This is a genomic window from Planotetraspora sp. A-T 1434 (assembly GCF_025420585.1).
Lineage (GTDB): Bacteria > Actinomycetota > Actinomycetes > Streptosporangiales > Streptosporangiaceae > JAOEGB01.
Window position 1 is genome coordinate 1 of sequence record NZ_JAOEGB010000009.1, and the last position, 56,541, is coordinate 56,541.

General features: G+C 68.5%; 52 protein-coding genes and 1 pseudogene. 26 read left to right on the forward strand and 27 right to left on the reverse strand.

The window, feature by feature from the left end:
- Positions 1-626 precede the first annotated feature (626 nt).
- On the reverse strand, positions 627-1,505 hold the full coding sequence (locus N5079_RS13425) for a fructosamine kinase family protein (RefSeq protein WP_261583992.1): 879 nt from the start codon (positions 1,503-1,505) through the stop codon (positions 627-629).
- Positions 1,492-1,950, reverse strand: a complete 459-nt coding sequence (locus N5079_RS13430) for a low molecular weight protein-tyrosine-phosphatase (RefSeq protein ID WP_261583993.1) — start codon at positions 1,948-1,950, stop codon at positions 1,492-1,494. The genes N5079_RS13425 and N5079_RS13430 overlap by 14 nt, the downstream gene beginning before the upstream one ends.
- Positions 1,951-2,112: 162 nt before the next feature.
- Here N5079_RS13430 and pstS point away from each other — a divergent pair, with 162 nt between their 5' ends.
- Genes pstS through N5079_RS13455 form a run of 5 tightly spaced genes read left to right on the forward strand, consistent with a single transcriptional unit; the run spans position 2,113 to position 6,578 of the window.
- Entirely contained in the window at positions 2,113-3,207 is a 1,095-nt protein-coding gene (pstS, locus tag N5079_RS13435; protein ID WP_261583994.1) for a phosphate ABC transporter substrate-binding protein PstS, read from the forward strand.
- A 5-nt stretch (positions 3,208-3,212) separates the two neighbouring features.
- Entirely contained in the window at positions 3,213-4,193 is a 981-nt protein-coding gene (gene pstC, locus N5079_RS13440; RefSeq protein WP_261583995.1) for a phosphate ABC transporter permease subunit PstC, read from the forward strand.
- 2 nt (positions 4,194-4,195) lie between these two features.
- Positions 4,196-5,077 carry a phosphate ABC transporter permease PstA gene (gene pstA, locus N5079_RS13445; RefSeq protein WP_410007786.1) on the forward strand — a complete coding sequence of 294 codons (882 nt, stop codon included), beginning with the start codon at positions 4,196-4,198 and terminating at the stop codon, positions 5,075-5,077.
- Between the two features lies 1 nt (position 5,078).
- Complete coding sequence (gene pstB, locus N5079_RS13450; protein WP_261583997.1) at positions 5,079-5,855, forward strand: phosphate ABC transporter ATP-binding protein PstB; 777 nt, start codon at positions 5,079-5,081, stop codon at positions 5,853-5,855.
- Between the two features lie 18 nt (positions 5,856-5,873).
- Positions 5,874-6,578: a response regulator transcription factor gene (locus tag N5079_RS13455; RefSeq protein ID WP_261583998.1), complete on the forward strand. Its 705-nt coding sequence runs from the start codon at positions 5,874-5,876 to the stop codon at positions 6,576-6,578.
- 74 nt (positions 6,579-6,652) lie between these two features.
- Here the strand turns inward: N5079_RS13455 and hisN are convergent, their stop codons facing one another.
- A complete protein-coding gene (hisN, locus tag N5079_RS13460; protein ID WP_261583999.1) occupies positions 6,653-7,438 on the reverse strand; it encodes a histidinol-phosphatase in 786 nt (261 codons plus the stop codon).
- Positions 7,439-7,519: 81 nt separating this feature from the next.
- Between hisN and N5079_RS13465 the strand changes: the two genes are divergently transcribed.
- Positions 7,520-7,957: a DUF4442 domain-containing protein gene (locus N5079_RS13465; RefSeq protein WP_261584000.1), complete on the forward strand. Its 438-nt coding sequence runs from the start codon at positions 7,520-7,522 to the stop codon at positions 7,955-7,957.
- A 21-nt stretch (positions 7,958-7,978) separates the two neighbouring features.
- Here N5079_RS13465 and rsgA read toward each other — a convergent pair whose 3' ends face one another.
- Entirely contained in the window at positions 7,979-9,145 is a 1,167-nt protein-coding gene (gene rsgA, locus N5079_RS13470) for a ribosome small subunit-dependent GTPase A (protein WP_261584261.1), read from the reverse strand.
- A gap of 91 nt (positions 9,146-9,236) precedes the next feature.
- Positions 9,237-10,535, reverse strand: coding sequence for a 3-phosphoshikimate 1-carboxyvinyltransferase (gene aroA / locus N5079_RS13475; protein WP_261584262.1), 1,299 nt, complete (start codon positions 10,533-10,535; stop codon positions 9,237-9,239).
- A 221-nt stretch (positions 10,536-10,756) separates the two neighbouring features.
- Between aroA and N5079_RS13480 the strand changes: the two genes are divergently transcribed.
- Positions 10,757-11,509: an SOS response-associated peptidase gene (locus N5079_RS13480; protein ID WP_261584001.1), complete on the forward strand. Its 753-nt coding sequence runs from the start codon at positions 10,757-10,759 to the stop codon at positions 11,507-11,509.
- A 134-nt stretch (positions 11,510-11,643) separates the two neighbouring features.
- The gene (locus N5079_RS13485; RefSeq protein ID WP_261584002.1) at positions 11,644-11,976 is read left to right on the forward strand and encodes a TraR/DksA family transcriptional regulator; all 333 of its coding nucleotides are present in this window, start codon (positions 11,644-11,646) and stop codon (positions 11,974-11,976) included.
- A 40-nt stretch (positions 11,977-12,016) separates the two neighbouring features.
- On the opposite strand, the gene N5079_RS13490 is transcribed toward N5079_RS13485, so the two are convergent.
- Positions 12,017-12,757, reverse strand: coding sequence for a class I SAM-dependent methyltransferase (locus N5079_RS13490; protein WP_261584003.1), 741 nt, complete (start codon positions 12,755-12,757; stop codon positions 12,017-12,019).
- 281 nt (positions 12,758-13,038) lie between these two features.
- Between N5079_RS13490 and N5079_RS13495 the strand changes: the two genes are divergently transcribed.
- The 10 genes from N5079_RS13495 (at position 13,039) to N5079_RS13540 (ending at position 22,555) form a co-directional block, all read left to right on the forward strand.
- Positions 13,039-13,611, forward strand: coding sequence for a sigma-70 family RNA polymerase sigma factor (locus tag N5079_RS13495; RefSeq protein WP_410007787.1), 573 nt, complete (start codon positions 13,039-13,041; stop codon positions 13,609-13,611).
- The gene (gene rsrA, locus N5079_RS13500) at positions 13,608-13,874 is read left to right on the forward strand and encodes a mycothiol system anti-sigma-R factor (protein ID WP_261584004.1); all 267 of its coding nucleotides are present in this window, start codon (positions 13,608-13,610) and stop codon (positions 13,872-13,874) included. Before N5079_RS13495 ends, rsrA begins: the two co-directional genes overlap by 4 nt.
- A gap of 33 nt (positions 13,875-13,907) precedes the next feature.
- The gene (locus N5079_RS13505) at positions 13,908-14,822 is read left to right on the forward strand and encodes an NAD-dependent epimerase/dehydratase family protein (protein WP_261584005.1); all 915 of its coding nucleotides are present in this window, start codon (positions 13,908-13,910) and stop codon (positions 14,820-14,822) included.
- Positions 14,823-15,338: 516 nt separating this feature from the next.
- On the forward strand, positions 15,339-16,691 hold the full coding sequence (locus N5079_RS13510) for an HD-GYP domain-containing protein (protein WP_261584006.1): 1,353 nt from the start codon (positions 15,339-15,341) through the stop codon (positions 16,689-16,691).
- Between the two features lie 11 nt (positions 16,692-16,702).
- Positions 16,703-17,968, forward strand: coding sequence for an HD-GYP domain-containing protein (locus tag N5079_RS13515; protein ID WP_261584264.1), 1,266 nt, complete (start codon positions 16,703-16,705; stop codon positions 17,966-17,968).
- A 134-nt stretch (positions 17,969-18,102) separates the two neighbouring features.
- On the forward strand, positions 18,103-19,452 hold the full coding sequence (locus N5079_RS13520; protein WP_261584007.1) for an acetyl/propionyl/methylcrotonyl-CoA carboxylase subunit alpha: 1,350 nt from the start codon (positions 18,103-18,105) through the stop codon (positions 19,450-19,452).
- Positions 19,453-19,482: 30 nt separating this feature from the next.
- Entirely contained in the window at positions 19,483-19,695 is a 213-nt protein-coding gene (locus N5079_RS13525) for a biotin/lipoyl-binding carrier protein (RefSeq protein WP_261584008.1), read from the forward strand.
- Between the two features lie 263 nt (positions 19,696-19,958).
- A complete protein-coding gene (locus tag N5079_RS13530) occupies positions 19,959-20,336 on the forward strand; it encodes a thioesterase family protein (RefSeq protein ID WP_261584009.1) in 378 nt (125 codons plus the stop codon).
- Positions 20,337-20,564: 228 nt separating this feature from the next.
- A complete protein-coding gene (locus tag N5079_RS13535; protein WP_261584010.1) occupies positions 20,565-20,747 on the forward strand; it encodes a hypothetical protein in 183 nt (60 codons plus the stop codon).
- 143 nt (positions 20,748-20,890) lie between these two features.
- Entirely contained in the window at positions 20,891-22,555 is a 1,665-nt protein-coding gene (locus tag N5079_RS13540) for a serine/threonine-protein kinase (protein ID WP_261584011.1), read from the forward strand.
- A 23-nt stretch (positions 22,556-22,578) separates the two neighbouring features.
- On the opposite strand, the gene N5079_RS13545 is transcribed toward N5079_RS13540, so the two are convergent.
- The 5 genes from N5079_RS13545 to N5079_RS13565 all read right to left on the reverse strand — a co-directional run bounded on the left by N5079_RS13545 (position 22,579) and on the right by N5079_RS13565 (position 28,100).
- A complete protein-coding gene (locus tag N5079_RS13545) occupies positions 22,579-24,225 on the reverse strand; it encodes an acetolactate synthase (RefSeq protein ID WP_261584012.1) in 1,647 nt (548 codons plus the stop codon).
- Between the two features lie 87 nt (positions 24,226-24,312).
- The gene (gene bioB, locus N5079_RS13550; RefSeq protein ID WP_261584013.1) at positions 24,313-25,401 is read right to left on the reverse strand and encodes a biotin synthase BioB; all 1,089 of its coding nucleotides are present in this window, start codon (positions 25,399-25,401) and stop codon (positions 24,313-24,315) included.
- Complete coding sequence (gene bioD, locus N5079_RS13555) at positions 25,398-26,120, reverse strand: dethiobiotin synthase (RefSeq protein ID WP_261584014.1); 723 nt, start codon at positions 26,118-26,120, stop codon at positions 25,398-25,400. The genes bioB and bioD overlap by 4 nt, the downstream gene beginning before the upstream one ends.
- 103 nt (positions 26,121-26,223) lie before the next feature.
- Positions 26,224-26,952 (reverse strand): GntR family transcriptional regulator, encoded by a 729-nt coding sequence (locus tag N5079_RS13560; protein ID WP_261584015.1) that lies wholly within the window; start codon positions 26,950-26,952, stop codon positions 26,224-26,226.
- Positions 26,949-28,100, reverse strand: a complete 1,152-nt coding sequence (locus tag N5079_RS13565; protein WP_261584016.1) for an 8-amino-7-oxononanoate synthase — start codon at positions 28,098-28,100, stop codon at positions 26,949-26,951. The genes N5079_RS13560 and N5079_RS13565 overlap by 4 nt, the downstream gene beginning before the upstream one ends.
- Before the next feature lie 68 nt (positions 28,101-28,168).
- On the opposite strand from N5079_RS13565, the gene N5079_RS13570 reads away from it, so the two are divergent.
- Positions 28,169-29,632, forward strand: coding sequence for a PAS domain-containing sensor histidine kinase (locus tag N5079_RS13570; RefSeq protein ID WP_261584017.1), 1,464 nt, complete (start codon positions 28,169-28,171; stop codon positions 29,630-29,632).
- Positions 29,633-29,885: 253 nt separating this feature from the next.
- Here N5079_RS13570 and N5079_RS13575 read toward each other — a convergent pair whose 3' ends face one another.
- A complete protein-coding gene (locus tag N5079_RS13575) occupies positions 29,886-30,140 on the reverse strand; it encodes a WhiB family transcriptional regulator (protein ID WP_203887961.1) in 255 nt (84 codons plus the stop codon).
- A 284-nt stretch (positions 30,141-30,424) separates the two neighbouring features.
- Entirely contained in the window at positions 30,425-31,417 is a 993-nt protein-coding gene (locus N5079_RS13580; RefSeq protein WP_261584018.1) for a diacylglycerol/lipid kinase family protein, read from the reverse strand.
- A gap of 87 nt (positions 31,418-31,504) precedes the next feature.
- Between N5079_RS13580 and N5079_RS13585 the strand changes: the two genes are divergently transcribed.
- The gene (locus tag N5079_RS13585; protein WP_261584019.1) at positions 31,505-31,930 is read left to right on the forward strand and encodes a hypothetical protein; all 426 of its coding nucleotides are present in this window, start codon (positions 31,505-31,507) and stop codon (positions 31,928-31,930) included.
- An 11-nt stretch (positions 31,931-31,941) separates the two neighbouring features.
- Here N5079_RS13585 and N5079_RS13590 read toward each other — a convergent pair whose 3' ends face one another.
- The 3 genes from N5079_RS13590 to sodN form a co-directional block, all read right to left on the reverse strand.
- A complete protein-coding gene (locus N5079_RS13590) occupies positions 31,942-32,721 on the reverse strand; it encodes an RNA polymerase sigma factor SigF (protein WP_203887992.1) in 780 nt (259 codons plus the stop codon).
- Between the two features lie 17 nt (positions 32,722-32,738).
- The gene (locus N5079_RS13595; RefSeq protein ID WP_261584020.1) at positions 32,739-33,164 is read right to left on the reverse strand and encodes an ATP-binding protein; all 426 of its coding nucleotides are present in this window, start codon (positions 33,162-33,164) and stop codon (positions 32,739-32,741) included.
- Between the two features lie 200 nt (positions 33,165-33,364).
- Positions 33,365-33,766, reverse strand: a complete 402-nt coding sequence (gene sodN / locus N5079_RS13600; protein ID WP_261584021.1) for a superoxide dismutase, Ni — start codon at positions 33,764-33,766, stop codon at positions 33,365-33,367.
- A gap of 84 nt (positions 33,767-33,850) precedes the next feature.
- On the opposite strand from sodN, the gene N5079_RS13605 reads away from it, so the two are divergent.
- Positions 33,851-34,165 carry a helix-turn-helix transcriptional regulator gene (locus N5079_RS13605; protein WP_261584022.1) on the forward strand — a complete coding sequence of 105 codons (315 nt, stop codon included), beginning with the start codon at positions 33,851-33,853 and terminating at the stop codon, positions 34,163-34,165.
- Positions 34,166-34,228: 63 nt separating this feature from the next.
- On the opposite strand, the gene N5079_RS13610 is transcribed toward N5079_RS13605, so the two are convergent.
- Positions 34,229-34,756 (reverse strand): CGNR zinc finger domain-containing protein, encoded by a 528-nt coding sequence (locus N5079_RS13610; protein WP_261584023.1) that lies wholly within the window; start codon positions 34,754-34,756, stop codon positions 34,229-34,231.
- A 311-nt stretch (positions 34,757-35,067) separates the two neighbouring features.
- On the opposite strand from N5079_RS13610, the gene N5079_RS13615 reads away from it, so the two are divergent.
- Together N5079_RS13615 and N5079_RS13620 are read left to right on the forward strand one after the other, a co-directional pair.
- Positions 35,068-36,234: an NADP-dependent malic enzyme gene (locus N5079_RS13615; protein ID WP_315967829.1), complete on the forward strand. Its 1,167-nt coding sequence runs from the start codon at positions 35,068-35,070 to the stop codon at positions 36,232-36,234.
- Positions 36,235-36,538: 304 nt separating this feature from the next.
- Entirely contained in the window at positions 36,539-37,879 is a 1,341-nt protein-coding gene (locus tag N5079_RS13620; protein ID WP_261584025.1) for a hypothetical protein, read from the forward strand.
- A gap of 110 nt (positions 37,880-37,989) precedes the next feature.
- Here the strand turns inward: N5079_RS13620 and N5079_RS13625 are convergent, their stop codons facing one another.
- The 8 genes from N5079_RS13625 to N5079_RS13660 form a co-directional block, all read right to left on the reverse strand.
- Positions 37,990-39,561 (reverse strand): trypsin-like serine peptidase, encoded by a 1,572-nt coding sequence (locus N5079_RS13625; RefSeq protein ID WP_261584026.1) that lies wholly within the window; start codon positions 39,559-39,561, stop codon positions 37,990-37,992.
- A 426-nt stretch (positions 39,562-39,987) separates the two neighbouring features.
- On the reverse strand, positions 39,988-41,097 hold the full coding sequence (locus tag N5079_RS13630; RefSeq protein ID WP_261584027.1) for a trypsin-like serine peptidase: 1,110 nt from the start codon (positions 41,095-41,097) through the stop codon (positions 39,988-39,990).
- 252 nt (positions 41,098-41,349) lie between these two features.
- Positions 41,350-42,543, reverse strand: coding sequence for a trypsin-like serine peptidase (locus N5079_RS13635; RefSeq protein WP_261584028.1), 1,194 nt, complete (start codon positions 42,541-42,543; stop codon positions 41,350-41,352).
- A gap of 224 nt (positions 42,544-42,767) precedes the next feature.
- Complete coding sequence (locus N5079_RS13640) at positions 42,768-44,012, reverse strand: trypsin-like serine peptidase (RefSeq protein ID WP_261584029.1); 1,245 nt, start codon at positions 44,010-44,012, stop codon at positions 42,768-42,770.
- Positions 44,013-44,532: 520 nt separating this feature from the next.
- The gene (locus N5079_RS13645) at positions 44,533-45,813 is read right to left on the reverse strand and encodes a trypsin-like serine peptidase (RefSeq protein ID WP_261584030.1); all 1,281 of its coding nucleotides are present in this window, start codon (positions 45,811-45,813) and stop codon (positions 44,533-44,535) included.
- 534 nt (positions 45,814-46,347) lie between these two features.
- Complete coding sequence (locus N5079_RS13650) at positions 46,348-47,607, reverse strand: trypsin-like serine peptidase (protein ID WP_261584031.1); 1,260 nt, start codon at positions 47,605-47,607, stop codon at positions 46,348-46,350.
- A gap of 653 nt (positions 47,608-48,260) precedes the next feature.
- Positions 48,261-49,496 carry a trypsin-like serine peptidase gene (locus N5079_RS13655; protein WP_261584032.1) on the reverse strand — a complete coding sequence of 412 codons (1,236 nt, stop codon included), beginning with the start codon at positions 49,494-49,496 and terminating at the stop codon, positions 48,261-48,263.
- A gap of 536 nt (positions 49,497-50,032) precedes the next feature.
- Positions 50,033-51,334, reverse strand: coding sequence for a trypsin-like serine peptidase (locus N5079_RS13660; RefSeq protein WP_261584033.1), 1,302 nt, complete (start codon positions 51,332-51,334; stop codon positions 50,033-50,035).
- Positions 51,335-51,975: 641 nt separating this feature from the next.
- Between N5079_RS13660 and N5079_RS35525 the strand changes: the two are divergent.
- Together N5079_RS35525 and N5079_RS13665 are read left to right on the forward strand one after the other, a co-directional pair.
- Positions 51,976-52,536 (forward strand): annotated as a pseudogene (locus N5079_RS35525) (ATP-binding protein); the annotation flags it as partial.
- A gap of 368 nt (positions 52,537-52,904) precedes the next feature.
- Positions 52,905-53,087, forward strand: coding sequence for a FaeA/PapI family transcriptional regulator (locus N5079_RS13665; RefSeq protein ID WP_261584034.1), 183 nt, complete (start codon positions 52,905-52,907; stop codon positions 53,085-53,087).
- Positions 53,088-53,152: 65 nt separating this feature from the next.
- Here N5079_RS13665 and N5079_RS13670 read toward each other — a convergent pair whose 3' ends face one another.
- Both N5079_RS13670 and N5079_RS13675 read right to left on the reverse strand, forming a co-directional pair.
- Entirely contained in the window at positions 53,153-54,367 is a 1,215-nt protein-coding gene (locus N5079_RS13670) for a trypsin-like serine peptidase (RefSeq protein ID WP_261584035.1), read from the reverse strand.
- A 298-nt stretch (positions 54,368-54,665) separates the two neighbouring features.
- Positions 54,666-54,959, reverse strand: a complete 294-nt coding sequence (locus N5079_RS13675; RefSeq protein ID WP_261584036.1) for a type II toxin-antitoxin system Phd/YefM family antitoxin — start codon at positions 54,957-54,959, stop codon at positions 54,666-54,668.
- Positions 54,960-55,030: 71 nt separating this feature from the next.
- On the opposite strand from N5079_RS13675, the gene N5079_RS13680 reads away from it, so the two are divergent.
- The gene (locus N5079_RS13680) at positions 55,031-56,260 is read left to right on the forward strand and encodes an MFS transporter (protein WP_261584037.1); all 1,230 of its coding nucleotides are present in this window, start codon (positions 55,031-55,033) and stop codon (positions 56,258-56,260) included.
- Positions 56,261-56,541: the final 281 nt, after the last annotated feature.

The window sequence follows — 56,541 nt, forward strand, 5'->3', positions numbered from 1 at the left end:
CTTTTGAGGAAGCCATCCCAGCCGGGGTGGCTTTCTCTATTTCCGGGGCCATTTCGGAGAAGCGGCGCGGGAGCGGCCACGGCGGAGAGCCGAGCGGGCCCGGCGGGAGATATTGGCCCGGGCCCGGCAGGATAGATCGGCGCGGGGCGGTGGGCGCGACAGAGCGGGCACGGCGCCGGGGCGCGCAGGAGCAGGTGCGGCGCGGCAGGTTGGCGCGGGGGCGGGTGGGTGTGGAGGCCGGCGTAAGACCGTGCCCGAGACCACCGCGCCCGCGAAGGGCCGCGGACGCGGCCTCACCAGACCGCGACTATCACGGCCGGCCGGAACACCCGCCCGACACCGTGCCTACGGACAGCACAGCACCCTGCCCGGCATCCCGCCCTCGCCCCATAGCCGCCGACAGCATCGCGCCCACCCCAGCACCACGCCCGCGCATACCCACCGACAGCACCGTGCCGAGCATCACGCCCGCGCATAGCCACCGACAGCACCACGCCGCGCATCACGCCCGTGTCCATGCCGTGTCCATGCCCGTACCGCACCATGCCGGCCATCGGGCCCGCCCCATAGCTACGGACGGCGCCACCCGGCATCGTGCCGGTCGCGTACCCACGCAAATAGCGGTTTCACAGGGCGAGGACCTCGGACGCTGCGGTGAGCAGGCTTCCCCGGTACGCCTCGCCGTACAAACAGACGTGCACGGCCAGCGGATGGAGCTGGTGCAGCGGGACGCGCTCGCGCCAGCCGTCGTTCAGCGGAGCGGCTTCCCGGTATGCACCGCGGATCGTCCCAAGGTGGGGCGCGCCGAAGAGAGCCAGCATCGCCAGGTCGGTCTCGCGATGGCCGCCGTGGGCGGCGGGGTCGATGAGCACGACGCGCGACACGCCCTGGGAAGGTGCGGCGCTCCAGAGGAGGTTGCCGTTCCAGAGGTCGCCGTGAATTCGGCTGGGCGGCTCGGCGGGACCGGATACCTCCGGAATGTAGGCACAGGCCTCCTCGATCAGCTCGACATCGGCCGGGGACAGTTGGCCACTGTCACGCGCGAGCCGTACGAACGGAAGGACCCGTCGGGAGACGTAGAACGACGGCCAGTCCGGAGCCGGCGCGTTGTCCATGGGTAGTTCGGCGATGAAGCCGGGCCACGGCGCTCCGAACTCGGGCGCGCCGGCCCCGTGGAGGGCGGCCAGTTCACGTCCGAACCGTTCCGCCGCCGCGGCGGTCGCCGGCCCAGTCTCGATCCACTCGAGCACGAGAAGGTCGCGGTCCGCGTCGATGACCTCGGGTACGGCCACGGCCTTCGGCTCGGCCAGCCAGCGAAGCCCCGCCGCTTCGGCGGTGAAGCCGGCACCCCCGGCACCGCTGCCGGCGGTGGAACTCGACGCGACAGTGGCCGGCGTCCTCAACCCAGGGGCGCCGGTTTTGACGAAGGCTCTCCGGCCGTCGCTCAGACGGGCTTCGTGGAGGGTCCACGCGTGGCTCGTGCCGAGATCTCTAATGATCTTCAAGATGCTTCGCCAATCCCTCGGACGCGGCCTTGACCATTCGTAGCACTTCGGCGAAGCCCTCCGGGCCGCCGTAGTAAGGATCGGGAACCTCGGCACCCTCGGGCGCGGCCGGGTCGAAGGAGCGGAAGAGCCGCACGTCGGCCCCGGGCGGGGCGATCCGGCGCACCGCGCGCAGGTTGTCCCTGTCCATCACGAGGATCAGGTCACGCTCGGCGAACCAGGCCGGGTCGAACTGGCGGGCACGGTGGCCGGACCCGTCGTAGCCGTGCTCGGCGAGGGCCTTGTGGGCCCGTTCGTCCATGGGGTCGCCCGCGTGCCAGCCGCCGGTCCCGGCGCTGTCCACCACGACATCGAGCCCCCTGTCCTCAAGCGTGCGCCGCAGCACGACCTCCGCCATCGGCGAGCGGCAGATGTTCCCCATGCAGACCAGACATACGCGCTTCATGAACCAATGCTCTCCCATACCCGGCGTGACCTGCTCGTTATCTTGGACGATCACTACAAGAGCGACCCGGTGCGTTCACCACTCGTTCACCTTTAACAGGGGATTAGGTCACCTTTGCTCCCTACCGTCCCTGATGTTGAGAGACAACTGGGAGGAACAACCGTGAAGTATGCAGGCCGGCTCGCCGTAGCCGCCATCGCCGGCGTGCTCTCGCTCGCTGCGTGCGGCACCGACGACAACGCTGGTGGGGGATCCAGCGCAGCACCGCAGGGCGACGGCAGCCTCAAGGGCACCATCAACGCCGCCGGCTCCTCGGCTCAGGCGAACGCGATCGCGGAGTGGAAGAAGTCCTTCCAGTCCTCGAACCCCGGAGTGAGCATCAACTACCAGCCCAGCGGCTCCGGCGCTGGCGTCCAGTCTTTCATCCAGGGCACCGTCGCCTTCGCCGGCTCCGACTCGGCGCTTGACGACACCAAGAACGAGCCCACGCAGGCCGACGCCCGCTGCAAGACCGGCAAGGCGATCAACCTGCCGATGGTCACCGGTCCGGTCGCCGTCGTCTACAACTTGCCCGGCGTGGACGGCCTCCAGCTTTCGCCGAAGACGATCGGCGGGATCTTCAACAGCAAGATCACCAAGTGGGACGACGCCGCCATCAAGGCGGACAACCCCAACGCCAAGCTGCCCTCGACCGCGATCCAGGCGTTCCACCGCTCGGACGAGTCGGGCACCAGCGCGAACTTCACCAAGTTCCTCAAGGCGACCGCCGACTGGCCGTACGAGCCCGCGAAGGCGTGGCCGGCCGAGGCTCAGGGCCAGGGCGCCAAGGGTTCCGACCAGATCGCCGCGTCGGTGAAGAGCACCGAGGGCGCGGTCAGCTACGTCGAGCTCTCCTTCGCGGAGAACTCGCAGCTCCAGAAGGCCAAGGTCGCCAACGGCTCCGGCGAGTTCGTCGAGCTGACCCCCGAGAGCGCGTCCAAGACGATCGAGGCCGCCGAGATCAAGGGCACGGGCAACGACCTCAAGCTTTCGATCGACTACGCCACCAAGGCCGCGGGCGCCTACCCGATCGTCCTGGTGACCTACGAGATCACCTGTGAGAAGGGTCTGTCGGCCGACGACTCCAAGCTGGTCAAGTCCTTCCTGACCTACACCGCGAGCGACGCGGGTCAGCAGGCTCTGACCGGTCTGGGCTACGCCCCGCTGCCGGCCAGCCTCGTCTCCAAGGTCCGCACCGCTGTCGAGGCGATCTCCTAACCCTGATGGCCACGTCACTTCGTACCAGCGAAGGCGGGCCGGCCGTGCGCCGGTCCGCCTTCCGGCGCAGCCGCGGCGACGGCCCGTTCCGGTTCGTCTCGACGGGCGCGGGCGTCATCTTGCTGGCGGTCATGGCGGCGATCGGGGTCTTCCTGATCATCAAGGCCATTCCCGCGCTCCAGGCGAACACGGCCCACTTCCTCACCGAGCTGACCTGGTCTCCCAACGCCACCGAGCCCGCGTTCGGAATCGGCTCGCTGGCCTTCGGAACCGTGCTGAGCTCGTTCCTGGCTCTCATCATCGCCACGCCGGTGGCCGTGGGCGTGGCGCTGTTCATCTCCCACTACGCGCCCCGCCGTCTCGCGTCGCTCCTGGGCTACGTGGTCGACCTCCTGGCGGCCGTCCCCAGCGTCGTCTACGGCCTGTGGGGAGTCACCTTCCTCGTCCCCTTCATGCTGGGACCCTCGAAGTTCCTCAACACCTACTTCGGCTGGATCCCGATCTTCGGCGGCGACCAGGTGGTCGGCAAGAGCATGCTCACCGCGTCACTCGTGCTCGCGATCATGATCCTCCCCATCATCGCCGCGATCTCGCGTGAGGTGTTCCTGCAGGCGCCGAAGATCCAGGAGGAGGCGGCGCTGGCGCTCGGCGCCACCCGCTGGGAGATGATCAGGATGGCGGTCCTGCCGTTCGGGCGTCCCGGCGTCATCAGCGCCGCGATGCTCGGCCTCGGCCGGGCCATGGGCGAGACGATCGCCGTCGCCCTCATCTTCCCGGCGACCTTCAACATCTCGTTCCGCATCCTCAGCGCGAACGGCAACAGCATCGCCGCCAACATCGCCAACGGCTTCGGCGAGGCCACAGAGGTCGGCCGCGGCGCGCTCATCGCGTCCGGGCTCGTCCTGTTCGTCATCACCCTGCTGGTGAACATGGCCGCTCGCCTCGTCATCGCCCGGCGCAAGGAGTACGCGAGGGCCGCAGCGTGACCGTGCAGACTGGAATCCAGCCCATCTCGGCCGGCCGGCGAGTCAAGGACCGGGCCGTACAGGTCCTCGTCTACCTGGCGTTCGCCGTCGCGGTCATCCCGCTCCTGTCGGTGCTGTGGCTCGTCGTCAAGAACGGCCTCAAGCGTTTCGACGTGGAGTTCCTCACCCATTCGATGCGCAACATCGGCGCCCGGGACGCCGGCGGAGGCGCCTACCACGCGATCGTCGGCACGCTGGAACAGGTGCTCCTGGCGTCGCTCATCGCGGTCCCCCTCGGCCTGCTCACCGCGATCTACCTCGTGGAGTACGGCAACGGCGGCCGCCTTTCGCGCATCATCAGCTTCTTCGTGGACGTCATGACCGGCGTCCCGTCCGTCGTTTCCGGCCTGTTCGTCCTGGCCTTCTGGGTCCTCGTGCTCGGCATGTCCTTCTCGGGCTTCGCCGGAGCGCTGGCGCTGTCGATCCTGATGATGCCGGTGGTGGTCAGATCCGCAGAGGAGATGCTGCGTCTCGTCCCGAACGAGCTACGCGAGGCGTCCTACGCGCTGGGCGTGCCCAAGTGGCGGACCATCGTCAAGGTCGTCCTGCCCACCGCCTTCACCGGCATCGTGACCGGCGTCATGCTGGCCGTCGCCCGTGTGGCGGGCGAGACCGCGCCGCTGCTGCTCACGGTCTTCATCACCGACTCCATCAACACCGACCCGTTCCACGGGCCGCAGATGGGTCTTCCGCTGTACGTCTTCGATCAGGCGGGCCGTCCGACGGACACCGCCATCGACCGCGCCTGGGCCGGGGCGCTGACCCTGATCCTTATCGTCATGCTGCTCAACCTGGTCGCACGCCTCATCTCATGGTGGCGTTCGCCCGCGAAGAGGGGGTCCTGAGATGGCCAAGCAGATCGAGGTCTCAGACCTCGACGCCTATTACGGGTCGCACAAGGCGATCGCCGGCGTCACGATGACGATCGAGCCGCGCGCAGTCACGGCGTTCATCGGCCCGTCGGGATGCGGCAAGTCGACGTTCCTCCGGACCCTGAACCGCATGCACGAGGTGATCCCCGGCGCTCGCGTCGAAGGGAAGGTCCGGCTGGAGGACGAGGACCTCTACGGCCCGAACGTCGACCCGGTGTCCGTGCGCCGGACCATCGGCATGGTCTTCCAGCGGCCCAACCCGTTCCCCACCATGTCGATCTTCGACAATGTGGCGGCGGGGCTCCGGCTCAACGGCCGGTTCTCCAGGTCGGAGCTGAACGGCATCGTCGAGGAGTCCCTCAAGGGCGCCAACCTGTGGAACGAGGTCAAGGACCGGCTGGGCAAGCCCGGCGCCGGCCTCTCCGGCGGACAGCAGCAGCGTCTGTGCATCGCGCGGGCGATCGCCGTACGTCCGCAGGTCCTGCTCATGGACGAGCCCTGCTCGGCTCTGGACCCGATCTCCACCCTGGCGATCGAGGATCTGATCTCCCGGCTGAAGCTGGACTACACGATCGTCATCGTGACGCACAACATGCAGCAGGCCGCCCGGGTCAGCGACAAGACGGCGTTTTTCAACCTCGCGGCGCAGGGCCAGCCCGGCATGCTCGTCGAGATGGACGAGACCTCGAAGATCTTCACCAACCCGGCCAAGAAGGCGACCGAGGACTACATCACCGGGCGCTTCGGTTAACCGCATAGGAGGATCCGGGTGACGGCACCCGCAGTGGAGGGGGACACTCGGTCGGCGCCCATGCTCCTGGTGGCCGATCCGGACGCCGGCCTGATACAGAAGCTCGCGGCCGCGCTGGAAGCCGAAGGCGTCGACGTGACCGGCGTGCCGGACGGCGCCCAGGCCCTGCTTCAGGCCGGAGCTCTCCGGCCTGACGCCGTGCTGATCTGCGCCTCCCTTCCCATCGTCGGCCCGGTCGACTTCGTCCGCGCCGTACGGCTCGCCCGAGCCGTGCCCGTGCTGCTCGGCATCGATTTCGGGAGCGATGCCGAGCAGGCTCTTCAGGCCCTGGAGGCGGGCGCGACAGCCTGCGTGGCCAGGCCGTACCGCGTGCCCGAGCTTCTTCCCCTGGTGCAGGCGGCCTTCCGGCGCCAGGGGCCGCACCGGACCGTGTTGACCATCGGCGACGTCGAGCTGGACGTCACGGCGTATCAGGTGAAGGTCGCGGGCCGGATCGTCCACCTGCCGCTGCGGGAGTTCGAGCTGCTGCACTATCTGATGCGCAACGCCAACCGGACCGTCACCCGCGAGCAGATCATGCGCAATGTGTGGCATTCCGCGGACACCATGTCCACGAACACGATCGCCGTCCACGTCAAGCGGCTCCGGGCCAGGCTCGGTGACGACGAGGACAAGATGATCCAGACGGTCCGCGGAGTGGGTTACCGCCTCGTCTCCGACTGATCGCCGGTCTCCGGCCGCCCGGGCTGATGTGTCACCGGCCCGTGAGCCCGGGGCCCGTCGGAAGCTCGCGAAGGCTACCCGCGGGACAGGCGCTTGAGGACCTCGCCGTGGAGCAGGCCGTTCGTGCAGACCATGCTGCCCGTGTCGAGGGGAGAGGTGCCGTCGACCGCGGTGCAGGTGCCGCCGGCCTCCTCGACGATGACGGTGAGCGCGGCCATGTCCCACGGGGAGAGCTCCGGCTCGGCCGAGATGTCCACGGCGCCCTCGGCGACCATCATGTGTGACCAGAAGTCGCCGTAGCCGCGCGTCCGCCAAACCTGCCTGGTCAGGTCGAGGAAGCCGTCGAGCCGGTTGTCCTTCTCCCACTCCGCGAGGTCGGAGTAGGCGAACGACGCGTCGTCGAGGCGGCCGACGGAGGAGACCTGGCAGCGGGTGGCCTTCGTCAGGCTGCGCCCGGTCCACGAGCCGCCCTCCTTGGCGGCCCACCAGCGGCGGCTGAGCGCGGGCGCCGAGACGACGCCGACGACGACCTTGCCCTCCTCCATCAGCGCGATGAGGGTGGCCCACACGGGGACCCCGCGGACGTAGTTCTTGGTGCCGTCGATGGGGTCGATGACCCACGAGCGCATGCCGTATCCGGTGCGGCCGAACTCCTCACCCACGATGGCGTCGCGCGGGCGGGCCCGGCGCAGCGTGCCGCGGATGGCCTCCTCGACGGCCCGGTCGGCGTCGCTGACCGGCGTGAGGTCGGGCTTGGTGTCGACCTTCAGGTCCACGGCTTTGAAACGGCGCATCGTGATGTCATCGGCGGCGTCCGCCATCACGTGCGCGAGACGCAGATCGTCGCTATATCCCACCACAGGCCCCAAGTTATCGTGCCGGAGCCCGCTCGCATCAGGTCCCGGATCGCTCCAAAGCGTACTTGTCGGTAACATCCGGCCATGGACATCGCCGCCTTCATGCTCGACAGCGTGCCGTTCGCGCGGCTGCTCGGGATCTGGTTCGACTCGGTCGGCTCCGGTACGGCTGTCGCCCGCATGCCCGACCGCGCCGATCTGCACAACCACGTGGGCGGCCCGCACGCCGGAGCCCTGTTCTCCCTCGCGGAGTCGGCGTCGGGGGCGGCCATGCTGTCCGCGTTCGGCGACCAGCTCTCCCGGGCCGTGCCGCTGGCCACGGTCGCCCAGATTCGCTATCTGAAGCTGGCCAAGGGCGAGGTGACCGCTTCGGCGACCCTGCGGGCCGATCGCACCGGGGTCGTCGCCCAGTTGGACGAGGGCAGGCGGCCCGAGTTCGACGTGGCCGTCGACATCCGCGACGCCGAAGGGGTCGTCGTCTCGGAGATGACCGTCTCCTGGACCCTTCGCCCCAACCGCTGATCGGGGGAGTCGCCGGGCCGGTCAGTCGTCGTCCGATCCCTCGCGGCTGGCCAGCAGGCGCCTGAGCGACTCCAGCCGCGCGGGCTCGGCGTGGCCCTCCGCGACGAAACGGTTCAGGGCGCACTCCTCGCCCAGATGGGTGCAGCCTTTCGGACAGTCGACCGTGGCCTCGTTCAGGTCGGGGAAGGCCGCCAGCACGGTCTCGACGGACACATGCGCCAGTCCGAAGCTTCGCACCCCGGGCGTGTCGATGATCCAGCCGCCCTCGGGGAGCTCCAGCGCGACGGCCGACGTGGAGGTGTGCCTGCCCCTGCCGGTCACCGCGTTCACATGCGACACGGCCCGGTCCGCGTGCGGCACGAGGGCGTTGACCAGCGTCGACTTCCCGACACCGGAGTGACCGACGAGCACGCTCATCCGGTCCGTCAGCCTCTCCCGCAGTTCGTCGAGGGATCCGCCCTTTTGCACCACGAGGTACGGCACGCCGAGCGGCTCGTAGAGGGCTACCAGGTCGCCGGCCGGTGCGAGGTCGGCCTTCGTGAGGCAGAGAAGCGGGTCGATGTCCGCGTCGAACGCGGCGACCAGCATCCGGTCGATCATCCGAGGGCGCGGCGGAGGGTCGGCGAGCGCGGTGACGATGACGAGCTGGTCGGCGTTGGCGACGATCGGCCGTTCGATGTCGTCGATGTCGTCGGCGCTGCGGCGCAGCATGGAGCTGCGCTCCTCCACGCGCACGATCCGCGCCAGCGTGTCCGGCTGTCCGGTCACGTCGCCCACCAGGGCCACCCTGTCGCCGACCACGATGCCCTTGCGGCCGAGCTCCCGGGCCTTCATCGCGACGACCAAGGTGGGCTTGCCCTTCTTCCCGCGACGCCCTCCTCGCGCCCGGCGGCCGCCGGCGGCCGCTCCGTCATGCGACCCGTGCTCGCCGATCACCTGCCCGTCGATCACTCGCTCGCCGGGCCCGGACCGACCGGCCTCGTGGTCTCCGGTTCCGTGGTCTCCGGTTCCGTGGTCACGGGGTTGGGGGATGCCGTCGCCGACCAGGCAGGTGTAGCGGCCGCGGTCGACGGCCACGACGAACCCCTCGACGGCTTGTTCGTGGGCAGGACGGATCCGCGTCCGGGGCCGGGACCCCTTTCCCGGTCTGACCCTGACGTCGTCCTCGTCGTACTGCCGCTTTCTCAGCGCCCCCGCCCCGATCGTCTCGCGCGGGCATCGGCCTCGACCAGGGGGACGGCGTACGCCTGAGCCCTCGTAGTCACCGCCGTGCCGTCCATCACCGTGCGCCGCCCAGCATGGCGGTCCACATGCCGGCGAACTCGGGGAGGGTCTTCGCGGTGGTGGCGATGTTCTCCACCTCGACGCCGGGCACGACCAGGCCGATCACCGCGCCCGCCGTGGCCATCCGGTGGTCGTCGTAGGAGTGGAACACCCCGCCCGACAGCGGCCTCGGGTGGATCTCCAGGCCGTCGGCCGTCTCGCGGGCGTCGCCGCCCAGCCGGTTGATCTCCGTGGCCAGCGCGGCGAGGCGGTCGGTCTCGTGCCCGCGGATGTGGGCGACGCCCCTGATCCGGGTCGGGCCGTCCGCCAGCGCGGCCAGCGCGGCGATGGTCGGGGTGAGTTCGCTGACCTCGTGCAGGTCCGCGTCGACGCCGCCCACGTGGCCGGTGCCCGTCACCTCGAGCCCGTGGGGCAGGCGTGTCACCGTGGCGCCCATCTCCGCGAGCAGGTGCCGGAGCTGGTCGCCGCCCTGCGTGGTCTCCTCCGGCCAGTCCGGGATGACCACGGTGCCGCCGGTGACGAGCGCGGCGGCCAGGAAGGGGGCGGCGTTGGACAGGTCGGGCTCGACCGTGACGTCCCTCGCTCGGATCGGGCCGGGTTCGACGCGCCACACGTCGGCCTCGGAGTCGTCCACCCGCACGCCGGCCTGGCGGAGCAGCTGAATGGTCATCGCGATGTGCGGCATCGACGGCACGGGCGGGCCGCTGTGCCGCACGGTCAGGCCCTTCTCGAAACGGGCGCCGGTGAGGAGGAGGCCCGACACCATCTGCGAGGAGATCGAGGCGTCCAGGACGACCTCGCCGCCCGGCACCGGTCCGCGGATCGTGAACGGCAGGGCGTCGTTGTCGATCGACGCGCCGAGCGAGCGCAGCGCGCCGAGGATGGGGCCCATCGGCCGCTTGCGGGCGTGCGGGTCGCCGTCGAAGAACACCGGGCCGTCGGCGAGCGCGGCCACCGCCGGGACGAACCGCATGACCGTGCCGGCCAGGCCGACGTCGATCGACACACCGCCCGTGACGGGCCGGGGAGTGATCGCCCAGTCCACGCTCGACGTGCTCTGGTTCGACGGGGTCATCTCCGCGCCCAGGGACCGCAGCGCTGCCACCATCAGGTCGGCGTCCCTGCTGCGGAGGGCGCGCCGTACGGTGCCGGGGGCGTCGGCCAGCGCGGCCAGGAGAAGCACCCGGTTGGTCACGGACTTCGACCCGGGCAGGCGGACGGTCGCATGGACCGGCTCGGTCACGGTCGGGGCGGGCCAATGCGCCCCGGCGCCCGAAACGGCGGCGCCGTTCATCGGGGCGCCGCGCTCGTCGCGGTGCTCGTCGCGGTGCTCGTCGCGGTGCTCGTCGCGGTGCTCGTCGCCGTGCGAGGACTCGTGCGGGTCGGCGCCGCCGGACGCGGGCTGCGGAGAGGCCATGCCCAGAAGCTTATCGTCGTGCCCTCCAGAGCCGCACGGGCCGCGCACGGCCCGTGCACGCCCGCGCGCGGGCGGCAAAGGGATGGCAATCTAAGGGCATGTGCGGGAGGTACGCGTCGGCGCGGAAGAAGCATGAGCTGATGGAGGAGTTCGAGGTCGAGCTGGACGGGGTCCCGGACACCGACCTGCGCCCGGACTACAACGTCGCGCCGACCAAGGAGGTCTACGCGGTGATGAGCCGCGTCCCCAAGGTGGAGGGCGAGAGCCGTACGGACCGGCCGATCAGGCAGATCCGCGTGGTGAGGTGGGGGCTGGTGCCCAGTTGGGCGAAGGACCCCTCGATCGGGTCGAGGCTCATCAACGCGCGGGTAGAGACGGTGGCGGAGAAGCCCGCGTACCGCAGGGCGCTGGCGTCGAGGCGGTGCCTGCTTCCGGCCGACGGCTACTTCGAGTGGATGCCGGTGGAGGGAAAGAAGAAGCAGCCCTACTTCATCCATCCCGGGGACGGCGGCGTGCTCGCGATGGCGGGGCTGTACGAGTTCTGGAAGGACCCGTCCCGGGCCGACGACGATCCGCTCAAGTGGCTGTGCACGTGCACGGTCATCACGACGACGGCCGAGGACAAGCTGGGGCACATCCACGACCGGATGCCGATGATGGTCGAGCGGGAGCGCTGGGCGGAGTGGCTCGATCCCCGGGTGACGGACGCGAGAGGGCTTCTGGTGCCCGCCGGCCCCGACAGGCTCGTGGCCCATCCGGTGTCCACGTCGGTGAACGACGTGCGCAACAACGGCCCCGAGCTGGTCGACCCCATCGAGCCCGAAGGTGGGGACACCAGCGCGCTCTTCTAGGAAGCCGTTGGTGTAAGCGCGGCGCCGAACGGGCATCCGGTGAGGAAGCGGTTCACCACACCGTAATAAATTCCGACCTGTGAGGAGACCGGGGCTCCTCGGCGGGTTCCCCCCACTCCCGGAGGTGCGGATTCGTGGACGTCGCGACCGCGCGTATGCGCCTGGAAAGCATGCTCGAAGAGCTCGATCGATCCATCGGGGTGCTGAAGAGGGATCCGGTCGCCCCGCAGGAAAGATCCCCCGCCGACGCGGGCGCCGACCTGAACGACGCCGACCGGACACAGGCCATGCTGGACGTCGCCTCCCGGCAGCGCACCGCCGTACTGGCGGCACTCAGGCGGCTCGACGACGGCGGCTACGGGCGGTGCGTGGACTGCGGCAGGCCGGTCCCCGAGGGCAGGCTGGAGGCGCGGCCCGAGGCGGCCCGCTGCGTCCAGTGCCAGTCCAAGATCGAGCGCCGCCGCTGAGCGGTGTGATGCCCGCGCGTGTCCTTACGGCTCGGCGGCCTCACAGGGGCTTCCTGGCGCTGGCGACGAGATGGATGCCCACGGTGTCGTCGTCGTCAGACTGGGTCTCCAGTTCCGTGCGGACGAGCCAGGCGAGCGAGCGGCTGTCGGAGCCGAGCACGTGGTCGACGGTCGAGGGGGACAGGACCGTTCTGGGGCGGATCCACTCGACCTCGAGCCCCGCGCCCGTGATCAGCTCCCGCACCTGGCCGCTCGTGAAGCACCGGGTGATGCTGCCGTCGGGCCAGGGGATGAGCATGACCTCGCCCGTCTGGCACAGGTGGGCCCAGTAGTTCTGCTCGGCGAGGATGGCCATACCGAGCACGAGCGAGTCGACGCACATCAGCACCCGGCCGCCCGGCTTCAGCACCCGGAACACGTCTTCCAGGACCGACTCGGTCATGATCTCGACCGAGAGCACCCGCTCCTCAGCGATCACCGCATCGACGGACCCGTCCGGCAGGAACCCGAGGTCGTCGGCGCGGACCTTCTGGATGCGGTCGGAGGCGTCCCGCAGCCACGGTTCCGCCGGTTTGCGGAAGTCCAGCACCTCGATCACGCGGTGCCCGGCGCGGGCCGCCTGGGCCGGCCCCCGGCCGCGGCCCCCGGACAGGTCCAGCAGGAGGGACGGGCGATCGGGGAGCCACTGGCGCAGTTGCTCGGCGACCACAGCGTGATAAAAGGTCCAGTAGGGCCCGAGGGCGCCCGAGCCATTCAGTTCGTTGGCCGGAATAGGCAGCACGAGCGGCTCCTGGACGTCGGTTTCCGGGCTACCAGCCGGTACGTAGGTTTTTCCCCGCAGCGGGGCGTTCGTCACCTCAAACCGCACCGGGAACAGACTCTACGCCCGCCCTGTTGCAGATGAGCATGAACACGTTGGTGCTGCCGGAAGCCCCCGGCGACCCCGCCTACCTCGGCCCGGTATTCTCGGCTGGGTACGGCGTTCTGAAGGGGGTGGGTCCGGTCTCCAAGACAGTCGAGGAGACTCTGGAGCAGCGCAGTGAGCGGTTCGAGCGGGATGTCATGCCGTATCTCGACCAGCTCTACTCCGCCGCGCTCCGGATGACCCGTAACCCAGCGGATGCGGAAGACCTCCTTCAGGAGACGTTCGCCAAGGCCTTCGCCTCGTTCCACCAGTTCCAGGAGGGGACGAACCTCAAGGCCTGGCTCTACCGCATTCTCACCAACACCTTCATCAACAGCTACCGCAAGAAGCAGCGGGAGCCGAAGCAGGCCGGCACCGAGGAGATCGAGGACTGGCAGCTCGCGCGGGCGGAGTCGCACACGTCGAGCGGTCTCAAGTCCGCCGAGATCGAGGCGCTGGAGCACCTGCCCGACAGCGATGTGAAGAACGCGCTGGCCGCGCTTCCGGAGGAATTCCGCATCGCCGTGTATCTCGCCGACGTGGAGGGCTTCCCCTACAAGGAGATCGCCGACATCATGGGGACCCCCATCGGGACCGTGATGTCGCGCCTGCACCGCGGTCGGCGGCAACTGCGGACGCAACTCGAGGACTACGCGCGCGACCGCGGGCTCGTACGGTCGGACTCCCGCGGCGGAGGTCTCGACGAGTCGCTTGGCCAGGAGGAGCGATGAGCTGCGGGAACCACCACGACACGCCGTGTAGCGAAGTCCTTGACCGCGTCTACAGCTACCTCGACGGCGAGCTGGACGACAGCGGCTGCGCGGACATAAGACAGCACCTCGACGAGTGCCACCCGTGCCTCGAGGAGTACGGCCTGGAGAAGGTCGTCAAACAGCTCGTGGCCAAGCACTGCGGATGCGACCCGGTCCCGGAGGACCTGCGGGCCAAGGTCATGACCCGTATCGAACAGGTCCGCATCCAGCTCGCCGATTAAGATCAGCCCTTACATCTCTGGAAGGGCGGGGACATGCGGGCACTGGTCACTGGCGGAGCGGGGTTCATCGGGTCGACCCTGGTCGATCGGCTGATCTCCGACGGGCACGAGGTCGCCGTCGTGGACGATCTCTCCTCCGGGCGGAACCGCAATCCTCAGGCTCCGCTCCATGTCATGGACGTCAGGGATCCGGCGCTCGGGTCGCTGGCCGAGCAGTGGCGGCCGGAGGTGGTCTGCCACCTGGCCGCGCAGATCAGCGTCCGCAAGAGCGTCGCCGACCCGGTCCACGACGCCAGGCTGAACGTCGAGGGCACGGTCAACGTGCTGGAGGCCGCCCGGCGGGCGGGGACGCGCAAGGTGGTCTTCGCCTCCTCCGTCGCCGTGTACGGCAGGCCGGCCGTCATCCCCGTCCCGGGGGACGCCCCCACCGATCCCCGCTCGCCGTACGCCGCCTCCAAGCTCAGCGGGGAAACCTATTTGTCCGCGTATAGCGGGCTTTATGGGCTTGAATACACCACGCTGGTGCTCTCGAACGTCTACGGCCCGCGTCAGTCGCCCGACGGCGAGGCGGGCGTCGTCGCGATCTTCACTGACGCCCTGCTGTCCGGAAGGCCCACGGTCCTGTACGGCGACGGCTCGCAGACCAGGGACTACATCTTCGTCGAGGACGTGGTCGACGGCTTCGCCCGCGCCTGCGGTCCGGACGGCAACGGCCGGCGCTTCAACCTCGGGACCGGCCTGCAGACCACCGACCGCGAGCTCCACTCGCTGGTCGCCGCCGCGGCCGGCGCTCCGGACGAGCCGGCCTTCGAGCCGCCGCGCCTCGGCGACCTTCCCGCCATGGCGGTCGACCCCGCGCCCGCCCTCGAAACGCTCGGCTGGCGCCCGAGGCACGACCTGCCCCAGGGGCTCAAGGCCACCGTCGAATGGGCCCGCGACCGGTCCTGACCGCTCACTCGGGCGGCGCCGGATATCGACGACCAAATGCCCGAATTGTTGGCACCCGGCCGGGACGCTCCGTGCATGATCACGAAGAGTATTCGCGCAGTTTGGCAGGTGACTGCGGGAACTCTTGCATGATCACGATAGGTGTCGGCGCAGGCCAGCCGGGACCGCCGGGAATCCGTGCATGATCACGTCATGATCGCCCCGGGGAGATAAATCCGGATAATTCAACTCAGCGTGATGGCTTGATTACGGTTTGGCCGCGAAGCGCCGACATCCCTGACCGGACGTGCGGGGTTCTGTAGCCTGAGTGGCGAATCGATGTGGAGGCGGCACATGCTTGGGAAATCCATCGTCCGATTGCTGGCCGCGCTGGCGCTGCTCACTCCGGTCATCATCCTGGCCGGCGTGGTCACCGGAAGTCCGGGGATCTCCTGGACGTGAGTCGTGTCGGCCAATGCCTGTGGATCTTCTCAGTGCACGCTGGATCCATAGGCCTTCTCGCCTGAGGGGGCCGCATTGCGGGAACTGCCGTGGCCTGCCAAGGTCTACTTCGTCGCGCTGATCGGGACCGCCGGCTTCCTGCTGGCGCGGAGCGTCACCATGCCGAAGTGGTACGACCAGGTCGAGTGGTCCAGGCTGATCGTGCTCGCGCTGCTGTTCCTGGTGTGCGAGTCCGTGCCGACGCTGCTCAACGTGCCACAGGCCGCCGTGTCGGTGAGCTACTCCGCCGCCCTGGCGGCCGTCGTCCTCGTCGGCCCCCTCGGGGCTGCGCTCGTGGGCCTCATGGCGGTCGTGAGCGTACGGCCCGGCCTGCCGGTCGTGAAGCGGCTCTTCAACGGCGCCCAGTTCGTGATCTGCGGCTACGCGGCGGGATGGGCGTTCACGCTGGCCGGCGGCACCGTCGGCCTCCCGGAGATCACCGACTTCCCGGGCATCATCGTCCCGTACGGCGCGGCCACGGCGGCCTTCGTCGCGATCAACTTCATGTTGACCGCGATCATCCTCCTGCTGGTCGCCGGGGTCGGCAGGAACCAGGTCTCGCTGCGCGGCATCGTCCAGTTCCTGGGGTCGATCGTCGGCTACGCCACCTTCGGCCTGCTGATCGCCGGGCTCTGGGCCACGGTCCAGTCGATCTCCACCGTGCTCGTGCTGCTGCCGCTGTTCGTCGCCCGCTGGGCGCTGGGGCACTACCACGCCGAGCAGCGGTCCTACGACGCGACGATCGCGGCCCTGTGCCAGGCCGTGGAGACCAAGGACTACTACACGCGCGGCCACTGCACCCGCGTCTCGGCCGCCTCCTCCATGATCGCCGAGGAGATCGGGATGGGGACCGAGCGGCTCCGCGCGATCCGGTACGCCGGGATGCTCCACGACGTGGGCAAGCTGGGCGTGCCCACCAAGGTCCTGCAGAAGGACGGCGACCTCACCGAGGAGGAGTTCGCCGCGATCCAGCTGCACCCGATGCGCGGCCTGGAGATCGTCCGGGGCATCGACTTCCTCGACGAGGCGTTCGCCGGGATCATGCACCACCACGAGCGGCACGACGGCAAGGGCTATCCGATGGGGCTGGCCGGGTCGGAGATCCCGGAGTTCGCCAGGATCATCGCGGTGGCCGACGCCTTCGACTCGATGACGTCGGACCGGGCCTACCGGAAGGCGAAGCCCGTCGACGTGGCCGTGGCCGAGCTGCGGAAGAACGCCGGCACCCAGTTCGATCCCGTCATGGTCGGCACGTTCATCAAGGCGCTCAGCCGCGACGGCTGGAACCCGCCGGAGGCCGTCCCGGCTCCGCCGGACGACGCCGTCGAGACCACCGCCAAGGATCACGACGACCCCACGACCCCCATCCAGGTGGTGTCGGAGCGGTGAGAGAGCGGCGGATGGCGACGGCGAGGGCGGCGCACGGGCTCGACTCCGGGCAGCTCCTGCTGATCTGCGCGGCCGGGATGCTGACTGTGGCGGGGATCTCCCACACGGCCGCCGTCGGGCTGGCCGACTCGCAGGTGGCGATCGGGTTCGGCGTGCTGATCGCGGCGGGCGAGCTGGCCCGGCTGACGATGCCCGGCAACCGCGAGGTCGCCCCGGTCTCCACGGCCGCCGCGCTGGGCTACGCGCTTCTGCTCGACGTCGGCGGCCGCCCGGCGGACCACTCGGCGCTGCAGGTCGTCGCGGTCATGTCGGTGGGGATGATCGCGGGTGGGCTGCCACACCTGGCGGTCGGCCGCCCCCCGCGCCTGGACGCGATGGCCAGGAGGCTGCTGGCGGGCTCGCTGCTGGCCTTCGCCTACCGCCCGCTGGCCGGCCCGCTCCGCCGAGTGGCCCTGGAGGGCGACTGGTGGCCGGCCCTGGGCGTGATGGCCGTCCTCAGCGCCGTCATGCTGACGGCCGACGTGGTGATCGCGGCGATGCTGCGGGCCGAGCAGGTCCGGACCGCCTTCCGCGTGGCCGTACGGGACGAGATCCGGATGGGCGGGCCGCTCGGCGCGGCCGTCGCCGCGTCGGGGATGCTGCTCGTGCTGGCGTCGCACAGCATGGACATGACCGCGCTGCCGGCGTTCGCGGCGCCGCTGCTGGTCACGCAGGTCGCGTTCCGGAAGTACGCCGGGATCCGGGCGACCTACCTGCAGACCGTGCGGGCGCTGAGCCGGGTCACCGAAGTCGGCGGATACGTCGAGCCCGGCCACTCCCGGAGGGTCAGCCAGCTCGCCCTCGCCATCGGCCGGGAGCTCGGGATGTCCGAGCCCCAGTTGCTGGAGCTGGAGTACGCGGCGCTCATGCACGACATCGGCCAGCTCTCGCTGCGCGACCCGATCCCGGGCGGGGCCACCGTGCTGACCGACCCGGCGCAGGCGAGGCGCATCGCCGAGCTCGGGGCCGAGGTGATCAGGAAGACCGGCGTCCTCCACGGTGTCGCGGAGATCGTCGAGCGGCAGTGCGACCCCGTCGGCGACTCGCCCCCCGCGGCCAGCAGGATCATCAAGGCCGCCAACGCGTACGACGATCTGGTGGGCGGCTCCACCGACAGAGACAGGGCGGCGGCCGCGCTCGAACGGCTCCGCCTCGACGGGGGCGCGGAGTACGACCCCGCGGTCGTGGAGGCCATGGCCCGCGTCGTCGACCGGCTCGTCCTCGTAACACGCTTGTAGCAGACGTCTTACGGAGAGCCCCTCTGCGGCGCGCCGAGGGGGTTGTTTTTGTGGCGACCCTACAGATTCGCCCGTCGGGTTCAGTTGGAAACGGGCGGGGGGTCCGAGCGGGGGATCCCCATAAAGTTGGCTGCGTGTTCGACTCAGTGCTTGTCGCCAACCGCGGTGAAATCGCCCGGCGGATCATCCGCACGGTCCGGCGGATGGGGCTGCGCGCGATCGTGGTCCACTCGGAGGCGGACGCCGAACTGCCCTTCGTGGCCGAGGCGGACGAGGCCGTCCTGCTCGGCCCAGCGAGCCCGGCGCAGAGCTACCTCGACGTGAGCAAGGTCATCGACGCCGCCCGTGCCGCGGGGGCGCAAGCCGTCCATCCCGGATACGGCTTCCTCGCCGAGAACGCGGCCTTCGCCCGCGCGGTCGTCGACGCGGGCCTCGTCTGGATCGGCCCGGACCCCGACGCCATCGAGCGGATGGGCGACAAGATCAACGCGCGGAACCTGATGGAGGAGGCCGGCGTCCCGGTCGCCGCCGGGACCCGCGAACCGGTGACGGATCTCGCGGGGGCCGTGCGGGCCGCGGAGAAGATCGGCTACCCGGTCATGGTCAAGGCCGCCGGAGGTGGCGGCGGGATCGGCATGGGGGTCGCGCATGACGAGGACTCGCTGGCCAAGGCCTTCGAGCAGGCCTCCCGCGCGGCCGCTCGTTTCGGCGGGGCGGAGGGGGCGGGCCCGGCGATCCTGCTGGAGCGTTATATCGAGCGGGCGCGGCATGTCGAGGTGCAGATCCTGGGTCTGGCCGACGGGACAGTGATCGCGCTGGGCGAGCGTGACTGCTCGGTCCAGCGGCGCCACCAGAAGGTCGTCGAGGAGAGCCCGTCGCCCGGCATCACCCCGGAGCTCCGCGCGCGCATGCTGGCGGCAGCCGTACGGGCGGGAGAGACCGTCGGATATCGCGGCGCCGGCACCGTGGAGTGCCTCGTGGACGCCGACGCGCAGGACTTCGTGTTCCTGGAGATGAACACCCGCCTGCAGGTGGAGCACCCGGTCACCGAACTCGTCACCGGCCTCGATCTGGTGGAGCACCAGATCCGCATCGCCGCGGGCGAGGTCTACGCCGTGGAGACGCGGCCGAGCGGGCACGCGATCGAATTCCGGGTGTATGCCGAGGATCCCAAGCGGTTTTTCCCCGGGCCTGGCAAGATCGACGTGTGGGAGGAGCCGTCGGGTGAGGGCGTCCGGGTCGATTCCGGCTATGTCGCGGGAAACACGGTGACCCCGTTCTACGACCCGCTGATGGCCAAGCTCTGCGTCCACGGCGCCACCCGCGAGGAGGCACTGGGCCTGGCTCGTACGGCTGTCGCCGCGTTCAGGGTCGAGGGGCCGAAGAACAACCTGCCCTTCTGCGCCGAGTTGCTGGACAACCCCGAATTCATGACCGGGGACTACGACACGGGACTGGTCTCCAAGATGAGGCAAGCCCGATAGTTTGATTCGTCGATTGAGGGGAGTTCGCGGGTGGCTGAGGTACGCGCTGAGATGGTGGCGAACGTCTGGAAAGTCGTGGTGAGTGAGGGCGACGCCGTCGATGAGGGCGACACGCTCGTCATCCTCGAGTCGATGAAGATGGAGATCCCGGTCCTGGCCGAGGACTCCGGCGTGGTGGCCCAGCTCAAGGTCGCCGAAGGTGATGTCATCCAGGAGGGCGACCTGATCGCCGTCATCGAGTAACCCCCCGCCCGCCAAATCCCGGGCGTGATCATGCGCGGATTCCCGGGCAGGTCTGCCGAGCTGCGCCGAAGCCGTGCGTGATCATGCACGGATTCCCGGGCAGGTCTGCCAAGCTGCCCCGAAGCCGTACGTGACCATGTAGAGATTCCCGGCCGGGCGTGTCGACTCGCGCGTCAGTCATGCATGGCTACGACGGAGTGGTCAGGGCCGCCGCGCATCGGACTCGAAGATCCAGGCGGACGAGACCTAATAGGCTGGCGCGCATGAGACTTGCTCCAGGGCTGCGTGCCGAGGTCCTCATCATGGTCGAGCGGGAGGACACCGCGATCCGGGTCGGCAGCGGTGACGTGCCCGTCCTGGGCACGCCGCGGCTGCTGTCCTTCGCCGAAGGGGCCACCGTGAAGGCGGTTCAGCAGTACCTGGACCCCGGTCAGACCTCGGTCGGCACGAAGGTGGAGCTTGAGCACCTCGCGCCGAGCCCGGTCGGCATGCACGTCGAGATAAGCGCCGAGCTGACCGAGGTGGACGGTAGGCGGCTGGTCTTCTCGATCAGGGCCGTCGACAAGACCGGCGTCCTGGTCGGCGTCGGCAGGATCGAGCGGGTCGTCGTGGACCGTCAGAGGTTCCTCGCGCGTCAGTGAGCCCCCCATCCCTGATCGTGTCGGCTCGTTACAGCCATGACCCCACCAATGCATGATCACGCGTGGTGTATGCGCAGCTCGCGATCCTCGTGCAGGCATCCGTGCATGATCACGTGTGGAGTATGCGCAGCTCGCCACCCATGTCTGGGAATTCGTGCATGATCACGCGCAGGGGGGTTGGCGGGATCTGCCGGAAACCGTCCGGGACCCCGGCTAGGCTGGGGGACCGTGGACCTCTACTGCGATCACTGCGGCAGGCCCGCCGCCGAGGGTAACCACGCGGCCTGCCGGGCCGCCCGGGCGATGGAGCCGCCACGCTACTGCGCGCGGTGCCGCCGCCGGATGGTCGTCCAGGTGACTCCCCGGAGCTGGTCCGCCCGCTGCTCCGAGCACGGCAGCACGGCGGGGTAACCGCTAAGCTCTCTGGCCTGACCCCGGGGGCGGGAGCCGTGTCCGTTCAGGCTTCTGTGATCAGGTCGTGACCTTCCCGCGACCCGAGCCTGCTTGGTTGGACACCTTCGGGGCTGAAGTTACTTAGGGGGTATGGGGCACAAATGGTGGCCCAAGGGACGACCCTGGCTGGGCGTTACCGGCTGGACGCCCGGCTCGGCGCCGGGGGCATGGGCGAGGTGTGGCGGGGTGAGGACACCGTCCTCGCACGCACCGTCGCGGTCAAGGTACTGCTTCCCGGCCGTCTCGACGACCCCGGCTTCGCCGTCAGGTTCCAGGGCGAGGCCCGCGCGATGGCGACGGTCAACCACCCCGGCGTGGTCGACGTGTACGACTACGGCGTCACCGACGTCCCCGGCGACGGGCCGACCGCCTACCTCGTGATGAGGTTCGTCGACGGCGAACCCCTCGACCGGCTGCTCATGCGGCTCGGCCGGCTCGGGCCCGAGCCCGCGATGGAGTTGATCGCGCAGGCCGCGGCGGCTCTGCAGGCGGTCCACGACCGGGGGATCGTCCACCGCGACATCAAGCCCGGCAACCTCCTGGTCCGCCCGGACGGCACGCTGGTCCTCACTGACTTCGGCATCGCCCGCGCGGACGCCAACAGCCGCCTCACCGACGCTGGCATGGTCCTCGGCACCGCGGCGTACTGCGCCCCCGAGCAGGCCGAGGGCGCTCCGGTCACCCCCGCCGTGGACATCTACGCCCTGGGCGTCGTGGCCTATGAGTGCGTGGCCGGGCGCAGGCCGTTCGACGGCGACACCCCGGTGACGATCGCGCTCAAGCACATCCGCGAGGAGCCTCCGCCGTTACCGGCCGACGTGCCGCCCGCGGTGCGTGCTGTCGTGGAGCGGGCGATGTCCAAGGACCCGGCCCGCCGCTGGCCGTCCGCCGCCGCCATGAGCCAGGCCGCCCGGCAGTCCGTCGCCCTGGGGGGAGCCTTCGACCCAGGTACGGCTCCCGCGACGGGCGGCTACGGCCGGCAGGGCATGGCGGCCGCCCTCGATCTCGGGTCCGCCTCGACCCAGGCGGAGCCCGCCTACCCCGAGCGCCCCTACGCCGACCCGGCGTTCACGGGAGAGGCGCCCACCTATCGGGTCACGAGGGACACCTGGAGCGGCGGCACCGCCGTACCGCCCGCGACCGTGGAGGCGCCGCAGCCCGGGTCGCGGTCCTCGCGTCACCAGGCGGTTCAGAAGAAGAGACGTTCGGGGCTGATCGTGGCCGGGGTCGCCGGCTCCGTCGTGGTCGTCGGTCTCGCGGCGCTTGGGGTCAATCTGGCCTCCGCCGGCTCCGGCCGGGTCGGCGAGCCGAGCACGCCGCCCTTGACCGTCGAAACCCCCAGCACCCCGGCCCATTCGCCGTCCAGGACCCCTCCGCGGTCGAGCCCGACGCCCACCCACACGAAGTCCTACGTCTCGCACACCCCGACCCCGACGCCGACCAGAACACCGTCGCCCAGTCCTACCCCCAGTGACTCACCGTCGCCGAGTCCTTCGCCAAGCGACACCGCGAACATGCTGAGGGTTCCGCTGGTGAGGGGGCTCAGCGAGGGCGCGGCGACGGCCAAGCTGCAAAAGGCCGGTTTCAGGGCCACCGTCAAATACTCCGGCGACGGAGATTGCCGGAGCCCGGTGACCGGCCAATCCCCTGCTTCGGGAGCGCTCGCGGCCGAGAAGTCCGTCGTCAGGATCTTCGTACTCAGGAAGCCGTGCGCGTCTCCCAGCCCCAGTGCCACGCCGAGCCCGTCGGTGAGCCCCACCCCCTGAGCCAGGGGGCAGGGCTCCCGCCGTCACACGCCGGTGGTGCTCCGGGGGTAGGCGATCTCCGGGTCGGTGGCGATGTTCACCAGGTACGGCACGCCCGAGTCGAACGCCCGGCGCAGCGCGGGGCCGATCTCGGCCGGGGAGGTCACCAGCTCGCCGCCACCACCGAGCGCGGTCACAACCTGGTCGTAGCGGCACTGCGGCTGCAGATCGGCGGCCACGTCGTAGCCGTACAGCATCTGCATGGGGTGCTTCTCCAGGCCCCACATGCCGTTGTTGCCGCAGATCATGACGACCGGCAGCTTGTGCCGGACGAGGGTGTCCACGTCCATCAGCGAGAATCCGGCGGCTCCGTCGCCGAGCAGCAGCACGACCTGTGACGACGGCCGGGCCAGCCGCGCCGCGATGGAGTAGCCCAGGCCGGTGCCCAGGCAGCCGTACGGGCCCGGGTCGAGCCAGTTGCCCGGCCTGCGCGGCTCGACGTACTTCCCGGCGTAGGACACGAAGTCGCCGCCGTCGCCGATGACCACCGCGTCGTCGGCCAGCAGCTTGCCCAGCTCGCCGTAGATCCGCATGGGATGGATCGGGTCGGAGTCGGACTCCAGCAGCGGGGTGTCGCCGACGATCGCGGCGGCGGCCGCCTCCGCGAGGGCGGTCACCCACGGCGCGTACGCCTTCGGGTTCACGCCGACGGTGCCGCAGGCCGCGCCGAGGCCCCAGAACAGGACGGACAGGTCGCCGGCCGCGGCCCCGGCGAGGCCGGTGTGCGTCGCGAGCTGGGAGGGGGCGTCGCTGATGTGGACGACCTTCGCCAGCGGCGCGCCGTCCTTGCCCCCGAACCAGCCGTAGCCCAGGCGGAAGTCGAGCGGCGTGCCGACGACGATGACGAGGTCGGCCTGGCCGAAGGCCATGCCGCGGGCCCGGGTGACGAGCAGCTCGTGACCGGCGGGGAGGATGCCGCGGCCCTGGCCGTTGGGGATCACCGGCAGGCGGTACTCCTCGGCGAAGTCCCGCGCGGCCTCCTCGGCGCGGTCCATCCACACGTCGGAGCCGAGCACCAGCACCGGCCGCTCGGCCTCGGCGATCAGCCGGGCGATCGAGGCCAGCGCCTCGGGGTCGGGCTCCAGCGGCGACGGGGTCAGGGTCTCCGTCTCGTGCTCGCCCGAAGGCGAGAACAGGTCATCCATGTAGAAGTCGAGGAAGACCGGCCCGCGGTGCGGCGCGAGAGCCGTACGGAATGCCATCTCGACGTCCTGGCCGATGGAGTCGGCCCCCGAGCCGGTGAAGGCGAGTTTGGTGATCGGCTCGAACAGCGGCGGGTGGTCCATTTCCTGGAGTGCCCCCGAGCCCCAGCGGGACCGGGGCGCCCGGCCGCCGAGCACGACGACGGGCGAGCCGTTGAAGTGTGCCGTCGCGACGCCCGAGACGCCGTTGGTGATGCCGGGACCGGCGGTCAGCACCGCCAGCCCCGGTTGGCGGGTCAGCCGGGCCGTCGCCTCGGCCGCGAAGACCGCGCTCTGCTCGTGTCGCACGTCGAGAATGCGCATGTTCTCATGGACCGCCCCGTCGTACAGGGGGAAGACGTGCCCGCCGGAGAGCGTGAACATCGTGTCCACGCCGTAGGCCTGGGATACGGCGACCGCTATGTCGCCTGCGTGCTTGGGGGACTCCATGCCGTGAACCTACCAGTCAGTCACTTAGCCGGACAGGGGCCTGCTGATCTGGCAGACCCTGCCCCGAAACGCCGTCTGTAACACCCCTTACAGGGTCTGGGACAGTGCCTTGATCGGCATTTTCAGGTCGGCCAGAAGTCCCAGGTCCTGCTCGGGCGCCCGGCCGAGCGTGGTCAGGTAGTTGCCCACGATGATCGCGTTGATGCCGCCCAGCATGCCGTCGCGGGTGCCGAGGTCGCCGAGCGTCAGCTCGCGCCCGCCCGCGTATCGCAGGATCGTGCGCGGCAGGGCGAGACGGAACGTCGCGATCGTCTTCAGCGCCTCGGCGCCCTCCAGCAGCGGATAATCGGCGAACGGCGTGCCGGGGCGCGGGTTGAGGAAGTTGAGCGGCACCTCGTCGGGCTCCAGCTCGCCGAGCTGCGCGGCGAACTCGGCCCGCTGCTCCAGCGTCTCGCCCATGCCGACGATGCCGCCGCAGCACAGCTCCATGCCGGCCTCGCGGACCATGAGACAGGTGTCCCACCGTTCCTCCCACGTGTGGGTGGTCACCACGTGGGAGAAGTGCGACCGGGCGGTCTCCAGGTTGTGGTTGTAGCGGTGGACGCCCATCTCGGCGAGCTCGTCGACCTGCGCCTGCGTGAGCATGCCGAGCGAGCAGGCGACGTTGATGTCGACGGCCTCGCGGATCGCCTTCACGCCGTCGCGCACCTGGTCCATGAGGCGCTGGTCGGGGCCGCGCACGGCCGCGACGATGCAGAACTCGGTCGCCCCCGTCCGCGCCGTCTCGACCGCCGCCTGGACCAGCGACGGGATGTCCAGCCACGCCGCACGGACCGGGGAGGAGAACTGGCCCGACTGGGAGCAGAAGTGGCAGTCCTCCGGGCAGCCGCCGGTCTTGAGGGAGATGATCCCCTCGACCTCCACCTCGGGGCCGCACCACTTCATCCGGACTTCGTGAGCCAGGGCGAGCAACTCGGGAAGGCGCTCGTCCGGCAGCCGGAGGCACTCCAGCGCCTGGGCCGCGTCGAGGCCCCGGCCCTCCTCCAACACCTGGACCCGGGCGATCTCGATGATGTCTGCGTTCACCTGGTCGCGCTCCGCTCCGCTGCTCGCCGGCGCCTCGGAGGCGCTCGTGTGTTCAGGCCACTGTGGGGTCGAAGGTGAAGTCTCGGTCACGGGGAAAGCTTAAGGGTCGAGCGGAATCCGGCGGGATTGAACACCCCCCCGAGCGCCGGGGCGAGTCCGGCGCGGGCCACGCGGGCGAAAGTCGCCTGGTCAAGGGCACCCGCTCCTTCGGGGAGCGCGCCGGCGAGCGGCCGGGCGGCCAGCATCTCCAGGTCGGCGACGTTGCACCGGTCGGCGAGCCCCGGCTCGGCGGGCCACGAGCCGATCACCACCCCGGCGAGGTCGAGCCCCCTGCCCGCCATCGCCTCCAGCGTCAGCGCGGTGTGGTTCAGCGTGCCCAGCCCGGCCCTGGCCACGACGACCACCGGCGCCTGAAGGGATCTCGCCAGATCCGCCAGCGTGGCCCCGTCCTCGTCGAAGCGGACGAGCAGCCCTCCGGCCCCCTCCACGACCACCAGCCGGTGCGACTCGGCGAGCTCCCGGATGCGGGCGGCCGCCGAGGCGAGCGACAGCGTGGGGAGGCCCGAGACGCGGGCTGCGGCGGCCGGGGACAGCGGGTCGGGGTAGCGGGCCAGCTCGAACGTCGTCGTCACGCCCGAGAGCCTGATCACGTCGTCCAGATCGCCCGGCTCCCCGGGCGCCACCCCCGTCTGCGCCGGCTTCACCACGGCGACCGTCGCGCCCCGTTCCCTGCCCAGCACGGCTATCGCGGCCGTGACGACCGTCTTCCCGACGCCGGTGTCCGTCCCCGTGACAACGAGAATGCTCATCCACCGCAGCGTAGGCCGTGACGGCGGTCGCTGGGGGCAGGAGGAGCGCCTCGTGCGGCGATGTGAGGTGGCGGCGGAGGGGCCGGGCGGGCGAAAGCCGTAATCAGGGACGTCTGAGTCGGGTGACGAACTTGTAGCGGTCGCCGCGGTAGAGGGACTGGGCGTACTCGACCGGGTTGCCGTCGGCGTCGAAGGCATGGCGCGTGAGCAGCAGCATGGGCAGGCCGACGTCCACCCCGAGGACCTGCGCGTCGTACGGCGTGGCCAGCACGGTCTCTATGACCTCCTCGGCGTCGGTCAGCCGCACGTTGTAGGCGTTGTGCAGCGTCTCGTACAGCGAGGAGTGCCCTTCGAGCTCCCGCCGCAGCCGGGGGAACCGGCGGGCGGACAGGTGGGTGGTGTCGATCGACATCGGCTCGCCGTTGGCCAGGCGGAGGCGGTGGATGCGCAGGACCCGACCGCCAGGGTTGATCGCGAGCCGCCGTCCGAGGGCCTCGTCGGCGGTGATGTAGCTGATGTCGAGGATCTTCGTGTCGGGTTCGAGGCCGACGGTGCGCAGGTCACCGGTGTACGACGTGAGCTGGAGCACCTGGGCGACCTTGGGCTGGGCCACGAAGGTGCCCTTGCCCTGGATCCGCAGCAGCCTGCCCTCGACCACCAGCTCGGAGAGTGCCTGCCGCACGGTCGTGCGGGAGGTCTCGAAACGCACGGCGAGCGTCCGCTCCGGGGGGAGAGCGCTCCCCGGAGACAGGGTCTTGGTGAGCTCCAGCAGGTTCCGCTTCACGTCGTAGTACTTGGGAACCCTGGGGGAGTCCTCGCTGCGCTCCGTCACATGTCCACCTTCGCCTCGGCCACAGCGGTGAGCGCGCCCCTGACCACCGCGAGATCATCGGACCCCAGATTGGCCCGAGCGGTCAACCTGAGACAAGACCGGCCATGGGGAACCGATGGTGGGCGGAAGCATCCCACGCGGACGCCGTGGTCCGCACACAGGGCGGCGGCCGCCACCGCGAGCTGTGGCGGGCCGAGGACGACCGGCACCACGGCCGCCGCCGGATCGCCCGACTCCAGGCCCAGCTCCCGGGCCATCGCGGCGAGCTCGTGGGCGCGCGACCGAGCCCGTCCGGGCAGGTCAGGAGTGCTTTCCAGGATGCCGAGCGCCGCCAGGGCCGCTCCGGCGCAGCCGGGGGCGAGCCCGGTGTCGAAGATGAAGGAGCGGCCCGTGTCGATCAGCGTCTCGATCACCTCGGAGGCGCCCAGCACCGCACCGCCCTGCGACCCCAGCGACTTGGAGAGCGTGACGGTTCTCACAACGTCAGAATCCCTCGCGAGCCCGGCGGCGTGCACCGCGCCCCTGCCCTGCTCGCCGACGACGCCCAGCGCGTGCGCCTCGTCCACCACCAGAAGGGCCCCGTGCCGTACGGCTGCCGCGTGCAGCTCCCGGAGCGGCGCGAGGTCGCCGTCCACGGAGAACACGGCGTCGGTCACCACGACCGCGTGATCCTCGGCGCGCTCGGCCAGGACCTTGGCCACCGCCTCCACGTCGCCGTGCGGCGTCACCACGACACGCGCCCGCGAGAGGCGGCAGGCGTCCACGATCGAGGCGTGGTTGCCCGAGTCGGAGACCACCAGGCCGCCACGGGCGAGCGCCGCGACGGCGGCCAGGTTGGCCAGATAGCCGGAGGAGAACACCAGCGCCCGGGCGGCACCGGTGAAGGCGGCCAGCCGGTCCTCCAGCTCCGCGTGGAGCAGCGTGGTCCCCGTGACGAGCCGCGACCCGGTCGAGCCCGTGCCCCACTCCCGGGTGGCCCGCACGGCGGCCTCGACCAGCCGCTCGTCGCGGGAAAGGCCCAGGTAGTCGTTGGAGGCCAGGTCGAGAAGGCCGTCGTGGTCGGGGGTGCGTGGGCGCAGGGCGCGCCGCAGCCCGGCGGCCTCCCGTTCGGCGGCAGCCGTGCGCAATCTGTCGATCGGCCCTGTCATGGAGTGCATCTTGCCAGGTGGGGGAGGTCGATTCGCTTTCGGGAGGCATCCCGGCGCATCATTCACACGTGCCGACTCTCAGCGACCTGGTGACCCGTCACACCGCGCTCGACTCCGCTGACCTGGACTGGATCCACTCTCTGGTCTCGGACTGGCAGCTGCTCGCCGACCTGTCCTTCGCCGACCTGATCCTCTGGATCCCGCACCAGAACGGCGAGGGGTGGGTGGCGGTGGCCCAGATGCGTCCGACCACGGGCCCCACGGTGTATCACGACGACGTCGTCGGCATGGTCGTCGCCAAGGGGGAGCGGCCCCTCATCGACATCGCGTGGAACGAGCACCGGATCTGCCGCGAGGGCGATCCCGACTGGTCGAGCGGTGTGCCCGTCCGCGAGGAGACCATCCCGGTACGGCGGGGCCTGACCGGCCGGTTCCTCGGGGTCATCCAGCGCTCGACCAACCTGTCGTCGGCCCGCACGCCGTCCCGGCTGGAGCTGACCTACCTGCAGAGCGCCTCAGACCTGGCCCAGATGGTCGCCGAGGGGCGGTTCCCCTTCCCGGAGGAGGAGCCGATCCTGGTCCGCTCGCCCCGGGTGGGCGACGGGCTGCTCCGGCTCGACCGGGCGGGCCGGGTGACCTACGCCTCCCCGAACGCGCTGTCGGCCTACCGCCGCCTCGGCCTGCACGCCGACCTGGTGGGGGCCGACCTCGGCAAGACCACCGCCGACCTCTGCTATTCGGACGAGCCCATCAACGAGGACCTGATGCTCGTCGCCAGTGGACGGGCACCTCGGGAGACCGAAGTGGAAAAGGGCGGCACGGTGGTGCAGCTCAGGGCGATCCCGCTGATCGTCGGCGGGGGCAGGATCGGCGCTCTGGTGCTCGTGCGCGACGTGACCGAGCTGCGCCGCCGCGAGCGGGAGCTGCTGACCAAGGACGCGACGATCCGCGAGATCCACCATCGCGTGAAGAACAACCTGCAGACGGTCGCGGCCCTGCTCCGGCTGCAGGCGCGCAGGCTCAACAACCCGGAGGGGCAGGAAGCGCTCAGCGAGGCCGTCCGGCGGGTGGGCTCGATCGCGATCGTGCACGAGATCCTCGCGCAGATGCCCGAGGAGATGGTGGAGTTCGACGACATCGCGGACCGGGTCATCGCCATGACGGCGGAGGTCTCCGTCGCGCAGGTCCTGCCCAAGCGCATCGGCAGCTTCGGGGTGCTGCCGGCCGCTGTGGCCACCCCGATCGCGATGGTCCTCACCGAGCTGTTGCAGAATGCCGTTGAGCACGGCTTCTCGCACAAGTCCGGCAACGTTCAGGTCATGGTGTCGCGTGACCTCGACCGGTTGGAGGTGGTGGTGGCGGACGACGGCAAGGGGCTGCCCACCGACTTCGACCTGGAGTCGACCGCGAGCCTGGGGTTGCAGATCGTCCGGACGCTGGTCGTCGGCGAGCTGTCAGGCCGTCTGGCCGTCGAGCGGAGGCAGGGCGGAGGCACCGAAGTCATTTTGAGCATTCCGGTGCAAACAGGATGAGAGTGATGTCCCTGGACAGGGAAAGCGGTAAGCAGTGTGGTTCGCGTTGCACTGGAGCTCAGCTCGGTGTTTGTGAACGACCGGCCCAACGTGGCGAACGGTCTAATGTGACGCGGGCTCTACTGGGTGAACCGGCCTGGACCGCAATTCGGTGAATGCCGGCACTGATGGCATTCACCGAACCCGTGTTGTCGTCGGGGGCTTCTGAAGGTCGGGTTTCCGGAGGTCGTCTGAAGTGCCGGGTTTCTGGAGATCAGACGCCCGCTCGAGCGCGGGCGCGAGCCGTACGGCGCTTGAGGGCGCGGCGCTCGTCCTCACTGAGTCCACCCCAGACGCCGGCGTCCTGACCGGACTCCAGGGCCCACTTCAGGCAGGACTCGGTGACGGAGCACTGTCGGCAGACCTGCTTGGCCTCTTCGATCTGCATGAGCGCGGGACCGGTGTTCCCGATCGGGAAGAACAACTCGGGGTCCACGTCACGGCAGGCAGCGCGGTGGCGCCAGTCCATGCGTTCCACTCCTTCGTAAAGTGGAGCCTCCGCGGCTCCTCAGCCGACAACTTTGTGAACTCTTTCACTAGCTAATGCGTGGACTTGCCCGGTGCTATGGTTCGGGCCGGGCTTGTCCACATGATCGCCGGGGCGCTTCCGGAAGCTGTAGCCTCCGTAAAGGTCCTACGTTCCGACGTCGTACTTCAGCTTTTCAGCCATGCCAACACCACACAAGAGGTTTGGGACAAGGTTTTGCCCCCCATGGCTGTCGGATACGTCACACTATGACTACATGTAACGAGCTAGACCAGGACTTGTAACGCATCCGGGATAGAACGGAATACCACCCATTCGTGTTCGCCCAGGTAATCGCCATCGAGCTGGAAGGCGACCGGCCGGGACGCGAGGAGGGTGAACTCGGCCTCGTCATGAACCTGGACCAGGTGTTTACCTGTCGGCAATCCCCGGCGCTCCGCGACGATCTGCCTGGCGAGCCTGAGCAAGGTCGGCAGACCCATCTTCCGGAGGCCGAGAAGATCGAGACCCGTCTCGAAGCTCGCCCACGGCGTCGGGTTGATCGGACGTGATCCGGCGTAGGTCCATGGCGACGTGTTGGACACGATCGCCATGAAGAGGCCCTCCACGTCGCGCTGGTCCGGGCGCCTCAGCCGCATGGCGGGGCGGTGGCGATCGGTCACGAAGAAGTGCCTGACCGCCGTGTTGACGTAGAGGGACGGCAGCGCCCGTAATCCAGCGCTTCGCATCCCCTCCACGGCCCGGACGACCTCGGCGTCGTATCCCAAGCCAGCGCAGAATGTGAAATATCGGGACCGGTGGTGGTCTGAGTCCGCATCTGCCCCGGGATCCGGGCCTGAAACCTCATCGTGCCAGATCGCCTTGCCAAGCCCGATGATTTTCCTTCGCTCGTCGCGCAGCGCCTCCAGGACCGCGCCGGTCGCCTCGACCGGGTTGTTGGGCAGGCCGAGCGCGCGTGCGAAGACGTTGGCGCTGCCGCCGGGAATGACGATCAGCGCCGGTCGTTCGGCGGCGCGCTCGTCCGGCTGCCCCTCCAGCAGCCCATTGACGGTCTCGTTGATCGTGCCGTCGCCGCCGAGGACGGCCACCGCCTCGAAACCCTTCGCGTGAGCCGTGCCGGCGAGGACGGCCGCGTGCCCGCGGTAGGCCGTCTCCTCGACCGAGAGGTCCACGGCGGCGCCGAGCGCCCGGATCAGCACATCCCTCGTGCGCTGGTGCGTCGACGTCGCCTTCGGATTGACGAGGAGAAGAGCCCGCATGTCTTGAAGGTTAAACGACGCTTTACCGCGATGGCCGACGACGCCTTACGAAGAGGCCGCCGACCGGCACGGGTAGGGTTGGGCGATGTGATCAGCAGTCCTGCCCGCCGTCCCGCCACCCTGGCCGTCGCGGCGGCCGTCCTGGCAGCCGAGGGCCTCCTCGGCTTGGTCCTGGGGGGTTACGTCGCCGTCGAAACCCTGATCGGCAAGCCCTCGGACATGTCCAGCGCCCTGGCCGAGGCGGCGTTCGGCATGCTGGCCGGCGCCGGGATCGGCTGGGTCGCGTGGGGAGTGTGGCAGGCCCTCCGCTGGAGCAGGGGGCCTGGCGTGGTGACGCAGATCTTCATCCTGCCGGTCGCGATCTCGCTGATCGGGTCCCGGCAGTACGCCTTCGGTGTTCCTCTTGTCGTGGCGGCCGTGATCGTGCTCGTGTCGCTCCTCGCCCCTCAGTCCACGCATGCGCTGATGGGCGAGGACGGCTCCACGGGAGACTCCCCGGGATCTCCGGACTAGTCTTCTTCGAGTCAGTCCTCGGCGGTCAGGCCCTCGCGGAGCTGGGCCAGCGTCCGCGCGAGCAGCCGGGAGACGTGCATCTGCGAGATGCCCAGCTCGGTCGCGATCTGGGACTGCGTCATGTTCCCGAAGAAGCGCAGCAGCAGGATCCGCTTCTCGCGCGGAGGCAGCCGCTCCAGCAGCGGTTTGAGCGACTCCCGATACTCGACGCCTTCGAGGGACTCGTCCACGATGCCCAGCGAGTCCGACACGGCGGGCGCGTCGTCGTCGCCCGAGTCAGGGGCGTCGAGGGAGACCGTCGAGTAGGCGTTCGCCGACTCCAGGCCCTCGAGCACCTCTTCCTCGGTCATCTGCAGGTGCGCGGCGAGCTCGGCGACCGTGGGGGCGCGGCTCTCCCGCTGGGACAGCTCGCTGATCGCCTTGGTCAGCGAGAGCTTCAGCTCCTGTAGGCGGCGCGGCACGCGGACCGCCCAGCCCTTGTCCCGGAAGTGACGCTTGATCTCGCCGACGATGGTCGGCGTGGCGTATGTGGAGAACTCCACTCCACGCGCCAGATCGAACCGGTCGATCGACTTGATCAGACCGATCGTGGCGACCTGCGTGAGGTCGTCGAGCCACTCGCCGCGGTTCCGGAACCGGCGCGCGAGGTATTCCACCAGCGGCAGATGGAGCTCCACGAGCTCGTCCCGGATGCGCTGACGCCTGGGGTCGTCTGCCGGCAGCTCCGACAGCTCCCCGAAGAGCGTGCGCGCCCGCACGCGGTCCGGCACCGCCGAGTCGCCGGAGGCCATGGCACGAGTCCTCTCCGTCACGCCGGCCTCGCTGTGCCTCGGCGCTTACGCAGCACGATGGCCATGTGGTCCGGGTGATCGGAGGTGGCGTCCACGTCGTCGGCCAGGGCGGTGAGCACCATCCAGGCGAAGTCGTCGCGCTTGGGAGCGCTGACGCCGACCGTGCTGACCTCCACGCGGACCGTCATCTCCTGCCCCGTGAGCTCGAACTCCGCCAGGAGGTCGGTTCCGGGCACCGCGTGGCGCAGCAGCATGGCGCACGCCTCGTCCACCGCGATGCGGAGATCCTCGATCTGATCGAGGGTGAAGTCGAGCCGTGCCGCGAGCCCGGCCGTAGCCGTACGCAGCACGGAGAGATAGGCGCTCACGGCGGGCAGCCGGACACTCACAGCGTCACGGATCCCGGTCAGATCCACCGCAGGCGTCTCGGTTTCCTCGGTCACGTTCCTCCTCGCCCCTTCGAGCCGGCTCAGTGCCGCTGTCTGCAACCTACCGCCACTCGTCCTCTGTTGCTCCGCTCGGACGCGCCGTTTGTGGTGATCTTGGGGGTAACTCCTGGTAAATTCCCTCCGCAGCTTCGCCTGCGTTTAACGATCTGGCCCCGCGCGGTCTCGGGAACCGGCGGGGCCATGGATCGCACGGCTCAGGCCGCCTTGGTCTCCCAGAAGATCTTGGCGATCTCGTCGATCTTGGCGAGCAGCTCGTCAGCCTGGGCGGGGTCCACGGTGCCCTTGCCACCGGCCGCGCCCGCCAGCTTGGTCGCGTCCCAGAAGAGCTGGTGCAGCTGCGGGTACTGCTCAAGGTGCGGGGGCTTGAAGTAGTCGGTCCACAGCACCCACAGGTGGTGCTTGACCAGCTCCGCGCGCTGTTCCTTGATGATCAGGGCCCGAGTCCGGAAGACCGGGTCGTCGCTGTCGGCGTACTTCTTAATGATCGCCTTGACCGACTCGGCCTCAATGCGGGCCTGGGCCGGGTCGTAGACCCCGCACGGCAGGTCGCAGTGGGCGGACGCCTCGTGCTTCGGTCGCAGCAGTCGTGCGAGCATCGGAATCCTTCCTTAGGAATGCTGGTAACAGCACTGTCCAAGTACCGACCTTACTCGTCCTGAAACTCGCGCGAGGAGGGGGATGTGCTCACCGCCGTCAGTGTCGTCGGCGACTCGATGCTGCCCGTGCTGCGGCCCGGAGACTGGCTGCTGGTACGGCGCGGCGCCGTGATCAGGCCTGGTGATGTCGTGGTCGCCAGGAGACCGCACGGCTTGATCGTCAAGCGGGCGTTCCGGCTCACCGAGGACGGCTGGTGGCTGGAGAGCGACAACCAGCGGGCCGTCGGCCGGCAGGACAGCTGGAACTTCGGCGCGGTCCCGGCGACGGAGATCGTCGGCCGGGTCGTGCTGCGCTACTGGCCCCGCCCCTTCCGCCGGTTCCCCCGCGCCCCCGGCTGAGCCCGGGTCCGCGGCTGAGCCCGGGTCCCCGGCTGGGCGGGATCCGCGGGCTTCCAGTCCCGGTCAGGCGCCGCGCTTGCGCGCGCGGTAAGCGGCCACGTTGGACCGGCTGGCGCACCGCTCGGAGCAGTAGCGCCTGGACCGGTTGGAAGAGGTGTCCAGGTAGGCGTTGTGGCACGCCGCCGCCTGGCAGATGCCCAGCCGGTTGACGCCCAGGCGGGTGACGACGCTGGCCAGGCCCATGACCGAGCCCACGGCGAGGGCGTCGGCCACTCGCCCGCCCTCGGTCAGGTGCATGTGCCAGGGCTGGCCGTCATGGCCGGAGATCTGGGGATGGACGGGATGGCGGACGAGCAGGCCGTTGAGCCGCTCCACCACGTCGGCCTCGTCGCCGGCGGCGGCGGACTCGAAGGCGCCGGCCAGCTCCTCCCGGAGCTCCAGCAGGGCGTCGAGGTCGCGGCGCGTGACCCGGGCGGCCGCCTCGGTGCGCCCCGTCCCCCGCAGAAGCTCGCGCAGCGTGTCCAAAGTCCTGAGCTCGTCGGCTCGGTTGACCAGCAGGACGGCCAGCTCGGCATATGACGTCAAGTCCAACGGGACGACCTAGGGGGTGTAAGGGACCAATCCTGGCTCCGAGTATTACATGGACGGCATGTCCGGGGAACTCCCCCCGGGAATCGGCTGTGGCCCGCCTAACAGCTGTGGCCCGCCTAACAATGGGCGGCCGTTCGGTCATGTGGCACAATCAGGAGACGGGTGACCCCCGTACCCCCCTCAAGAGACGACCGTCAACGACGACGGCCTCCGGCGGCTACCGAAGCCTGGGCTTTCGTTCTCTTGTCGGCGTCTACCGAAGGTTTCGTCCTTTCGACACTGGGGTCGCTGTGACCGTTTCATCTGTCTCCTTGGCATCTCTCGACCTGGATCCCGCTTTCGCGCTGCACCGCGGCGGCAAGCTGGAGGTCCGCTCCACCATCCCCGTCCGTAACGCGGACGACCTCTCTCTCGCCTACACGCCGGGCGTCGCCCGTGTCTGCACGGCGATCGCCGACAGCCCCGAGCTGGTCAACGACTACACCTGGGTCTCCAACGTCGTGGCCGTGGTCTCCGACGGCACGGCCGTCCTCGGCCTCGGCGACATCGGGCCCGCCGCCGCCATGCCGGTCATGGAGGGCAAGGCGCTTCTGTTCAAGGAGTTCGGCAACGTCGACGCGGTGCCGATCTGCCTCGACTGCACCGACGTCGACGGCCTGGTCGAGACCGTGGTCCGGCTCGCACCCTCGTTCGGCGGCATCAACCTGGAAGACATCAGCGCTCCGCGTTGCTTCGAGGTGGAGGACCGGCTGCGGGAGCTGCTCGACATCCCCGTCTTCCATGACGACCAGCACGGCACGGCCATCGTGGCGCTGGCGGCGCTGCAGAACGCTGCCCGCCTGACCGGGCGCTCCCTGGGCGAGCTGCGCGCGGTCGTGGCCGGCGCCGGGGCCTCCGGCGTGGCTGTCACGCGGATCCTGCTCAACGCCGGCATAGGCGACATCGCGGTCTCCGACTCGAAGGGCATCCTCTACTCCGGCCGGGAAGGGCTCAACCCGGTCAAGGAGGCGCTCGCCCGCGACACCAACAAGGCCCGCCTCACCGGCTCGACCGAGCAGGCCCTCGCCGGCGCCGACGTGTTCATCGGCCTGTCGGGCTCGACGGTCTCCGAGGGGGCCATCGCCTCGATGGCGCCGGACTCGATCGTCTTCGCGCTCTCCAACCCGACGCCCGAGGTGGAGCCGTCCGTGGCGGCCCGCTACGCGCGGGTCGTGGCCACCGGGCGGTCCGACTTCCCCAACCAGATCAACAACGTGCTCGCCTTCCCCGGGGTCTTCCGGGGCGCGCTCGACGTGCGGGCCACGACGATCACCGAGAACATGAAGGTCGCGGCCGCCTCGGCGCTGGCGGCGGTGGTGGGGGACGAGCTGTCCGAGAGCTACGTGATCCCCTCGCCGTTCGACGGCCGGGTGGCGCCCGCGGTCACCGCCGCCGTGGCCGCGCAGGCCCGCCAGGACGGTGTCGCCCGCAAACTCTGACCTCCCGGCGTGATCATGCACAGGTTCCCCGGCAGGGTTCCCGCCTCGCCCAACTCTTGACGTGATCATGCGCGGCTTGCCGCGCGTGCCGTACGGCCTGCGAAGTCATGGGTCGTGATCATGCATTTTTGGAGTGCATGATCACGACCCTGTTGCTTTCGCGGGGGATGCGACGACGAGTTCCCGAGTTTCCCTGGGATGGTCGGCGAAGATTTGGGAATCCCTTGGGGGGGTTCACGGTACGTGCTATAAAGAGAGCTCTCCGTTACCAACCGGCTATGCCTGTCGCGTGGTGAGGAGAGCGATGCGACGCGAACCCAACCGGCTACTCCAGCAGCACCTCGCCGATGCGGGCCTGTCCCGCAAGGGGCTGGCCCGCCGGCTCAACGATCTCGGCCTGACCCGCGGGCTGGCCGGGATGAGATACGACCACGGCTCGGTGCTGCGCTGGATCGGCGGCCAGCGCCCGCGTGATCCGGTGCCCAAGCTGCTGGCGGAGATCTTCTCCCTGCGGCTGGGGAAGCCGGTGTCCACCGAGGACATCGGCATGTCACGCGGAGCAGTCCCTCTCGACCTCGGACAGGAGTTCCCCCATTCGTGGCAGGAGGGTGTGGCAAGCGTGACAGCACTGTGGAGGGCCGACGTCGAGCGGCGGAAGTTCCTGCTCGACTCCACCTTCGCCCTGGGAGCGGGTTCGGCCGGGATCGCCCGCTGGCTGACGATCCCCGCCGAGGAGCGGCTCTCCGCGGACGGCCCCCGCAGGGTGGGCGTCTCCGACGTGACCGCGATCCGCGAGGTCACCCGCTCGTTCAGCGAGTTGGACAACCGATTCGGCGGCGGCAGCATCCGCGGGCCCGTCGTGAAATATCTGGACACGGCCGTGACGCCTCTTCTCCGGGACGGCGCGTACGGCGAGGCCACCGGTCGCGCGCTCGCGACCGCGGCCGCCGAGCTGACCAGGCTCGCCGGGTGGATGGCCTATGACCTGGAGCAGCACGGCATCGCGCAGCGCTACCTGATCCAGGCGCTCGGGCTGGCGCGCGGCGCGGGCGACCACGGGCTGGGCGGGGAGATCCTGGCGGGCATGAGCCACCAGGCGCTCTACATCGGCCGGCCCCGCCACGGCCTCGACCTGGCCAGGGCGGCGGCGATGGCGGCGGAGCGGTCGGGGGTGTTCTCGCTGCTGGCCGAGGCGCGCGTCCTGGAGGCGCACGCGTTCGCGCTGCTCGGGGACGGCGCGGCGTGCGCCGCCTCGCTCCACCGCGCCGAGGTGGCCTTCGACCGGCGCTCTCCCGGGAACGAGCCCAAGTGGATCGGCTACTTCGACGAGGCGTATCTCGCCGCCAAGTCGGCCCTCTGCCTGCGCGACCTCGGCGACGGGGCCGCGGCCGTACGGCAGGCGAGACGGTCGCTGCGGATGGACGGGCGCTACGTCCGCGGCAAGATGTTCAACCTCTCGCTCCTGGCGTCGGCCCTCCTGCAGCAGGGAGAGCTGGAGGAGGCGTGCACGGCCGCCGCCTCGGCCCTCGACGTCGCGCAGGGTCTCCAGTCCGTCCGGACCAGGTCGTACGTCGCGGACATGCGGAAGCGGCTGGAGCCGTACGCCGCGGAGCCCCGCGTCGCGGCGGTGCTCGCGAGGGCCTGAACAGTCAGTGAAAGGGCGCAGGGCCCGGCTTGGGAAAGCCGGGCCCTGCGGGTCAAGCGCTGCCACCGCGCCGGCGGCGGGCACCACGCCGCCGGCGACTACCGGTGGGATCAGTACTTGGCGACGATGCTGCCGGACCAGAGGTGCGCGGCCGCCTTGTAGACGCCGTACAGCTCACCGTCGAAGTACGGCGAGATGCTGGTGTCGATGCGGTTGTTCTTGTCGGTGTCGGAGATGCCGATCGTCACACCGTTGAGGTAACCGAGGCGGCGGTTGCTGCTGTAGTTGAGCAGCCAGGACGACCCGATGGAGCCCTCACCGGTGAAGGACGACTTCACCCCGACGAGCTCCTCGCCCTTGATGGCCGCGGCCTTGGCGGCGAAGGTCTTGCCGTACGACCACTTGAGCGTGGCGCCGGAGTAGGCGTAGTTGCCGTCCGGGTGCGAGCCGCTCGGGTAGCCGAAGACGAAGACCGGCTTGCCGATCTTCTGGTTGTAGGCCAGGCCCTGCCCGCCGACGTTGTCGCCGAGGCGGCCGACGTCGGTGAAGGTCCGGACGTAGAACCGGGTGACCTTGAAGTCCAGGTCGTAGTTCGCCGCGAAGGTGCGGTAGTAGTACTTGTACTTCTTGGCCGGAGCCGGGGTCTCCGTCGGCGTGGCGCTGGGCGACGCCGTCGGGGTCACCGTCTCGGTCGGCTCCGAGATCTCCTCGACCTTGTAGTACTCCTTCTTCCCGTCCTCGCTGAGGAACGGGACGTCCTTCGGAGCCTTCGTGGTGTGGATCTCGAACTGCTTGCTCTCGTCCTCGCTCACGTCCGCGGCCTTGGGGTCGACGCCCTTGGCCGTGAGGTAGGCGTCCTTCGTCACCTGGACGGTCTTGGACTCGGGGGTCCCGGCCGCCACCGGGTGCTTGGTGTCGAGGACGGCGTCGATCTCGCCCTTGCCCTGGTGGGCCTTCGCCTCGGCGAGGGTCTCGTAGTACTTGACGTCCGGCTTCACAAGGCGGTCGTCGTTGGGGTACTTGTCGTACTCCTTGGCCGTGACCTCGCCGGCCCCGCTGTTGGGCAGGACACCGTTGTAGACGGTGACGAACGCGTAGTCGCGGTCGCCGTCCTCGTAGACGTCGTAGTCGTAGTGGGTGAAGGCCTGCTTACCCACGTAGATGCCCCACGGGGTCTTGCCCTGGTAGTAACCCGGGATGAAGACCCAGTAGTCGAGCGTCTCGTCGTTCGACTCGGTGTCGTAGACGCAGTGCCCGGCCGTGGCGACCAGGTTGTGGTACTGCGACTGCACGGAGGTGGCGGTGCACCAGTGCGGCTCGCCGTCGGAGCCGAGGAAGAACACCTTGCCCGTGGTCTTGGGCAGGTTGACGTTCTTCGACTTGGAAGCCGACTTCTTCTCGTCGCCGATCGCCGGGACCACGCCGGGCTTGCTGTCCGCGGAGGGACCGCCGGTCGAGACGTGCTTGGCGACGACCTTGGTCTCCACGTCGTACGGCGTGGCGCCGATCAGGTTGGCCTTGTGCTCGCCGTACCAGAACGCGGCGATCTGCCAGGCGGCCGTCTGGCTGGCCAGGGGGGTGCCGGCCACGTCACCGGAGGCCTGAGCCGGGGTGACGAGGGCCGAGCTGAGCAGGCCGGTGGCGACAACGCCGCCGAGAGGGAGAAGCAGACGCTTCTTCATAGGGGGATGCTCCTCGCGCTGTCGTGGAACGCCTCTTGCGTCCCATCCGTCAGTAAAGGTTGATCGAAACCCTACATTGAAGATCTTGTGGCCCGAAGGGGCATTCGAGCCCTTCCTCACGCTTACCGCGCCGATATCATGCTGTTACTGATTAGATATTTATCGGCACTCAGTCAGTCGGCATCGAATCGTGATATTTCCGCAGATGGGCTGGTGAACGGGGCATTGTCCGGAAATACCGTTAGGACGGTTCCAAGAATGTTGCCGCTCCTCGGTGTGACAAGCATCACAGTTTGCGGTGGGCACGGACCGCTAGCGGCTCACGTCTAAACCTGCCGCAAAGGCGCCAAATGCGAGAGGCCCGGCCGAAACGGCCGGGCCTCTGCTTGGTTCACCGCTTATGAAAACGGCCTAGTACCGGCATGCTCAGTGCGACGGAACCTCGGTCAGGCCGATGGTGCCGTCCGCGCGGACGAGCGAGCCGGACCAGAGGGGGTAGGCGGCCTTGTAGACGCCGTAGGTCTCGCCGTCGAAGTACGCCGAGGTGATCAGGTCGCTACGGTTGTTGTTGTCGGTGTCCCCGCCGAGGCTGGTGACGCCGTTGATGTAGCCGAGACGACGGGCGCTGCTGTACTTCAGGATCCAGGGGCCACCCGAGGACCCGCCGGTCATGGCGCACTTCAGGCCGATCTGCTCCTCGACCTTGACCGACGCCTCGCTGACCGGGCCGAAGGTCTTGCCGTAGCACCACTTCAGCTTCTCGCCGGTCCAGACGTAGTTGCCGTCGTCGTGCGGAGCTGCCGGGTAGCCGAACACGAAGACCGGCTGGCCGATCTTCTGGTTGTAGGCGAGGCCCTGACCGCCGACCTTGTTGCCCAGCGGGCCGAGGTCGACCAGCTTGTCGTTGATCTCGTCGTAGCCGATGCCGTTGTAGACCGTGACGAAGGAGTAGTCACGGTCCGCGTCCTCGTAGACGTCGAAGTCGTAGTGGGTGAAGGCCTGCTTGCCGATGTAGATGCCCCACGGCGCCTTGCCGTCGTAGTAACCGGGGATGAACACCCAGTCGTCCACGACCTGGCCGTTGCCGTCGATGTCGTAGACACAGTGCCCGGCCGTGGCGACCAGGTTGCGGTACTGCGACTGGATCGAGGAGGCGGAGCAGGAGTAGACGCCGTCGCCGATGCTGAAGAACACCCGTCCGACGGTCTTCGGAAGGTTGACGTTCTTCGACTTGGCGGCCGTCTTCTTCTCGTCACCGATCGCCGGCACGATTCCCGGCTTGCCGTCCGCCGCCGGCGCTCCGGTGGAGACGTGCTTGGGCACGACCTTGTGCTCCAGGCCGTACGGGTCGGCGGCCTTGAGCTTCGCGCCACCACCGGTCAGCCAGAACTTGACGATCTTCGTTGCCTCCGAGGGGGAGGCGAGCTTCGCGGTGGCCGTGGTCGGTGCGGCCTGGGCCGGCACCGTCAGGGATGCGGCCGCGAGGCCGGCAGCGGCGATCGCGCCGCTGAGGGGGAGAAGCACGCGCTTCTTCATGAGGGGTTCGCTCCTCGCGCTGTACGTGGGACGCCACTTGCGCCCCATGCGTCAGTAAAGGGATGTCAAGGAACTTACAGCACGGAGGCACCTGGCGATAAGTCCGACATAAGAAGAGATCGCGATAATTTGGAAGTTTCTCGTTCTGTATGGCTTTCGTAACTTGGCGACCTGCGTCAATGTCGCTGCCGCGCATGCCGAAGTCCCTTTTTCGGGCATGCGTAAGGGTGGGCTTTCGGCCTTGGAGAGCACTTAGAGAAGCGAGCGAACCGGCCTCGTGACCTCGTATGCCCCGTTGAACGGGACGGAGCCGGACCACAGGTGACGGGCCGCGCTGTAGACACCGTAGAGTTCGCCGTCGAAATAGGCCGAGACGCTCGTGTCGGCGCGGTCATCCCCGTCGGCGTCCGAAACGCCGAGAGTGAGACCGTTCAAGTAACCCAGGCGGCGGCTGTTCCGGTATCCGGCCAGCCACGCGGCTCCCGAGGCGTCCATGACCCCCGACCGCACGCCGACCAGTTCCTCCGCCTTGACGGAGAGGTCCTGCGCCTTGAACGGCCTGCCGTACGACCATCTGAGGGCGCGGCCGGGCTGCTGCGCGTTCCCGGGAGGGAGCGTGCCGGTGGGGTACCCGAAGAGGAAAACGGGCCTGCCGACCTGCTGGTTGTAGGCGAGGCCCTGTCCGCCGACCCGATCGCCGAGGCGGCCGGCGTCGGTGAGCCTGACGCCGACGTACGTTGTCGCCGTGCGCGACCGGACCTTGTACTTCACGCCGCCGCTGAACGCGTTGTACTGGGCTTCGTTGAGAGACCTGACCCAGCTCGGCGCGAGCCCGTTGTACACGGTGACGAAGGCGTAGTCGCGGTCGAAGTCCCGGTATGTCGCGAAGTCGTGATGGGTGAACGCCTGCTTGCCGACGTACACGCCGAAGGGCGTCCTCCGCTGGTAGTAGCCCGGAACGAACACCCAGTCCTTCAACGTCGCGGCCGGGGACGTCGCGGCGGATCCGATGTCGTAGACGCAGTGGCCGGCCGTGGCGACGAGGTTCCGGTAGTCGGCCTGGACGGAGGTGGCCGAGCACCAGTGCGGCCTGCCGTCCGCGCCGAGGAAGAACACCTTGCCGGTGGTCCTGGGCAGGTTGACGTTCTTGGATCGGGTCGCGGCCGTGTGCTCCGGGTCCCCGCCGGGGACGAGGCCGGGCCGCCCGTCGGGGGCCGGGCCGCCCGTGAAAGCACGCCTCGCCGCCATCCCGCTCTCCGGCAGGTACGGCGTGGCGGCGGCGAGGGCCTGGCCGTCGCCGTTCAGCCAATAGGCGAGCACCGACGCGACCTGCGCCTGCGTGGCGAGGACGTCGGTCGCGGTGATGTCGTAGGCGCGGGCGGGAGCCTGAACGGCGGCTCCGAGCAGCCCCACCGCCATCACACCTGTGATGAGGATGCGCAGCAAGAGAACTCCTCGCGCTGTACGTGGAACGTCTCCTGCGCCCCATCGTCAGTAAAGGGATGCAAGGGAACATACAGCGCACAGATTTCATGTCGGATACGAATCCTGCGGCGCAGCCGGTGATGGATATATCCGGAAACGGCACAGGGTCCGGCGGGAAAGCCGGACCCTGTGGGTGAAGTGGTGAGTCAGGGGCGCGAGCCCCCTGTCATCTCCGTAGCCGGAGACTAGGCGATCGAGCCGGACCAGAGGTTCTTGGCCGCGCTGTAGACACCGTAGAGCTCGCCGTCGAAGTACGGGGAGACGCTGGTGTCGTAGCGGTCGTTGCCGTCGGTGTCCGAAACGGCGATGGTGACACCGTTCAGGTAGCCGAGACGACGGCCGTTGTTGTACTTCAGCAGCCAGGACGAACCGAGGGCGCCCTCACCGGTGAAGGACGACTTCACGCCCTGCAGCTCCTCGGCCTTGATCGCCGCGGCGGTCGCCTTGAAGGTCTTGCCGTACGACCACTTGAGGGTCTTGCCGGAGAAGGCGTGCTGCCCGTCCGGGTGCGACCCGCTCGGGTAACCGAAGACGAAGACCGGCGAGCCGATCTTCTGGTTGTAGGCGAGGCCCTGACCGCCGACGTTGTCACCGAGGCGACCGGCGTCCGTGAACTTGGCGACGTAGTACTTGGTGATCAGCTCTTCCTTGTTGCCGTCCTTGTCGACATCGTCGACGTCCTTGACCTGCTCCTTGTGGGTCCAGCTGTCGGCCACGTAGGCGTTCGGGGCGGCGGCGCGGTACTTGTTGTACGCGTCCTCGGAGACCTGGACGAAGGTGTGCTCGACGTCGCGCCCGTCGTGCGGGGCCTTGAGGCCGTTGTAGACGGTGACGAACGCGTAGTCGCGGTCCCCGTCCTCGTACACGTCGAAGTCGTAGTGGGTGAAGGCCTGCTTGCCGACGTAGATGCCCCACGGGGTCTTGCCCTGGTAGTAACCCGGGACGAACACCCAGTTCTTCAGCGTGGCGGCGTTGCTCTCCGTGTCGTAGACACAGTGGCCGGCGGTCGCGACGAGGTTGTGGTACGCGGACTGCACCGAGGTGGCGGTGCACCAGTGCGGCGTCTTGTCGTCGGCGCCCACGAAGAACACCTTGCCGGTGGTCTTGGGCAGGTTGATGTTCTTCGACTTGGCGGCGGTCTTCTTCTCGTCGCCGATGGCCGGGACGATGCCGGGCTTGCTGTCGGGAGCCGGGCCGCCCTTGCTGATGTGCTTGGCGACGACCTTGGTCTCCGCGTTGTACGGCGTGGCGTTGACCAGGTTGGCGCCGTCCTGCGCGTACCAGAACCCGGCGACGCCCCAGGCGGCGATGCCGGTCGAGGCCAGCGGGTCGCTGGCGACGTCACCGGAGGCCTGAGCGGGAGTGGTGAGACCGGCGGCCAGGAGGCCGGCGGCGGCGACGATGCCACCGAAGGCGACAGTGCGCTTCATGGGGGGAGACTCCTCTTGGTCTGTCGTGGTACGCCTCATGCGTCCCATGCGTCAGTAAAGGGATAGTCAGGACCATAGTGATTGATCTTGCGGCATGGAAGGCGGTTGACTGCGGTCTGTGACCACGAAGGACGCCGAGATCTTTCCGTTATGCGGGGTCGCGACTGCGCTCTCTGCCGTCGAGACCGACATATCCGCAGATCAGAAGTCGGGGGAGACCTGAGGTTGTATGAGCATGTTGCGGCTATGGTGCTGATTGACGCCATTCAATATGTGATGTAAATCACATTAATGTCATGGCACCGATCGAGTGCGATGTACGTCTAAGGCTCCTCAACGGCACGAGGCCCCGGCGCTGTCGCCGGGGCCTCGATCGCTGGGCGCATACGGGCACCTCGTATGCGGCCTTATGCGGCTGGGAATGGCACGGGGCCCGGCGGTGAGCCGAGCCCCGTGGTGAAGCAGTCAGTCAGGGTTTGGACCCCTGACTGGGTGATCGCTTTTCTCCGCAGGCCGGAGGTTAGGCGATCGAGCCGGACCAGAGGTTCTTGGCCGCGCTGTAGACGCCGTACAGCTCACCGTCGAAGTACGGGGAGATGCTGGTGTCGTAACGGTCGTTGCCGTCGGTGTCGGAGACGCCGATGGTGACACCGTTCAGGTAGCCGAGACGACGGCCGTTGCTGTACTTGAGCAGCCAGGACGAACCGAGGGCGCCCTCACCGGTGAAGGAGGACTTCACGGCCTGGAGCTCCTCGGCCTTGATGGAGGCCGCGGTCGCCTTGAAGGTCTTGCCGTAGCTCCACTTGAGGGTCTTGCCGGAGTAGGCGTAGTTGCCGTCCGGGTGCGACCCGCTCGGGTAGCCGAACACGAAGACCGGCTGGCCGATCTTCTGGTTGTAGGCCAGACCCTGCCCACCGACGTTGTCACCCAGGCGACCAGCGTCGACGAACTTCCAGACGAAGTAGTGCTGGAACTCCTCGGTCTTGTTCCCGTCCTTGTCGAAGTCGTTGTAGTCCGGACCGTACACGCTGGCGATGTCACCGATGAAGGTGTCGTAGCCCTTGTACTGGTCGTAGACGTCCTTCGTGACCTCGGTCCAGCTGCCGATGTTCTCCCAGCCGGTCCCGCCGGTGGGCGACTTCTTCGGCGTGTCGTCGCCGTGCGGCACACCGTCGTGCGGGGCCTTCAGACCGTTGTACACGGTGACGAACGCGTAGTCGCGGTCGCCGTCCTCGTACACGTCGTAGTCGTAGTGGGTGAAGGCCTGCTTACCCACGTAGATGCCCCACGGGGTCTTGCCCTGGTAGTAACCCGGGATGAAGACCCAGTTGTCGAGCGTGGCGGCGTTGGAGTCCGTGTCGTAGACACAGTGACCAGCGGTCGCGACCAGGTTGTGGTACGCGGACTGCACCGAGGTGGCCGAGCACCAGTGCGGCTTCTTGTCAGCGCCCTCGAAGAAGACCTTGCCCGTGGTCTTGGGCAGGTTGATGTTCTTCGACTTGGCGGCGACCTTCTTCTCGTCACCGATGGCCGGCACGATGCCGGGCTTGCTGTCGGGAGCCGGGCCGCCCTTGCTGATGTGCTTGGCGACGACCTTGGTCTCGACGTTGTACGGCGTGGCGCCGATCAGGTTGGCCGCGTCGTTCGCGTACCAGTAGGCCACGATGTTCTTCGCGGCGATACCGGTCGAGGCGAGCGGCTTGCTGGCGACGTCACCCGCGGCCTGAGCCGGGGCGGCGAGGCCCGAGGCCAGGAGGCCGGCGGTGGCGACGAGGCCACCGAAGGCGAGAGTGCGCTTCATGGGGGAACTCCTTGGTCTGTCGTGAGACGCCTCATGCGTCCCATGCGTCAGGAAAGGGATAGCCAGGAAGATACAGGCGCGATCTTGCGAGGCGGAAGCCGCTTGACTGACGTTCATGACCACCGGCGACGCCGAGACCTTTCCGTTACCTCTAAGGCGGTTCGGGATCTTTGCCGCACGGGTGGATATCTCCGCAGATCAAGGGTCAGATTGTGACCTTGAGTAATTTGGGTTCGTTGTGGCCTGAGTTACTGTGGAGACCAAAGTGTGTGATGTAACTCACATTGATGTCCTGGCACCGATCGCGTGTGCCTTACGTCTAAGGGCCTCAAACGGCGCGAGGCCCCGGCGCTGTGCGCCGGGGCCTCGAATCACTGCGCAGCATACAGAGCCTGAGCCGGCTTCGCCGCGTCTTCGCTGTGACATGGCGCAGGGCCCGGCTGGGAAGCAGCCGGGCCCTGCGGTGATGCGGTGATGCTGTGATGCCGTGTGAGTCACTGACTCACTGATCGCTTTGTCTCCGCAGGCGGGAGGTTAGGCGATCGAGCCGGACCAGAGGTTCTTGGCCGCGCCGTAGACGCCGTAGAGCTCGCCGTCGAAGTACGGGGAGATGCTGGTGTCGTAACGGTCGTTGCCGTCGGTGTCGGAGACGCCGATGGTGACACCGTTCAGGTAGCCGAGACGACGGCCGTTGCTGTACTTGAGCAGCCACGCGGAACCGAGGGCGCCCTCGCCGGTGAAGGAGGACTTCACGGCCTGGAGCTCCTCGGCCTTGATGGAGGCCGCGGTCGCCTTGAAGGTCTTGCCGTAGCTCCACTTGAGGGTCTTGCCGGAGTAGGCGTAGTTGCCGTCCGGGTGCGACCCGCTCGGGTAGCCGAACACGAAGACCGGCTGGCCGATCTTCTGGTTGTAGGCCAGACCCTGCCCACCGACGTTGTCACCCAGGCGACCGGCGTCAGCGAACTTCCAGACGTAGTACTTGCCGCCGGAGGTGTAGTGGGGCAGAGCGTCCTCGTCGTGGTACGCCTGATAGGTGGCCGCGTCGGTCTCCTGGAACCCGGCGTACTGCTTCAGCTCGTCCCACTTGTGGTCCTTGATCAGCTGCCAGATGCCGGCGAAGCCGTCGTGGGGGAACTTGATGCCGTTGTAGACGGTGACGAACGCGTAGTCGCGGTCGCCGTCCTCGTACACGTCGTAGTCGTAGTGCGTGAACGCCTGCTTGCCGACGTAGATGCCCCACGGGGTCTTGCCCTGGTAGTAACCCGGGATGAAGACCCAGTAGTTCAGCGTCGCCTTGTTCGACTCCGTGTCGTACACGCAGTGACCGGCGGTGGCAACCAGGTTGTGGTACGCCGACTGGACCGACGTGGCGGTGCACCAGTGCGGGTTCACGGCCTGCGGGTACCAGTGCTCGCGGGGGCCCTTGACCCACTTGAACCCGTCGGCGAAGAACACCTTGCCCGTGGTCTTGGGCAGGTTGATGTTCTTCGACTTGGCGGCGACCTTCTTCTCGTCGCCGATCGCCGGCACGACACCGGGCTTGCTGTCGGGAGCCGGGCCGCCCTTGCTGATGTGCTTGGCGACGACCTTCGTCTCGACGTCGTACGGCGTGGCGTTGATCAGGTTGGCCGCGTTCTCGGCCAGCCAGAACGCGGCGATGTTCTTGGCCTGGATACCGGTGGCGGCCAGGGGGGCGCTGGCGACGTCACCGGAGGCCTGAGCCGGGGCGGCCAGGCCGGAGGCCAGGAGGCCGGCGGTGGCGACGAGGCCACCGAAGGCGAGAGTGCGCTTCATGGGGGAGCTCCTTGCTCTGTCGTGGAACGCCTCGTACGTCCCATGCGTCAGTAAAGGGATAGTGAGCACCATATATCGCGATCTTCATCTGGTAGCCCTGCTTTCCCAGCTCATCGGACGGCCTGATGGTCGAGATGTTCGCGTTACATGACTGACGGACCGCAAGCTTTCAAGTCAGCGATGGATTTCGCTTGTTCGCCCAGCTAGCTCCACTCGGGAACACTTCTTTTCATGACAATGAGGATGATTCTGACTAAGATCAATAAATAGAGTGTGATGTAAATCACACCTCTTGGATGGCACCGCTCACCGTTGGTGGGCGTCTAAATGTGCTTGACGACCCGCCCCAGCAGGCGCCGTCACCTCGGGTGTGCGCCATCACCTGCGAGATCGCCGTTCGCAGCTCCGCTGGAAGAGCCTCACATGTTTCCCCTGGAAGACATGGAGGAGAGAGCCTCTCGGCATTGCTGGTCCGGCGTGCATCCGTTTCACGCGATCCCGGCCGACCCGTGGATTCTCGGGCGTGCGGTCGAAGCCGTCGTCCGCGTGTGCCGATCCGAACCGGCGCCGGAAAGCCGAAAGGGCCCGGCTTAACAGCCGGGCCCTTAAGGTGATGCGCGTTTCGAATCAGGGTTTGGACCCCTGAGCCGGAACTAGTGCAGAGCGGGCGACTCGACCGGGAAGGCGATCGAGCCGGACCAGAGGTTCTTGGCCGCGCCGTAGACGCCGTAGAGCTCGCCGTCGAAGTACGGGGAGATGCTGGTGTCGTAACGGTCGTTGCCGTCGGTGTCGGAGACGCCGATGGTGACACCGTTCAGGTAGCCGAGACGACGGCCGTTGCTGTACTTGAGCAGCCACGCCGAGCCGAGGGCGCCCTCGCCGGTGAAGGAGGACTTCACGGCCTGGAGCTCCTCGGCCTTGATGGAGGCCGCGGTCGCCTTGAAGGTCTTGCCGTAGCTCCACTTGAGGGTCTTGCCGGAGTAGGCGTAGTTGCCGTCCGGGTGCGACCCGCTCGGGTAGCCGAACACGAAGACCGGCTGGCCGATCTTCTGGTTGTAGGCCAGACCCTGCCCACCGACGTTGTCACCCAGGCGGCCGACGTCCACGAACTTCCAGACGAAGTAGTGCGTCTTGCCGTCCTTGACGACCTCGTGGCAGTAGTGCTTCTTGTCGCGGTACTCCTGGGGGAACTGCAGGTAGGTCGCCTTCGAGACCTCGTACCACTCGCCGGGAGCCGCCTCGGGGTCGGAGAGACCGTCGTGGCCGATCCCAAGACCGTTGTACACGGTGACGAACGCGTAGTCGCGGTCGCCGTCCTCGTACACGTCGAAGTCGTAGTGGGTGAAGGCCTGCTTACCCACGTAGATGCCCCACGGAGTCTTGCCCTGGTAGTAACCCGGGACGAAGACCCAGTTCTCCAGGGTGGTGGCGTTGCTCTCCGTGTCGTAGACACAGTGACCAGCGGTCGCGACCAGGTTGTGGTACGCGGACTGCACCGAGGTGGCGGTGCACCAGTGGGGGCGGCCGTCGGCGCCATCGAAGAACACCTTGCCCGTGGTCTTGGGCAGGTTGATGTTCTTGGACTTGGCGGCGACCTTCTTCTCGTCGCCGATCGCCGGAACCACACCGGGCTTGCTGTCGGGAGCCGGGCCGCCCTTGCTGATGTGCTTGGCGACGACCTTGGTCTCGACGTCGTACGGCGTGGCGTTGATCAGGTTCGCGTACTCGTTGTTGTACCAGTAGGCAACCGTGGCCCAGGCCGCGATGCCGTTGGTCGCGAGAGCGTCGCTGGCGACGTCCTGAGGAGTGGCCTGAGCCGGGGCGGCGAGGCCCGCGGCCAGGAGGCCGGCGGTGGCGACAACGCCACCGAAGGCGAGAGTGCGCTTCATGGGGGAACTCCTTGGTCTGTCGTGGGACGCCTCATGCGCCCCATGCGTCAGTAAAGGGATAGGCAGAAGATAGCGCATATAAGGCCCGTTTAAGGCGTTACAGAAGAGTTTCTTGCAGCTAGCTCGCCGACGGCTGGCTCTTATTTTCGGGTTGACAGGATGACAGCCAGTCTGTGGTTGACGATCAGTACCTGTTTCCGCAGCGTGCGCCAATTCCACAGTCCCTCTGACGAATGCTTACTGGCGGTGCGGAAAGCCTGTCACCTGTGTGTGTGATGCATATCACATGGTTCCTGTAGGAAGTCTGATCACCGGCTGACCTGCTGCTGCGTGGTAGTGGCGAGCCGAAAGGGGACGTTTTACGCCGTCGTCCGACCGGGGCATTTGGTTTACATCAGAGCGCCACGAGTTTCTTGTGACTGTCACCTGTGGAAGCCGGAGATGCTGACACGACGGTGAGCCTTAGCCACGGAAAGGCGCCTTACCCAGGAAAACAAAAAGGCCCGGCTGGCGGCCGGGCCAATTTGCGAGCGGACTTACGCGGGGGGCGCCGACGGCGTCGCCGAGGGAGAGGGCGTCGCCGAGGGAGAGGGCGAGGGCGAGGGCGGGTTGGCCGGGGTTCCGGTCGGCGTGGCGATCGAGCCGGACCAGAGGTTCTTGGCCGCACCGTAGACGCCGTAGAGCTCGCCGTCGAAGTACGGGGAGATGCTGGTGTCGTAACGGTCGTTGCCGTCGGTGTCGGAGACGCCGATGGTGACACCGTTCAGGTAGCCGAGACGACGGCCGTTGCTGTACTTCAGCAGCCACGCGGAACCGAGGGCGCCCTCGCCGGTGAAGGAGGACTTCACGGCCTGGAGCTCCTCGGCCTTGATGGAGGCAGCGGTCGCCTTGAAGGTCTTGCCGTAGCTCCACTTGAGGGTCTTGCCGGAGTAGGCGTAGTTGCCGTCCGGGTGAGACCCGCTCGGGTAGCCGAAGACGAAGACCGGCTGGCCGATCTTCTGGTTGTAGGCCAGACCCTGCCCACCGACGTTGTCACCCAGGCGACCCGCGTCCTCGAAGGCCCAGATGTAGAAGTGCCGCTGCGCCTTGTCGGTGAAGAGGAGCTTGGTCTGGTCCTTGAGCCAGCCACGGTCTCCGAGGTACTTCTTGTACGAGTGGAAGGTCTTCCAGTCGGTCTCGACCCAGTGGCCGTAGACGGCGTCGCCGTCGTGGGTGCCCTTGAGGCCGTTGTAGACGGTGACGAACGCGTAGTCGCGGTCGCCGTCCTCGTACACGTCGTAGTCGTAGTGCGTGAAGGCCTGCTTGCCGACGTAGATGCCCCACGGGGTCTTGCCCTGGTAGTAACCCGGGATGAACACCCAGTAGTCCAGGGTCGCGGCGTTCGACTCGGTGTCGTACACGCAGTGTCCGGCCGTGGCGACGAGGTTGTGGTACGCCGACTGCACCGAGGTGGCGGTGCACCAGTGCGGGCGGCCGTCGGAGCCCACGAAGAACACCTTGCCCGTGGTCTTGGGCAGGTTGATGTTCTTCGACTTGGCCGCGACCTTCTTCTCGTCGCCGATCGCCGGAACCACACCGGGCTTGCTGTCGGGAGCCGGGCCGCCCTTGCTGATGTGCTTGGCGACGACCTTCGTCTCGACGTCGTACGGCGTGGCGTTGATCAGGTTCGCCGCACCCTGGGCCAGCCAGAACGCCGTGACGTTCCAGGCCGCGATGCCGCTGTCGGCAAGGGGCTTGCTGGCGACGTCCTGCGGCGTGGCCTGAGCCGGGGCGGCGAGGCCCGCGGCCAGGAGGCCGGCGGTGGCGACGATGCCACCGAAGGCGAGAGCGCGCTTCATGGGGGAACTCCTTGGTCTGTCGTGGGACGCCTCATGCGCCCCATGCGTCAGGAAAGGGATGCGCAGACTCTACAGCCGCTGTTTCGCCGGTAAAAGCGGCATAAAGCCCCCCGCAGAGGGCGTTCAGGCTGCCGTGACCATTCCGTTATTTAGTGTCGGGGAGAAAAACCGAATGCCGGTCGGGGGTGCTCAGGCATTGAGGCAGCTTGGCGATCTCCGAGCCCTTTTCTGCCCCGGTTTGTCGACTGGTTCCACAAGACTTTGTGGTCAAAAACTGTGACGAGGATCACGGCCCTGAAGGGGAACCAGTGCGGTTCCTGTCGCCCACGGCGCCTCGATCGTGATGGCTCGGCCCATCGTGCACGACTGTGTTCGGCCGCTGCGCAAGCCGTCTGAACAGTGTTTTCGTAGTCATCCCGCCACTCTGTCGATCACTGGGCGCCCCGACGCCTGTCGCCGGCCCCGTGGGGACGCGGCGCTTCCATGCCTCCAGGGCGCACCGGCTCATTGCGGCGTAAGGAAAGAGCCCCGGAGCTTTGAAACCCCTGTCGCCGTTCGTCTCTGAACGGGCAGCTATCGGGCAACGTCGTTTATCGGATGCCTTTGGTTTACACGAAAGTGCCGCATCTCTTTGGCATGGAATGCCAAAAGCAAGGCTCCGGCGGGCCCCACAGCCCTTCGCTGGCCGTACCGCGTGCCACTCCCGGGCGACGGCTCGGAACGCCAGGCACTGGCGGCGGGCTCGTCATCTTCGGCCTGGACGAGGAAGACGGCTTCGCTCTGACGGGCAAGCTCTTCGCTGGGTGCAGCGTAATACTCGGACGCGAATCAGATTCGCTGGGGGGCACAGCCGTGACGAACCCGGATATCCCGTCGAGGCGGTCCGTGAGCTTCTCTCGAACGCGCTGGTCCATCGGGATCTCGGACCGCACGCTCTGACCGAGCCGATCACTCTCAAACTGGACCAGAGCCAGCTCGTCTTGAGCAATCCCGGCGGCCTCTGGGGACTGACGTCAGATCGGCTCGGCAAGACCGGCGTGACCTCCACCAGGAACGCTTGGCTGGTCCGCATCTGCCAGAACGTCCGTTTCGGCAAGGACTACCGGGTCGTAGAGGCGTTGGCGTCAGGGATCCCGAGGATCCTTTCCAGCTTGCATCAGGCCGGCATGGTGCCGCCCCGCTTCCATGACCAGGGGATCAGGTTCACGGTGCGCGTTCCGGACCATGTCTTGCTGGCGGAAGAGGACCTGCACTGGCTCGCCGGCATTTCGAAAGCAGCCAGGTTCACTGACCGGCAGCGGCACGCTCTGGTGGCCATGCGGCACGGTGCATCTGGACGAACAAGAGCCTGCGAGAAGCGTTTCCCATGGACTCCCGAGAGGCGACGGCCACGTTGTCGGCTCTTGTCCGGGTTGGCGTGGCGGAAGCCATCGGCGCGGGCGGCGGACGCGCGTATCGCCTTGCTGACGCACTTGACCGGCGAGCGGATGCCGCTGAGCACGTGCCCGAGCGGGCGAGGTCCACTTCGAAGCCGCGGATCCGGGGTGCCCGGGCAGCCAACGCCGCCGCCGTGCGTGAGGTGCTGGAGAGAGGGCCCGCGACCCTGGCGGAGCTGGCCACTGCCACGGCGCTGTCGTCCCGCCAGGTCCATTACGCGCTCCAGTTGCTCCGCGAGCAGGGAAGCGTCGTCATCGCGGGAGGGCGGGGGACCTACACGGTCTATCGCCTCACCGGCAACGCCGCGCAGGCCTGATCACGACGGCGCAGGGCCCGGCTGATGGCGGCCGGGCCCTGCGGGGATCAAGAGGATCTAACGGTCTAGGCGATGGAGCCCGACCAGAGGTTGGCGGCGTGCTTGTAGATGTCGTAGAGCTCGCCGTCGAAGTACGGCGACAGGCTGGTGTCGATGCGCTGGTTGTCGTCGGTGTCCGACACCGCGATGGTGAGACCGTTCAGGTAGCCCTTGCGGGTCGGGTTGCTGTACTTGTACAGCCATGCCGAGCCTGAGGCGCCCTCACCGGTGAAGGGGCACTTCACGGCCAGCAGCTCCTGGGCCTTGATGTCGGACGACGCGGCCGCCCAGGTCTTGCCGTAGCACCACTTCTGGGTCTTGCCGGTGAAGGCGTAGTTGCCGTCCGGGTGCGACCCGCTGGGGTAGCCGAAGACGTAGACGTTGCCGCCCTTCTTCTGGTTGTACGCGAGGCCCTGGCCGCCGACGTTGTCGCCGAGACGGCCGCCGTCGACGAACTTCCAGATGAAGTACTCGTCGTCGGCCGTACCGGGGCCGTGCAGGTCCTTCTTGGTGAACTGGTTGACCGCGGGGGTGTAGGTGCCGTAGCTGCGGTACTTGTCGTACTGCGCCTTGGAGACCTTCTTCCAGTCGCCGGGGAGGGCGCCGCCGTCGTGCGGGGCCTTCAGAGCGTTGTAGACGGTGACGAAGGCGTAGTCACGGTCGAAGTCCTCGTAGACGTCGAAGTCGTAGTGCGTGAACGCCTGCTTGCCGACGTAGATGCCCCACGGGGTCTTGCCCTGGTAGTAACCCGGCACGAAGACCCAGTACTTGAACGTGGCCGCGTTGGACTCGGTGTCGTAGACGCAGTGCCCGGCCGTGGCGACCAGGTTGCGGTAGTGCGACTGGAGCGAGGTCGCGGTGCACCAGTGGGGCTTCTCGTCGGCGTCGAGGAAGAACACCTTGCCGGTGGTCTTCGGCAGGTTGACGTTCTTGGAGAGGCCGCTCGGCTTGCCGCCGATGGGCTCGACCTTGCCTGGCTTGCCGTCGGCGGCCGGGCCGCCCTTGGAGACGTGCTTGGCCACGACCTGGGTCTCGACCGTGTACGGCGTGGCCGCGATCAGGTTGGCCTTGCTCTCGGCGTACCAGAAGGCGGCGACGTTCCAGGCCGCGATGCCGCTGCCGGCCAGGGGGTCGGAGGCGGTGTCGGGAGCGGCGGAAGCGGCGGAGGGGGCGATCAGGGCGGAGCCGAGGAGGCCGGCCGCGATGGCGGGGAGGATGAGGTGCTTGGCCCGGGTGTGCATGGGACTCCTTAGAGGAGAAGCGAGGGTGCTGCGCAAAAGGTACGAATGAGCGCTTTCACCGCGCTTGCAGCTCGCTGACCGCGCCCTCAGCCCTCCGCCGCCCCGGATGCGCTGTGGCACTTCCTGACCACCGAGGGCTTCGGCCAGGCCAGATTGTGGACACAGTGACCGACGGCACCCAGTGCTCACAACGTCATAACCCCACTCGGCGAGGCAGGGGTGAATTGCTCGTCCCCGTACTCCGCGTGAAGAGCACAGATAAGCGGGCCACCGCGTACACACGCGGTGCGGAGGAGATTCAGCGGGAGGCGTCGCCCGGCGGACTGTCCTGTGCCGCGATGTCCGGACGGCGTGGCGGTGCAGCAGCCGGTGGCCCGGCATGGTCGAACGACGACCGCCCCAGGGTGATGATCTGCTCAGCGCCGCCGCCGTCCAGCGCCTGAAGCCTTTCCAGATCGGCGATCGACACCAAAGCGACCACCGGTTTGCCATGGCGGCTGAGCACGATCCGCTCGCCACCGTAGGCCACCCGCCCCATCAGCTCGGCCAACTGGGCGCGCGCCTCGGTGAAGGGCACTGCCTCGGCATCCATGTCTGCACAGTACTGCAGGTCCGCACACGTCAAAGTTGTACATTTTTGTAAATACGTACATACTCGCGATCATGAGTGAGCCGCTGCGCCGCCACCGTGACTTCGTCCGGCTCTGGAGCGCCACCTTGGCCTCGACCCTGGGTGTCCAGGTCGCCTCCGTCGCCTACCCCCTGCTGGCGCTGGAACTGACCGGTTCAGCCGTCCAGGCAGGGCTGATCGGCTCCGCCGCAATGGCCGCCGGCATCGCGCTGCGTCTGCCGGCGGGCGCCCTGGTCGACCGGTGGGATCGGAGGCGCACGATGCTGAGCTGCGATCTCGTGCGAGCCGCTCTCGCCGCCGCCACCGTCGCCGGTTCGCTGCTCGGGTTGCTCGACTGGCGGATGCTGCTGGCCGCGGCTGTGATCAGCGCCGCATGCGGGGTGTTCTTCCACCCGGCGGAGACGGCGATGCTACGGCGCGTGGTTCCCGCCGAACACCTGCCTCAGGCCCTCGCGCACAACGAGGCACGCCAGTACGGAGCGTCGATCGCCGGTCCTCCGCTGGGTGGCCTGCTGTTCAACCTTGGGAGAACTGTCCCTCTTGCCGGAGAGCTCCTGGCCTATCTGGTGTCCTTCGCCGCGGTCCTGGCCATCCAATCCCCGACGCCCGCCACCGCGGTCGCGGACCGGTCGCGCACTCTCCTGCGCGACATCGCCGAGGGCCTGCGCTGGACCTGGCGGCAGCGGTTCCTGCGCGTCCTGCTGGTGACGGCCGCGGGCTTCAGCCTGGTGTTCTCCGCGCTGACCCTCACCGCGATCGTCGCCGCCCGGCAGAGCGGCGCGGCACCGGCCGATGTCGGCCTCATGATGGCGATCTCCGGCGCCGGAGGACTGCTGGGCGCGCTGGCCGCTGCACGGCTGCAGCGGCGCAACCCGGCGTCGGTCGTCCTGGCGATGTTCTGGGTGGCCGCCGCGGCCATCCCCGCGATGGCCGTCCATCCCACCGCCTGGGCCATCGGGCCGCTGCTGGCCGCGGCGTTCTTCCTGGCCCCGGCGGCCAACGCGATCTTGTACACCTACCAGATGACCATCACGCCCGACCACTTGCAGGGCCGAGTGATCAGCAGCCTCGCCCTCTTCGGCAGCGCGGTGACCCCGGTCGGGCCGCTCGCCTCGGGACTGATCCTGGACCGCTGGGGTGTGACGGCCGCCCTGCTGTCGATCGCGTCCGTCATGGCGGTCGTGGCTTTGGGCGCCACGTTGAGCCCCACCATCCGGCATCTGCCCCCGCTGGCCGAGGCCGAGGCCGCGGCCGCACGTTGAGCGATGCCCTCCGCGCCATCCTGGATCACAGGGCAGTCCTCGATGGCGAGAAGGGTACGGTCGCCGTCGGCGCGCGCAGGCCCTTGTCAACCGCCCGTTTTCGGATGGCGGGTGACGCGGCTGCCGCACACGCGGTAGTTCGTGCCGGCCCGCACAGGCGACGCCAAGGAGGCCGCGGCGGCGACCGGCGAGGCGGTATGGCCAGGGGTACGCCGGGCAGCAAGAAGGCCCGGCCGATGACGACCGGGCCCTCTGCTGGGGGGTGCCGAGACGACCGAACG

Coding starts and splice junctions, on each gene's coding strand:
- N5079_RS13515 (WP_261584264.1), top strand. CDS start 16,703: ATGGCGACGGCGAGGGCGGCGCACGGGCTCGACTCCGGGCAGCTCCTG.
- N5079_RS13675 (WP_261584036.1), bottom strand. CDS start 54,959: ATGGATGCCGAGGCAGTGCCCTTCACCGAGGCGCGCGCCCAGTTGGCC.
- pstB (WP_261583997.1), top strand. CDS start 5,079: ATGGCCAAGCAGATCGAGGTCTCAGACCTCGACGCCTATTACGGGTCG.
- N5079_RS13540 (WP_261584011.1), top strand. CDS start 20,891: ATGGTGGCCCAAGGGACGACCCTGGCTGGGCGTTACCGGCTGGACGCC.
- N5079_RS13620 (WP_261584025.1), top strand. CDS start 36,539: ATGCGACGCGAACCCAACCGGCTACTCCAGCAGCACCTCGCCGATGCG.
- bioD (WP_261584014.1), bottom strand. CDS start 26,120: ATGAGCATTCTCGTTGTCACGGGGACGGACACCGGCGTCGGGAAGACG.
- N5079_RS13645 (WP_261584030.1), bottom strand. CDS start 45,813: ATGAAGCGCACTCTCGCCTTCGGTGGCCTCGTCGCCACCGCCGGCCTC.
- N5079_RS13580 (WP_261584018.1), bottom strand. CDS start 31,417: ATGCGGGCTCTTCTCCTCGTCAATCCGAAGGCGACGTCGACGCACCAG.
- N5079_RS13465 (WP_261584000.1), top strand. CDS start 7,520: ATGGACATCGCCGCCTTCATGCTCGACAGCGTGCCGTTCGCGCGGCTG.
- N5079_RS13680 (WP_261584037.1), top strand. CDS start 55,031: ATGAGTGAGCCGCTGCGCCGCCACCGTGACTTCGTCCGGCTCTGGAGC.
- N5079_RS13530 (WP_261584009.1), top strand. CDS start 19,959: ATGAGACTTGCTCCAGGGCTGCGTGCCGAGGTCCTCATCATGGTCGAG.
- N5079_RS13590 (WP_203887992.1), bottom strand. CDS start 32,721: ATGGCCTCCGGCGACTCGGCGGTGCCGGACCGCGTGCGGGCGCGCACG.
- N5079_RS13575 (WP_203887961.1), bottom strand. CDS start 30,140: ATGGACTGGCGCCACCGCGCTGCCTGCCGTGACGTGGACCCCGAGTTG.
- N5079_RS13640 (WP_261584029.1), bottom strand. CDS start 44,012: ATGAAGCGCACTGTCGCCTTCGGTGGCATCGTCGCCGCCGCCGGCCTC.
- pstC (WP_261583995.1), top strand. CDS start 3,213: ATGGCCACGTCACTTCGTACCAGCGAAGGCGGGCCGGCCGTGCGCCGG.
- N5079_RS13565 (WP_261584016.1), bottom strand. CDS start 28,100: ATGACAGGGCCGATCGACAGATTGCGCACGGCTGCCGCCGAACGGGAG.
- N5079_RS13650 (WP_261584031.1), bottom strand. CDS start 47,607: ATGAAGCGCACTCTCGCCTTCGGTGGCCTCGTCGCCACCGCCGGCCTC.
- N5079_RS13480 (WP_261584001.1), top strand. CDS start 10,757: ATGTGCGGGAGGTACGCGTCGGCGCGGAAGAAGCATGAGCTGATGGAG.
- N5079_RS13655 (WP_261584032.1), bottom strand. CDS start 49,496: ATGAAGCGCACTCTCGCCTTCGGTGGCGTTGTCGCCACCGCCGGCCTC.
- rsrA (WP_261584004.1), top strand. CDS start 13,608: ATGAGCTGCGGGAACCACCACGACACGCCGTGTAGCGAAGTCCTTGAC.
- N5079_RS13505 (WP_261584005.1), top strand. CDS start 13,908: ATGCGGGCACTGGTCACTGGCGGAGCGGGGTTCATCGGGTCGACCCTG.
- sodN (WP_261584021.1), bottom strand. CDS start 33,766: ATGCTCGCACGACTGCTGCGACCGAAGCACGAGGCGTCCGCCCACTGC.
- N5079_RS13430 (WP_261583993.1), bottom strand. CDS start 1,950: ATGAAGCGCGTATGTCTGGTCTGCATGGGGAACATCTGCCGCTCGCCG.
- N5079_RS13670 (WP_261584035.1), bottom strand. CDS start 54,367: ATGCACACCCGGGCCAAGCACCTCATCCTCCCCGCCATCGCGGCCGGC.
- N5079_RS13630 (WP_261584027.1), bottom strand. CDS start 41,097: ATGAAGAAGCGCGTGCTTCTCCCCCTCAGCGGCGCGATCGCCGCTGCC.
- N5079_RS13660 (WP_261584033.1), bottom strand. CDS start 51,334: ATGAAGCGCGCTCTCGCCTTCGGTGGCATCGTCGCCACCGCCGGCCTC.
- aroA (WP_261584262.1), bottom strand. CDS start 10,535: ATGAACGGCGCCGCCGTTTCGGGCGCCGGGGCGCATTGGCCCGCCCCG.
- N5079_RS13625 (WP_261584026.1), bottom strand. CDS start 39,561: ATGAAGAAGCGTCTGCTTCTCCCTCTCGGCGGCGTTGTCGCCACCGGC.
- N5079_RS13545 (WP_261584012.1), bottom strand. CDS start 24,225: ATGGAGTCCCCCAAGCACGCAGGCGACATAGCGGTCGCCGTATCCCAG.
- N5079_RS13495 (WP_410007787.1), top strand. CDS start 13,039: ATGCCGTATCTCGACCAGCTCTACTCCGCCGCGCTCCGGATGACCCGT.